Here is a 55,935-nt window from a genome sequence, read left to right as displayed (position 1 = left end):
GGCATTCCCCTGGCGATCCTGTGCCCGGATAAAGCCTTCGCCCTGCTCGATAGCAACGCCAAAAAAACCCGTTTCGTACAACAGGCCGTCATCGAACTCGGGCTGAAAAACGTGGACGTCATCACGGCGCGGGTGGAACAATACCGCCCCGAACGGGGGTTCGACACCGTGCTGGCCCGCGCCTTCGCCAGTTTGGCGGAGATCGTGGCGGCCACGGCGCGGCTGTTGGCCCCCGGAGGCCGGATTCTGGCGCAAAAGGGCGTCTGGCCCCAGCAAGAAATCGAAACCCTCAAGGGCCGCGGCGTCCGCGTCCATAAGCTGGCGATTCCGGGTCTGGACGTGGAGCGGCATTTGGTCGAAATCATGGCGGGTAGCTAATGGGAAAAATCATCGCGGTAGCCAACCAAAAGGGCGGTGTGGGCAAGACCACCACCAGCGTCAATCTCGCGGCCTCGCTGGCGGCGACCCGGCACAAAGTGCTGCTGGTCGATCTGGACCCGCAGGGGAACGCGACCATGGGTTGCGGCGTGAACAAGAAGACCGTGTCGCCTTCGGCCTACGAGGTGCTGTCGGGCCAGGTCCATGCCCGCGATGCCATACTCTCGATCAAGGAGGTCGGCCTGGACGTGCTGCCCGGCAATTCCGACCTGACCGCCGCCCAGGTGGAATTGATGCAACGCGACCGCCGCGAATGCGCCCTCACCGATGCCTTGGCGATCACCCGCGCCGAGTATCACTTCGTCGTTATCGATTGCCCGCCTTCGCTGAATATCCTGACCTTGAACGCCCTGGTGGCGGCGGATAGCGTGTTGATTCCGGTGCAGTGCGAATACTACGCGCTGGAAGGCTTGTCTGACCTGATGGATACTTTGCGGAATGTCCGCGAAACCGTGAATCCGCATTTGCAAATCGAGGGTTTGCTGAGGACCATGCACGATACCCGCAGCCGCTTGGCCGGGGAAGTATCCGAGCAATTATTGAAGCATTTCGGCGAGCAGGTGTTCCGCACCGTGATTCCGCGCAATATCCGGTTGGCCGAAGCGCCCAGCCATGGTTTGCCGGTGATGAAGTACGACAAGGCTTCCAAGGGGGCGCTTGCCTATCTGGCCTTGGCCGGGGAAATTGCGCGGCGTAACCAAGGAAAGGCCAAAGCGGGGAAGGGGGCTAAGAGCGCGGCTTGATTTGGATGGGTACTGGATCACCCTCTGTTTAGCCCGCGATTGGGCAGGCAAAACTGGCTCTGAAGTTATCCTGGCTGGATTTTCCGGGGTGGATGATATGATTATCAGTGCTGTAATCGCTCTTTTGGCGCTACTGCTGGTCGTCGCAAATATAACGGTCGCAATAGCTACGGCCCGTAGTGAATTATTTGAGCCTTTACAAAAAAAGCTTCGATATGTTTTATTTGGTTTTTCCCTGTGGTTGGAGTTGGCTTGCTATGGTATATCTTGCGTGAAGATATGGGTTCCAGAGCCAGAAGCAGCGACAGTGGCAATCAGTATATCGAGAATGACTATCTAGACGGACATGAAAGCCAACAGTAAGGAATATGGTTTGCTGTGCTGGGTATTTTGATATTAAGTCAGACAGGTTTTGGTCATGGATTTCATAATTGATTTTACAGGTGGAAAATATTCTTATGACGGCAGATAGCTCTATCCTAGTGGTTCCCCCTCGGACATTCAATTTGTCCGCGCCGGTGTCGGGAGGCGAACACTATATTTTTTCTACCAAAACCGGGGATGTGCCTAGCGTTGAATTGTACTTTATTCCATCGGCTATTTTATCTGCGGACTGCACGAATAGAAGTAATATAAAGTTTTATATCTTCGATCAGGATAAAAACCTCAAATTCAGCCATGGCACCGAGCCTTTCATCCTCGGTGAAATCCAGGATTTCAATGCCGGACGCTTGGCGCTCATAGATGATAAGTTCAATATCTTCAATGTTTGTCATTTCTTGTTGGACAAAATTACCCGCATACCTTTGTTTGATTCGGTAAACCCGGACATTTATCTTTGCTTTTCCCGTAACCAGTACGTGGAGGACGTGTTTGCGAAGTTGGGCAAGAAGGCTTTTAGCCCATTCTTGGATATGGCCAAGAGAGGTGTTAGGAAAATATCGATAAGGATTCCAGAATTATATGTTTCCAGTAATTCGTTCAAATTCAAGAACAGTGGCCTGAGGCACCCCGCTCATGTAGGGGCGCCCTGGGCTATCGATTTCCTGCGGAAATCCTTTGTCGAGACGGAGGGGGGTGTGGAACCTTCCCAACCCGTTCCGGTTGAGGTTGGGCAAAGGATTTTTATTTCCAGGAACAAGGCGTTTACCAGGAAAATCCTCAATCAAGACGAAGTGGACAAGGTTCTCGAAAAATACGATTTCAAAACGGTGTTTTTGGAGGATTTCAGGTTCGCTGAGCAGGTGGCCATATTCAAGAACGCCAACGCCGTGATCGGGGTTCATGGCGCGGGGTTGACCAACATCCTATTCTGCGGTCCCAAGAATACCCGGGTCGGGGAGATCCTGCCACCGCTTTGCGCTACCCGCGCTTATTGGGTTTTGAGCAATGCCTTGGGTTTCGAGTACGGTGCGTTCATTGCCGAGGATAAAGAGTTTCCCAAACCGGATTACGCAGGTTGGAAGCATCAGGGCAAGTTGTACAATAAGCGGAATGTTTTGGTGAATATCAAAGCCTTTGAGCGATTCGTCAAAAAAATGGTTCGGTAGCGGGCTATGGGCTTGGGTGGTTGAAAATCCGTCGGTTCTTCAGCCCATCAGCCATGTGAATGGGTCGGGCCATTGCTAGCCCAACCGGTTGTTGTGGCATTCCATGTTATACGGCGGTTCGCTGCGACCGCGGATTCATCAAGCGCCAAACACTATGAGTGTGAAAAAACGAGGATTAGGCCGGGGACTGGACGCCTTGCTAGGCGGGGGCGGTGCCCAATTGGAAGCGGTGGCCCTGGAAAAAATGAAGACGGTGGCGGTGGAGCGGTTACAGCCCAGCCGGTTCCAGCCCCGCAAGGACATCGACCCGGCCAAACTCCAGGAATTGGCCGACTCCATCAGCGCCCAGGGCATGGTGCAGCCGGTGGTGGCCCGTACCGTGGGCGAGGGCCGTTACGAGATCATCGCCGGCGAACGCCGCTGGCGGGCCGCGCAATTGGCCGGGTTGCGGGAAGTGCCGGTGGTGGTGCGCGACGTGACCGACCAGGCGGCGATGGCCATCGCCTTGATCGAGAACATCCAGCGCCAAGACCTGAACCCCTTGGAGGAGGCCGAGGCGCTCAAGCGCCTGCTTGACGAATACGGCATGACCCATCAGCAACTTGCCGACGCCGTGGGCAAGTCGCGGGCCGCCGTGACCAATTTGCTGCGCCTGAACGAACTGCATCCCGAAGCCAAACAGCTATTGCTGGCCGGTTCCCTGGAAATGGGCCATGCCCGCGCCTTGCTCGGCCTGGATACGGCGCTACAAGCGGATATAGCCCAGCAGGTCGCGGCCAAGCAACTCAGCGTCCGCGCCACCGAAGCCTTGGTGCAGCAAGCCAAAGCGGGCATCAAGCCCGCTCCCAAGCCGCCCGTCCCCAAAGACCCCGATATCCGCCAATTGGAAGAGAACATCGCCATGAACATCGGTGCCCCGGTTTCGATCCGCCATGGCAAACAAGGGGCCGGTCGGCTCATCATCCAATACGATAGCCTCGACCAACTGGAAGGCGTTCTGGAAAGACTCCGTTGAATACCTCGCGCATTGATCTTTACAAGTGCGGTTGATAGCATACGTCGGAATTTGCATCGGGTAAGCTGAATGGGTCCGAATTCCCTCTTCCCTGTTGTGGGATGGATACTCCGAATGCAGTTATTAGCGGTCGCCCTGATTACCCTTGCGGTCTGGGCCTTGTGGGGTTGGATCCCCGCCAGATCGGCGTTTTTGGGCGGTATGACCGCTTTCTTGCCGAACGCTTACTTCGCCGTCAAATTCGGATCACCCGATTCCACCCGGACGGCCAAGGACATCGTAAAACGGTTCTATTACGGCGAAACCATAAAATTAATTACAACCGCCGTACTGTTTGTTTTCATCTTCCAATTGCCTGATATTATGTTTGCCCCGTTATTCACCGGCTTCGGAGCGGTATTAGCGGTATTTTGGTTTGCGCTTTTGGCGCGTGGTTAAGGATTATAGAGAGAATACTATGGCAACCGAGGCACACGGTTCTGGCGGAGCCACCGGCTACATCGTCCACCACTTGACCCCCCTGTCTTCCGGCGAAGGGTTCTGGACCTTCCATTGGGATACGCTCTTCTTCTCCGCCGCGCTGGGCGCCTTCTTCTTGATTTTGTTCCGCAAGGCCGCCGTGGAAGCGACCACCGGCGTTCCCGGTCCCTTGCAGAATTTCGCGGAAATGCTGGTCGAGTTCGTGGACGGCCAGGTCAAGGACGCCTTCCACGGCCATAGCAAAGTGATCGCCCCGCTGTCCCTCACGATTTTCGTGTGGATTTGGCTCATGAATTTTATGGACTTGATCCCCGTCGATTTGCTGCCGCTGATCGGCTCGGCGATGGGTCTCGAATATATGCGTGTCGTGCCCAGCACCGATTTGAACGCGACTTTCGGTATGTCCATCTCGGTGTTCTTCTTGATCCTGTTCTATAGCGTCAAGGTCAAGGGTCCGATAGGTTTCGCCAAGGAATTAGCCCTGACCCCGTTCGGGCCTTGGATGATCCCTTTCAACCTTTTGCTCAAAGTCGTGGAAGAAATCGCCCGTCCGGTTTCTCTCGCCTTGCGACTTTTCGGCAATATGTATGCGGGCGAGTTGATCTTCATCCTCATCGCCTTGCTGCCTTGGTTTATCCAGCCCTTGCTGAGTTTCCCCTGGGCGGTATTCCATATCCTGATTATCACCCTGCAAGCTTTCATATTCATGGTCTTGACCATCGTATATCTGAGCTTGGCCCACGAAGACCACTAATCCCTGATTACCCAACCTAACCCACACTCTCGTTCTGGAGGAGAAAAATGGAAATCGCATCTATCGCTAGCGTTCAAGGTCTGACCGCCATCGCCGTCGGTATCATCCTCGGCATGGGTGCCCTCGGCACCGCCATCGGCTTCGGCCTCCTGGGTGGCAAGTTCCTGGAAGGCGCGGCCCGCCAGCCGGAAATGGTGCCGATGCTGCAAGTGAAAATGTTCATCGTCGCAGGTCTGTTGGACGCCGTGACCATGATCGGCGTGGGTTTGGCCTTGTTCTTCACCTTCGCCAACCCGTTCCTGTCGGCCCTCAAGGGTTAATGCGCTTCCAAACCGGAAGCCGCCACTACGGATTAATTCAAGAGGACAAGCGCTGTGAGTATTAACGCCACTCTGATCGGCCAGATGATCACGTTCGCGCTTCTGGTGTGGTTCACCATGAAGTACGTGTGGCCACCCTTGATGCAAGCCCTGGAAGAGCGCAAGAAGAAGATCGCCGATGGCCTCGCCGCCGCGGACAAAGGCAAGCACGAGATGGAACTGGCCGAAAAGCGTGCGACCACTTTGCTGCGTGAAGCCAAGGATCAAGCCGCCGATCTCGTGAGTCTGGCCCAGAAGCGGGCTAACGAACTGGTCGACGAATCCAAGCAACAGGCCAAGGTCGAAGGCGACCGGATCAAAACCGCCGCCCAGGCCGAGGTCGAACGCGAAATCCAGAAGGCGAAGGAAGGCTTGCGCTTGCAGGTCGCCGAACTGGCCATCGCCGCCGCCGGGCAAATCCTGCAAAAGGAAGTCGACCAGGACAAGCACAGGGACATCATCGACAACTTGGCTAAGGAATTGGGTCAAGCATAATGGCCGAACTAACGACATTGGCCCGGCCTTACGCCGTCGCCGCTTACCAGCGGGCCAAGGAAACCGGAACCGCCGCGCAATGGGCGGATGCCTTGGCCTTCGTCGCCGCCGTGATGGATGACCCGCGCATCCTGGCAGCCGCCTCGAATCCGAAAACCCAGCGCGAGGCTTTCACCCGCGCGTTCCTCGACCTGTGCCAAGGCCGGCTGGAAGGCGAAACCGGGAACTTCGTCCGGTTGCTGATCCAGAACCGGCGTCTCGGGCTCGCCAAGCATATCGCCGAGCAGTTCCGGGAGTACAAGGCGGAAGACGAGGGTTATGTCGAGGTCGATGTCGCGTCGGCGTATCCCTTGGAGGAGTCCGAACAATCCAAAGTGGTCGCCGCGGTCGAGGGCTTCCTGAAAAAGAAAGCCCATTTGCGGGTCACGGTCGATGCCTCCTTGATCGGTGGCGTCTACATCCGCGCCGGGGACCGCGTGATCGACGCTTCCGTGCGCGGCCAGATCGAGCGCTTGACTAAGAGCCTCTGGAACTAGAGCGAGATAAAGAATCATGCAGCTGAATCCATCAGAAATCAGTGAACTCATCAAGGCGCGCATCCAGAATTTCGATCTGGGCGTAGAGTCGCGCACCGAAGGCACCATCGTCAGCGTCACCGACGGCATCGTGCGCGTCCATGGCCTGACCGATGTGATGCAGGGGGAAATGGTCGAATTCCCCGGCAATAGCTATGGTATGGCGTTGAACCTGGAACGCGACTCGGTCGGTGCCGTGGTCTTGGGACCGTATGAGCATCTGGCCGAAGGCGACACCGTGCGTTGTACGGGCCGCATTTTGGACGTGCCCGTGGGTCGCGGCCTGCTGGGCCGTGTGGTCGATGCCCTGGGTAATCCCATCGACGGCAAAGGCCCGATCTACTTCGAAGAACGCTCCCCCATCGAAAAAATCGCCCCCGGCGTGATCGCCCGTCAATCGGTCAGCCAACCGCTGCAAACCGGCTTGAAGTCCATTGACTCCATGATCCCGGTGGGCCGGGGTCAGCGTGAGTTGATCATCGGCGACCGCCAGACCGGCAAGACCGCCATCGCCATCGATGCCATCATCAATCAGAAGGGCACCGGCGTTAAGTGCATCTACGTCGCCATCGGCCAGAAGCAGTCGTCCATCGCCAACGTGGTGCGCAAGCTGGAAGAACATGGCGCGATGGAACACACCATCATCGTCGCCGCCTCCGCTTCCGAATCCGCCGCGCTGCAATTCATCGCGCCGTACTCCGGCTGCTCCATGGGCGAGTTCTTCCGCGACCGCGGCGAAGACGCGCTCATCATCTATGACGACTTGACCAAGCAAGCTTGGGCCTACCGTCAGATTTCCCTGCTGCTGCGCCGTCCGCCGGGCCGCGAAGCTTATCCGGGCGACGTGTTCTATCTGCACTCCCGTTTGCTGGAACGCGCTTCCCGCATCAACGCCGAAGAAGTCACCAAGCTCACCAATGGTGCCGTGACCGGCCAGACCGGCTCGCTCACCGCCCTGCCGATCATCGAAACCCAGGCCGGCGACGTGTCCGCCTTCGTGCCGACCAACGTGATCTCCATCACCGACGGGCAGATCTACCTGGAAACCAACCTGTTCAACGCGGGCGTCCGCCCCGCCGTGAACGCGGGTCTCTCGGTGTCCCGCGTCGGTGGCGCGGCCCAAACCAAGATCATCAAGAAGCTCGGCGGTGGTATCCGTCTCGACTTGGCGCAGTTCCGCGAGTTGGCGGCCTTCGCCCAGTTCGCTTCCGATCTCGACGAAGCCACCCGCAAGCAGATCGAACGCGGCCAGCGCGTGACCGAACTGATGAAGCAAAGCCAGTACGCCCCCTACAGCGTCGCCCAGATCGCGGTGTCGTTGTTCGCGGCCAACGAAGGTTTCGTCGACGATGTGCCGGTCAACAAAATCCGTGATTTCGAAGAAGCCCTGCAAGGCTACATGAAGTCCGCCCAGGCGGCCCTCATGGACCAGATCAACGCGACCGGCGACTACAACGACGCGATCCAGGCGGGGCTGCGTTCGGCGCTGACCCAGTTCAAAGCAACCCACACCTGGTAAGGTTAAAGCGATGGCCGTCGGCAAAGAAATCCGCCTGAAGATCGCGAGTATCAAGAATACTCAGAAGATCACCCGCGCCATGGAAATGGTCGCCGCCAGCAAGATGCGCAAGACCCAGGACCGGATGCAGGCCACCCGCCCGTATTCCCGGAAGATCGCCCAGATCATCCAGCATCTGGCGACCGCCAACCCGGAATACAAACATCCGTTCATGATCGAGCGCGATGTGAAGAAGGTGGGCGTGATCCTGATCTCCTCCGACCGTGGTTTGTGCGGCGGTTTGAACGCCAACCTGTTCCGTCTGGCCCTGCGCAAGCTGCGCGGTTGGAGCGAGGACGGCACCGGCGTCAAGCTCTGCACCATTGGCCAGAAGGGTTCGGTGTTCTTCAATTCGGTCGGTGCCGACATCGTCGCCCAGGCCACCAAACTGGGCGACCGGCCCCACCTGGAGCACATCATCGGCGTCATCAAGGTCATGCTGGACGAGTACAACGAGGGCAAGATCGACCAGTTGTACGTGCTCCACAACGAGTTCGTGAACACCATGACCCAGAAGCCCAACCTGGTCCAATTGCTCCCGATCAACGCGGGCGAACTCGGCGGGGAGCCGAACAAGGGCCAATGGGATTACCTGTACGAGCCCGACGCCAAGGAAGTGCTGGACCAGCTTCTGGTCCGGTACGTCGAATCCATCGTGTTCCAGGGGCTGGTCGAGAACAACGCTTGCGAACAAGCCGCCCGCATGGTGGCGATGAAGAGCGCCTCCGACAACGCCGGCAAGCTCATCAAAGAGTTGCAACTGATCTACAACAAGGCGCGGCAAGCGGCCATCACCCAGGAAATCGCGGAAATCGTCGGCGGCGCGGCCGCCGTCTAAACGGGCCGATGAAGAATCACCCCAAAAGATTTTAAGAGGACAACAATGAGTTCGGGCAAAATCGTTCAGATTATCGGCGCCGTCGTGGACGTGGAATTTCCGCGCGAGCTGCTGCCGAAGGTATACAACGCGCTGACCGTCCTGGGCAGCAACACCGTGTTGGAAGTCCAGCAACAACTGGGCGACGGCGTGGTCAGGACCATCGCCATGGGCACCACCGACGGTTTGAAGCGCGGCCTCGCGGTCGCCGACACCGGGGCCGCGATTTCCGTGCCGGTCGGCCAGAAAACCCTGGGCCGCATCATGGATGTGCTGGGCAACCCCATCGACGAGAAAGGCCCCATCGGTGAAGAGGTCCGTTGGGGTATCCACCGCAAAGCGCCGAGCTTCGAGGAACAAGCCGCCGCCAACGAACTGTTGGAAACCGGCATCAAGGTGATCGACTTGGTCTGCCCCTTCGCCAAGGGCGGCAAGGTCGGCCTGTTCGGGGGCGCGGGCGTGGGCAAGACCGTCAACATGATGGAATTGATCCGCAACATCGCCATCGAGCATAGCGGTTTCTCCGTGTTTGCCGGTGTCGGCGAACGTACCCGCGAAGGCAACGACTTCTACCACGAAATGAGTGAAGGCGGCGTGCTCGACAAGGTGTCGCTGGTCTACGGCCAGATGAACGAGCCGCCGGGCAACCGTCTGCGCGTGGCGCTGACCGGCCTGACCATGGCGGAATACTTCCGCGACGAAGGCCGCGACGTGCTGCTGTTCATCGACAACATCTACCGCTACACCCTGGCCGGCACCGAAGTGTCGGCGTTGTTGGGCCGTATGCCTTCCGCCGTGGGTTATCAGCCGACCCTGGCCGAGGAAATGGGCGTGCTGCAAGAGCGCATCACCTCCACCAAGATCGGTTCCATCACCTCCATCCAGGCCGTCTACGTCCCCGCCGACGACTTGACCGACCCGTCCCCGGCGACCACCTTCGCCCACTTGGACGCCACCGTGGTGTTGTCGCGCCAGATCGCCGAACTGGGTATCTATCCCGCCGTGGACCCGCTGGATTCCACCAGCCGCCAGCTCGATCCGCTGGTCGTGGGCCAGGAACATTACCAAACCGCCCGCCGGGTGCAGTCCACCTTGCAGCGTTATAAGGAACTGCGCGACATCATCGCCATCCTGGGCATGGACGAACTGTCCGAGGAAGACAAGCTCACCGTGTCCCGCGCCCGTAAAATCCAGCGCTTCCTGTCGCAGCCGTTCTTCGTGGCCGAAGTCTTCACCGGCTCGCCCGGCAAGTACGTGTCGCTAAAGGACACCATCGCCGGCTTCAAGGGCATCGTCGAAGGCGAATTCGACGATGTGCCGGAACAGGCGTTCTACATGGTCGGCAGCATCGACGAAGCCTTGGAAAAAGCCAAGCGCCTAGCCGCCTGATAGGGGTAAGACATCATGGCGATGACGATCCATGTGGACATCGTGAGCGCGGAAGCCGCGATTTATTCGGGCCAGGCGGAACTGGTGGTGGCTCCGGCCGAAATGGGCGAGGTGGGTATCGCCGCCCGCCACGCGCCCTTCCTCAGCCGGTTGAAGCCGGGCGAGGTTCGCGTGAAAGTCAGCGCCGACGAGGTCCATCCGTTCTATATCTCCGGCGGGATGATCGAGGTCCAGCCGCACGTCGTGACGATCCTGGCCGATTCCGCCATCCGCGCCCGCGACATCGACGAGATGGCGGCGTTGGAAGCCAAGCGCCAGGCCGAGGATATGCTGGCCGATAAATCCGGCAAGCTCGATTACGCCAAGGCCCAGGCCCAGTTGGTCGATGCCATGGCGCAGTTGCGGACCTTGGAGAAATACCGGAAAGGCCGCGGCTGACGCGATCCCAACCAGCACGAAGAAACCCGCCGGGACCGCGATGGTCCGGCGGGTTTTTTTATTGCCACGATTCCCACGTACAATCGGGGTCGGCCCCCACGCGCCATCGCGTGGATTTTCAGGAAGAACCCTCCACGGCCCACCCCATGCGGAAGCTCAAAACCCTCTACGAATACGCCGCGCTGTGCTTCGGGTTGGCGTTCCTGGCTTGTTTGTGCATCGCCTGGTCGCTGCTGGCGGCGACGCTGTGCCGCCTCTTGCCGGAACGCCGGGGCCGGCAACTCGGGCGTTGGGTCATCATGGCCGGTTTCCGGCTCTATCTCGCCGTGCTGGGCTGGATCGGCGCGTGCCGTTTCGATCTCGCGGCCTTGGATGCCCTGCGTGGCGGACCGGCCTTGATTATCGCGCCCAACCATCCCGGCCTCCTCGACGCCGTGATGATTTTGTCCCGCCTGCCGGATGTGGCCTGCATCCTCAAGGCCAGCTTGATGGACCACCTGCTGTTCGGGGCCGGGGCGCGGCTGGCCTGCTATATCCGCAACGACATGGGCCACGCGATGATCAAGCGGGCGGTGCGGGCCTTGGACGGTGGCAGCCACCTCCTGCTGTTTCCCGAGGGCACCCGCACCACCCGTCTGCCGGTCAACGCCTTCAAGGGCAGCACCGGCCTGATCGCCCACCATGCGCGGGTACCGGTGCAGACGGTGTTCATCGAGGCCGGTTCGCCCTTCCTGGGCAAACATTGGCCCTTGTTCCGCCGTCCGGATTTGCCGCTCGGCTACCGCGTGCGGCTGGGGCGGCGCTTCGATCCGCCCGAGGATATCCGCGCCTTCACCCGCGAACTCGAAACCTATTTCGCCGCCGAACTCGGCGCGGACCCCAGGCCGTCCCACCGGCCCGCCGCGCCGCAATATCCACGGACCCGCCAGGAAACCGCCGATGAACCCACCCTTTGAGACCCATCTGGTTTTGATCCCCAGCTACAACCCCGGTCCCAAGGTCCACGCGACCGTGATGGAGGCGCGGCGGTATTGGAGTCCGGTCTGGGTGGTGGTCGATGGCAGCACCGATGGCACGGCGGCAAGCCTCGCGGCGCTGGCGGCCCACGATCCGGGCTTGGTGGTGATCGTCCTGCCGGAAAACCGCGGCAAGGGCGCGGCGGTATTGCATGGGATCGAATTGGCGGCACGGGCGGGGTTTAGCCACGCCCTGACCATGGATTCGGACGGCCAGCATCCCGCCGCCTCGATTCCGGAGTTCATGGCGGCTTCGCTGCGGGAGCCGGACGCCATGATCCTCGGTATGCCAGTGTTCGATGCCAGCGCCCCGGCCTTGCGGGTCAAGGGCCGGAAAATCTCGAACTGGTGGGCCAACCTCGAAACCCTGTGGAGCGGCATCGGCGATTCGCTGTTCGGCTTCCGGGTCTATCCCATCGCGCCGCTACGCCGGGTGATGGCGGGGCGGCGCTGGATGCGGGGGTTCGATTTCGACCCGGAAGCGGCGGTGCGCCTGCGCTGGCTGGGGGTCGAGGCGGTCAACCTGCCCGCGCCGGTGAAATATTGGAGCCGGGAAGAGGGCGGCGTTTCCCATTTCGACTATTGGCGGGATAACCGCCTGCTGACCTGGATGCATATCCGCCTGGTGTTCGGCTTCATGCTCCGCCTGCCGGTCCTGTTGTGGCGGCGGCTGGTTTCCGGGCGATGAGCAGTTGATTGGCGAAGGGCGTGCCCTGGGCCATCGGTAGGGCTTCCACCGCGAAACCCAGCCTTTCCAGCAACGCCACCCAATCGCGCAAGGTCCGGCAATGCAGCCGGGCCAGTCCATGCCCCCGGACGAAGGCAACCCAGCGGTCCACCCAAAGACTGAACCCAAACCCCGCGCCGCCCGCGGCGTCCCCGATCCTGAGTAGCAGCGTTCCGCCAGGGGGTAGGGCCGCGTGGATGCGGGCCAGCAAGGCGGCTTGATCCGCGTGGCCGATGAAATGCAGCACATCGAGGATGACCACGGTATCGGGCGTGCCGAGATCGGCATCGCGGATATCGCCGGTGACGATGTCCGCGTCCGCGCCCAGGGCGGTGCGGGCGCGTTGGGCGTCGGCGGGCATGAGTTCGATGCCCCGGTAGGCGCGGATCCGCGGCGGGGGGGGCCAAGCGCTGGGCCAAGCGCCGGTCCCATGGCATTCCTGGGCGGCCTGGAGCCAAGCCGCGAGCAAGCCTTGGCCGCAGCCCAGGTCGAGGATAGCCGCGCCGTCGGCGATCAAGCCCCGCGCCAAAAGGCCCGCGAACACGGGATCGCCCGCCAATTTGCCCCGTGCGAAATGTAAGGCGAAGCGTCCTGCCGGGCGGTAACGGGCGGCGGCGGTTGCCACTAATTCGGATAGCGGGCGGGCTGTCATCGGCGGGCCTCCTCCAAGGTCACGGGCCGCAGCCCGGCGGCGGCGATGGCGTCCAGCAGGGGCGGCAGCGCCGCCAGGACCACGGGTTCGCCGGTCGCCGTCCGGCCCGCGTTGCCATCGTGCAACAGCAGGATATCCCCGGCTTTGAGCCCACACAGCAGCCGCCGGGCCACCCGGTCGGGATCGCGTTCGCGGGTGTCGAAGCCCCGGCGGGTCCAACTCGCCAAGGTCAGGCCGAACCGGGCCAGGGCCGGATCGAGCAGGGGGTTGCGCAGGCCGAAGGGGGCCCGGAAAAACCGCGGGCGGAGGCCGGTGGCCTGGGTCAGGGCGGCTTGCGCCAAGGCCAGTTCCTGGGTGAAGCCGGCCAAGCCCGAGGCGGCGAAACCAGGGGCGTGGCGGTGGCTGTGGTTGCCGAGCGCGTGGCCGCGGCGGGCGATTTCCCGGCACAGTTCCGGGTGGCGTAGCGCCCGCTCGCCGATGCAGAAGAAAGTCGCTTTCGCGCCATAGCGGTCGAGCAGGTCCAGCACGGCGGGGGTGACTTCGGGGTCGGGCCCGTCGTCCAGGGTGATGGCGATTTCGCCGCGGAGGGCGGCGGTTTGGGGCAGGGCGGTCCAGTTCGGGCCGAGCAGCCGGCTGTTGGGCCACAGGCCCGCCACGCTCAGCACGGCTTGGTCGGCGGCGACGATCCCCAGGCTCCAAGCCCACAGGTCGGGCCGCCACAGCCAAGCCGCGACCGCGCCGAGATGCGCCAGGACGGACAGGACGATGAAGGGAGGGGGATGCCAGGGGTTAGGGGTATCGGTGTCGGTCATGGACGGGGTGGGGGTTGGCTGGCTGGGCGGTGGGTTCTTTGATGGTCCGCGCATGGGGGATATGGTCCGGGACGCCATTCCGCGGGGATAATAAACCGAAACTCGCTATTCAATCCGGTGGGATGCCGCGATCCGGCGGAATCGCCGAAACTACTTCCAGCCCATCGACCCCAGCCCGCTGCATCCCGGAACCATGAACCCCGACCACAGATTCGCGCCGCATCCCGTACTCGCGCCCCACTATGCCTCCAGCGTGGAGAAGCAAGCCTTCCTGCGCCAGGTGTTCGACCAGTCCGCCCCCTATTATGAACGGGTGGCGGGCTGGGGGTTTTTCGGCACCGGGGATTGGTACCGGCGGCGGGCGCTGGTCCGTGCCGGGCTGGCACCGGGGATGGCGGTGGTGGATATCGCCGCGGGGACGGGCCTCACCGCCCGCGCCGCCGCCCATATCGTGGGCGATCCCGCCCGGATCGCCTGCGTCGAACCCAGCCCTGGGATGCTCCGGGAATCGGCCCGACGGCTGCCCGCCGCCCAGCATATACTCGGCACGGCGGATGCGGTGCCCCTGGCCGGGGGCGGCTTCGATTTCCTGAGCATGGGTTTCGCCCTGCGCCATGTGGAGAATCTGGCGACCGCGTTCGGCGAGTTTTATCGCGTATTGAAGCCGGGGGGCCGGTTATTGATTATGGATATCACCAAGCCGGACGGTCGCATCGCCCAAACCTGGGTCCGGCTGTATTTCCGCGATTTCATGCCGCGCTTCACCCAACTCGTCACCGGCAGCCGCGAGGCCCGCTATCTGATGGAATATTACTGGGAAACCCTGGATTCGATGGTGGAGCCGGCCCGCGTCCTGGAAGCCCTGGCGCTCGCGGGCTTCGAGCGGCCACACCGCCATGTGGAAGCCCGCATCTTCAGCGAATACACGGCGCTCAAAGCGGCCCGCTGAGGCGGTGGGTTTACGCGCTTTGGTATGGATTTTGTCAACTATATCCAGGTCCGCCCCGGCGAAAAACGCTATCCTGCGGGCACCACGGAACTCCAAGAGGTTTGCCCCGATGCAGAACGCAACCCCCCGCACCTGCGACGTCCTCGTCATCGGCGGCGGTCCCGCCGGTGCCGCCATCGGCACCTTGCTGGCCCGGCGCGGCTGGCATACGGTCGTGCTGGAAAAGGACCGCCATCCGCGCTTCCATATCGGCGAGAGCCTGTTGCCGCTGAGCCTGCCTTATTTCGAGCAACTCGGCGTGCGCGAGGAACTCGACCGGATCGGGCTGAGGAAATACGCCGCCGAATTCCATTCGATGGATCACGGCAAGCATGTGGCTTTCCAGTTCGGCGACGCCATCGATAAATCCTATCCCTATGCCTACGAGGTGCGGCGCTCGGAGTTCGACCAGCTCCTGCTCGGGAATTGCGCGGCCCAGGGGGCCGAGGTCCACGAGGGCTGCCGGGTGGACGGCGTCGAATACGCCGACGACGCCATCGCCGCCGTGGGCGCGGTGGATGGCGAAGGTGGACGGCAACGCTGGACGGCGCGGTTCTATGTCGATGCGACGGGCCGCGACACCTTGCTGGCCGACCGCCTGGGCGTGAAGGAAGCCAATCCCCGCCACCGCAGCGCCGCCTTGTATGGCCATTTCCAAGGGGCCGAGCGCTGGACGGGCCGCGACGAGGGCAATATCAGCATCTATTGGTTCGATCACGGCTGGTTTTGGATGATCCCGCTGCGCGACGGCACCATGAGCGTGGGCGCGGTCTGCCGCCCCGAATACCTGAAAAGCCGCGCCGTGCCGGTGGAACAATTCTTCCGCGACACCATCGCCCGGTGCCCCGGCGTGGCGGCGCGCTTGCAAAATGCCAGCCCCGTGGGCGGCGTCACCGCCACCGGCAATTATTCCTACCAATCCCGGCGCATGACGGGCCGCAATTTCATCCTGGTGGGCGATGCCTACGCCTTCATCGATCCGGTGTTTTCCAGCGGGGTGCATCTGGCCTTGAACAGCGCCTTCCTGGGGGCCGAGGCGGTGGACGGGCTCCTCAAGGACCCGGCTTCGGCCCCGGCGCGGCTGGCCCGGTTCGAGCGCTCGGTGCGGCGCGGCCTCAAGACCTTCTCCTGGTTCATCTACCGCGTCACCACGCCCGCGATCCGCGATTTGTTCATGCATCCCCGCAATGCCTTCCGTATGCGGGAAGGCGTGATTTCGCTGCTGGCCGGGGATATCTTCCGCGATACGCCGCTCATGCTGCCCTTGTTCGCCTTCCGTTGGGTCTACCGCATCAATAGCCTGTGGATGCGCTGGCGTGGGGTGGCCACGCCACCGGGTCCGGCCCTGGCCGAGGGTGGACGCTGAGTTCCCCGCCCGCTTATGCGTTGTGTTTCTTCCACGATAGCCGCCTCTTCCCAGCCCGCTTCCTGGATGTCCGGCCTCCGCCTCGCCTATGCGCCCGCCGACCGGCTCCCGCCCGCCGGAGCGGGCGAGGCGCTGCTGGGCGTGATCGGTTACGGGGGCTTGCCGGACGGCATGGCACCGTCCGTCCTGCCCAGGGCCGACATCCCGCTGGAACCCTTGGGCGGTCCCGCCCTGGAAGCTTGGTACGCGCCGGGGCCGGTGGAATATGGCGAGGCTGAGGGTATCCGCTATGCCTTGAATGGCGGGGCGCTGTTCGGGATGGTCCGGGTCGATGCCGAAGCGCCCGAGGCCGCCGCGCAGGGCGCATACCGCCGCATCGTCGAATTGGCGCGGGCGCTGGGGTATCCGACCCTGGTGCGGATGTGGAACTACCTGCCCGATATCAACCGCGAGCAGTTCGGGCTGGAGCGCTATCGGCGGTTTTGCGTCGGGCGCTATCAGGCGTTCGCGGAGATGGGTTTCGCCCTGGGCGAGGATTTGCCGGCCGCCAGCGCCATCGGCTCCGGGCGCGAGGATTTGTGGGTGGTGTTCCTGGCCGGGAAGGGCGGCGCGATCCAAATCGAGAACCCGCGCCAACTCAGCGCCTACCGCTATCCGCCCGCCTACGGGCCGCGCAGCCCTTCGTTTTCGCGGGCGATGGTGTTCGGGCGGACCCTGTTTATTTCCGGCACCGCCAGCATCGTCGGGCACGAGACCGTGCATCCGGGCGATCTCCTCGGGCAATGCCGGACCACGCTGGCGAACCTTGCGGCCATCCTGGAACGGGCGGGGGCCGATGGTCCGGCCCGCTTGGGGGAGGCCGCCGCCTGGAAGGTTTATCTCCGCCATCCCGGCGATTACGCGGCGGTGCGGGATTTTCTCGCCGATGCGCTGCATCCCGCCAGCCCCGTCCTCTATCTGGCCGGGGATATTTGCCGGGGCGATCTTTTGGCCGAGATCGAGGGCGTCGTCCGCCTCGCCTAGGCACCGCACAAGCCACGCGGCTACACTCTGCTATACCCACGCTTCCCGTAGAGAATTTCCCGATGCCCATATTGAATCCGTTGGAACTCGAACTGGCGCGGCTGATGGTCGATGCCTTGAACCTGGACGCCGAGGCCGGGTCCATCGACCCCGCCGCGCCTTTGTACCGCGATGGCCTGGGCTTGGATTCCATCGACCTTTTGGAACTGTCGGTGGTGGTTTCCAAGCGCTACGGGTTCCAGATCAAATCGGACGATCCCGATATCACCCGCATCTTCTCCTCGCTGGGGGCGCTGGCCGCAACCGTGGCGGCCCGCCGCACCCTGGCTTGAACGCCATGGCCCAAGCCCGCCTGCCCGTGTTCACCGCCTTGGCGCTGGGGTTTCCGCTGCTGTCTTTCGCGCTGCTGCAATCCGGCTTGTTGCCGCCAGTCTGGCTGGGCCTGCCCAATGGCGTGCTGGCCTTGGGCTTGCTGTTGGGGCTATGCGTCGAGGGCGCGGCTTGGGTGCGGGCGGTGGCCGTCGGCGTGGGCGCGGGGCTGGCTTCGGCTGGGCTGGCCTTATGGCCTGGTTATGCGGTGGCGGCGTTTCCGGTGGCGGTGAACCTGATGGTGGGCTGGCTGTTCCTGTCCACCTTGCGGCCTGGATATGAACCTTTGATTACCCGCATCGCCCGTCTCGCCCGCGATGGCGAGCCGATGGCGGACGCCTTGGTGCTTTATACCCGCCGCCTGACCGCCGCCTGGGCCGGGCTGTTCTGTCTGTTGGCGCTGAATGCCACGGCGCTGGCCGTGTTCGCCTCGACCGGAACCGTGGTGTTGTTCGGCAACACCCTGGATTACGCGCTGATGGCGCTGTTCTTCCTGGGCGAATATGGCTACCGCCGCCGTCGTTACCGCGCCTACCGCCATGTCGGCCTGCCCCAGGTGATCCGCACCTTGCTCAGGCATGGCTGGCTGGGGCGGGAACACCTGTCCGCGCCCTGCGCCGACACCGCCGTCCCGCGTCCTTGAGCCCGCCCGTGGAATTCACCATCCCGCATCATCATCCCGCCTTGGCCGGGCATTTCCCAGGGCGGCCCATCGTGCCCGGCGTGGTCGTCCTGGACGAGGTGCTGGCGCTCCTGGCCCGGATCGAGCCGGCCCGCCGCGTGTCCGGCATCGTCGGCGCCAAGTTCACCGGGATACTGGCACCGGGCGAAGCCTGCCGGGTGGAGTTCGAGCCCCGCGCCGACGGCGGCCTGCGCTTCGCCTGCGTGGCGGCGGGACGGCCCATCGCCTCCGGCCTCCTGGCCCTGTTCCCGCCATGACCGAGGCTTGGCTGAACATCCCCGAGCGCAGTAGCTTGTTCTGGCTCCGGGCCATCACCTGGATCGCGCTGCGGTTGGGGCGCGGGGTGGCTTGGCTGTTGCTCTATCCCATCACCGCCTATTTCCTGCTGTTCGCCAACCGCACCGGCGCGGCTTCCCAAGCCTATCTGCGGCGGATCCTGGGGCGGGAACCCGGATTCGCCGAGCGCTTCCGGCATTACCACACTTTCGCCTGCACCCTGTTGGACCGGGTCTATGTGCTGGCCGGGCAGGACCGGCGCTTGGATATCCGGGTGCATGGCCTGGAACTCCTGGAACGCCGGGCGCGGTCGGGGCGGGGCTGCATCCTGGTGGGGGCGCATTTGGGCAGCTTCGAAATCATCCGGGCCGTGGGCCGGGTCCGGGGCGGATTCAAGATCAAAGCCCTGATGCATGGCGAGCGCACCCCCTTGATCGCGGGGCTGTACCGCAGGCTCAATCCGGCCTTGCACGAGGATATCGTCGATATGGGCAATCCCAGCTCGCTGCTGGGGTTGGATGGCCATATCGCCGGGGGTGGATGGGTGGCTTTGCTGGGCGACCGCGCACTCCATGGCGATAAGCGCGTGCTATGCGATTTCCTGGGGGCACCGGCCTATTTCCCGCAAGCGCCGGTCTTGCTCGGGCAGATATTACAAGCGCCCTTGCTGCTGTTCGTCTGCCTGCACCGGGGCTGGGGCCGCTACGAGGTCTATTTCGAGACCTTGACCGAAGCGCCGCCCGGTTTGCCACGCGGGGAGCGCGAGACGGCGGTGCGCGACATCATGCAGCGCTACGCCGGGCGCTTGGAGCATTACTGCCGTTTGGCCCCTTATAACTGGTTCAACTTCCATGATTTTTGGCGGATCGAGGATTAAGGGCGGCGGTTTGGTCTTGCTGGTGTTGTTGTTGGCGGGCGTGGCCCACGCCGCCGGGTCGCCGCCCGCGCTGACGCTGCCGGATTTGTTCGCCCGCCTCGCCGCCCGCTCCCACATGCGCGCCCGCTTCGTGGAAACCAAGACCCTGGCCGTGCTGAAGACGCCCCTGCGCCTCGAAGGTACGCTCGAATTTCGCAGGCCCGCCTATCTCGCCAAGCATGTGGAACAGCCCGCGCCGGAGGATTACATCATCGACGGCGGCAGCGTGACCGTGAACAAGCCCGCCGAGGGCCAGAAGATCGAGCTGGCCCTGGCGGATTATCCGGCGCTGGAAGCCTTCGCCGAGAGCCTCCGCGCACCTTTGGCGGGCGATCTGGCGGGGTTGTCGCGCTATTGGCGTCCCAGCCTGGGCGGATCGCGCAAGCATTGGCTGTTGGCCCTGGCCCCGATCCGCCCGGAATTGGTGGCGGTGGTCCGCGGCGTCCGCCTGGAAGGCGAAGACGACCGGCTGCTCCGCATGGAAATCGAGGAGGCGGGCGGCGACCACGCTTCCCTCCGCTTCGAGCCGCTTCCGTGAGGGCCAAAGCGCCGCTGCTGTTGTGGCTCTTGTGGCTGGCGCTGTGCGCTTGGTGGTTGCTGTTCCGCACCGCCATCACCACCGACCTGACTTTCTTCCTGCCCCGCGACGCCGGGTTTCTGGGCGCGGTGCTGGTCCAGCAGATGCGCGAGGGACCGGCGTCCCGCGTGTTGATGATCGCCCTGGAAAATGCCGACGAAGCCGCGCTGGCCGCCACCAGCCGCCAACTCGCGGAAAGCTTGGCGTCCGATCCGCGCTTCGATCGGGTGGATAATGGCGCGGTCGGGGCGGGTCTTGCCACCCTGGAACGGCGCTTGTTCGGCTACCGCTATGTGCTGGACCCGGAGCCAGGACCGGAACCATTCACCGCCGCCGCCCTGCGCGCCGCGCTGCAAGCCCGCTTGGCCGAATTGGCCTCGCCCACGGGGATGCTGCAAAAAGCCTGGCTGACCCGCGATCCCACCGGCGTATGGCAGCGCTTGCTGAAGGGCTGGCTGGTTCCGCAGGGGCCGGTGTCGCGGCATGGGGTTTGGTTCGCGCGGGATGGGCGGCGGGCTTTGCTGTTGGCGCGGACCCAGGCTTCCGGCTTCGATATCGCCGCCCAGGCCGAGGCGCTGGAACGGGTGCGGGAGCGTTTCCAAACCCTCCGCACCGATCCCGCCATGCGGCTGGCGCTGGGCGGGCCGGGGCCGCTCTCGGTGGAATCCAACCGCCGCATCACCCACGACGCCGCTGTGCTTTCGGTCTTGAACAGCGGCTTGGTCATGTTGCTGTTGTTCGGGGTGTACCGCTCGTTGCGGGTGTTGGGCTTGGGGCTGGTGCCGCTCCTGACCGGGGTGGTGTCGGGCGCGGCGGCGACCCGCTGGGCCTTCGGCGAGGTCCACGGCATCACCTTGGGCTTCGGGGCGACCCTGGTCGGGGTGGCGGCGGATTATCCCAATCATTTCTTCACCCATTTGTCGCCACGGGAAGCGCCCGCCCGCGCCATGGCCCGGATTTGGCCGACCTTGCGGTTGGGGTTGTTGACCAATGTCGCGGGTTTCGCGGCGATGCTGTTCTCGGGCTTCGCGGGGCTGGCCCAACTCGCGGTGTTCGCGGGCGGCGGGCTGCTCGCGGCGGGGCTGGCGACGCGCTGGGTCTTGCCGGTGTTGGCGGGGAAAGGGACGGTGCGTTTGCCCGCCTGGGTGGAGCGGGGCGCGGGGTTCCCGTGGCCTGGGTTTCCGCGTTGGCGCTGGTTGCCACTTGGATTGACGTTGCTGCTGGCGGCGGTGTTCATGCTGGGCCGTGCGCCTTTGTGGAACGATGATATCGCCGCCCTCAATCCGGTCCCGGCGGAACGGCAGGTGCTGGACGAAGCCTTGCGCCGCGATTTCGGCGTGCCGGACCTACGCAAGCTGGTGCTGGCGACCGGGCCGGATGCCGAGGCCGCCCTGAGCCTGTCGGAAGCCGTCGCCGCCGATCTCGAAGCCTTGAAGCGCGACCACGCCTTGGGCGGCTACGAACTGGCCGCACGCTTCTTGCCCAGCCGCGCCGCCCAGGCCGGGCGGTTGGCGGCGTTGCCGCCGGGGCCGGAACTGGCCGCTAACCTGCGCGTAGCCTTGCGCGGCTTGCCGTTCAAGCCGGACGTATTCCAGCCGTTCCTGGACGAAGTCGAAGCCGCCCGCCAGCAAGCGCCGCTGAGCCGCGCCGATTTGGCCGATACCCCGTTCGCCGCCCAGGTCGATAGCCTGTTGCTGCCGCTCGAAGACCGCTGGGTGGCTTTGATCCCCTTGAGCGGCATCGCCGACGATGCCGCCATCGCCAACAAACTCGCCCCTTGGCGGGAACGCGGAGTGTATTACCTCGACCTGCGCGAGGAATCCACCCGCAGGGTCCGCGACTACCGGCGCGAGGCCATCGCCTTGCTGGCCGGAAGCCTCGCCGCCATCGTCCTGTTGCTGGGGCTGGGCTTGCGCTCCTTGCCCCTGGCTATGCGGGTGCTGGCCCCGGTGCTGGGGGCCGGGCTGTGTACCGGACTGGCCATGGCCGTGCTGTTCCATGGCCTGACCCTTTATCATCTGGTGTCCTTGCTTCTGGTGATGGGGCTGAGCCTGGATCAGGCACTATTCTTCAACCGCGACGCCGCCGACCCGGAAGAGCGCCGCCGCACACTGTTATCCCTGTGGGTCTGTGGCCTGAGTTCGGTGCTGGCGTTCGGGACGCTGGCGCTGTCGGACATCAATATCCTCCGTTCCATTGGGTCCACGGTGGCCTTGGGCGCCTTGCTCGCCATCGCCTTCGCCGCATGGCTGGCCCAACCGCGTCCCGTTCCGCGATAATTTCCCTATGTTTTTAGAATTAGAAACCCAAGCCCAAGCTTCGGCATTGGCTGTCTCCCCGCCCATGCCCTCTATCGCCATCCGCGCCTATGCCCTGGTCAACGCCTTGGGCGTGGGCCGGGCCGCGACGCTGGCGGCTTTGCGCTCCGGGTGTTCGGGGCTGCGGCCTTGCGATTTCCCAGGGACCGACCTCGCCACCTGGATCGGGCGGGTCGAGGGCGTGGAAACACTTCCCCTGCCCGGACGCTGGGCGCGCTACGAATGCCGCAACCACCGCCTGGCCCGGATGGCCCTGGAATGCGATGGCTTCGCCGAGCGGGTGGCGGAAGCCCGCGGGCGTTACGGGGCCAGGCGCGTCGGCGTGATCGTCGGCACCAGCACCTCCGGCATCCTCGAAACCGAAGCGGCCTACCGCGACCGCGACGCCCAAGGCCGTCTGCCCCGCGGTTTCCGCTACCGGCGGGTCCAGAACACCTCCGCCCTCGCCGATTTCGTCCGCGATTACCTAGGGCTCGCCGGTCCCGCCGTAGCGATATCGACGGCTTGTTCGTCCAGCGCCAAGGTCTTCGCCAGCGCGGCCCGCTGGTTGGCGGCGGATTGGTGCGATGCGGTGGTGGTGGGCGGGTCCGATAGCCTATGCCTCACGACCCTGTATGGCTTCGCGGCGCTGGAACTGGTCTCGGACGAGCCTTGCCGCCCGGCGGACGTGCTACGCAAAGGCATTTCCATCGGCGAAGGGGCCGGGTTCGCGTTGTTAGAGCGGGCCGGGGGCGGGTCCGGCCTGGCCTTGCTGGGCTATGGCGAAAGCGCCGACGCCTACCATATGTCCTCGCCGCACCCGGAAGGCGCGGGCGCGGCGGCTGCCATGGCCGAGTGCCTGGGCCGCGCCGGGCTGGGTCCGGGCGCGGTCGATTACACCGTGCTGCACGGTACCGCCACCCGTGGCAACGATAGCGCCGAGGACCGGGCGCTGCATACGGTGCTGGGACCGGACGCCCTGTGCAGTTCCATCAAGGGCTGGACCGGCCATACCCTGGGCGCGGCGGGCATCCTCAACGCGCTGGTCGCCTGCCTGTGCCTGGAGGAAGGCTTCGCGCCCCACAGCCTCCAAACCCGGCGGGTCGATCCCGATTTTTCCGCCCATATCCTGCTCGAACCCCGCCACCGCCCCATGAACGCCGTCCTGTGCAATGCCTTCGGTTTCGGCGGCAACAACGCCAGCCTGTTGCTCGGGAGGTTGGGACCATGAGGCGCGTGTATATCGCCGGGGTCGGTTTGTTGGGACCGGGACTCGAAGGCTGGGCGGCGAGCCGGGCCATCCTGGCCGGGATCGAACCCTATGCGCCCGCCGCGATGCCCCGCCCAACCGGGACCGGCCTGCCCGCCACCGAGCGCCGCCGCGCGACCCTGGTCACGCGCCTGGCCGTGGATGTGGCGGGCGCGGCCTTGGGCGGGGCCGATCCTGGCAATATCGTGGCGGTGTTCGCCTCGTCGGGCGGCGAGGTCGAGGTGATCCATGGCATCTTCGAGCAACTGGCCGGGCCCGACCGCCGCCTTTCGCCCACGGCGTTCCATAATTCCGTGCATAACGCCGCCTCGGGCTATTGGAGCATCGCCACCGGCTGCCGGGGCGCGGTCGATAGCCTGTGCGGCTACGACGACAGCTTCGGCTCCGGCTTGGCCGAGGCTTTGCTGCGCTGTGGCCTTGACGGCAAGGAGGTGCTGCTGGTGGCCTACGACCTGCCACCGCCGTTCCCGGTCGCGGAATTCAGGCCGCTGTCGGCCCCGTTCGGGGTGGCTTTGCGGTTGCGGGCCAGCGCCGCGCCGGGTGTCATCGCCGAGTTGCGGGGCGGCTTCCTGCCGGAGGGCTTGCCCGCCACGCGCTTGGACGATCCGGGCCTGGAAAGCCTCAGGCTGGGCAATCCCGCCGCCCGCGGCCTGCCCTTGTTGGCCGCCTTGGCCGGGGATAGGGATGCCGAAATCCGGCTCGGCTGCGGCATGGGCGGTTGCCTGCGCCTGGAAGTGCGGCCATGGTTCTGAGCCGCTCCGAATTCGCCCATTTGCTTCCCCACGCCGGGTCCATGAGCCTCTTGGACCGGGTGTTGGCTTATGACGCCGAGCGCCTGCACGCGACGGCCCAAAGCCATCGCGCGGCGGATAATCCGCTCCGGCGCGAAGGCCAACTGTCCCCGTGCGCGGGGATCGAATACGCCGCCCAGGCCATGGCCGTACATGGCGCTTTGCGGGCGGGCGGGGGCGCGGCGCGGCAGGGGTTTTTGGCCCTGGCGCGGGAAATCACCTGGACCGTGGCCCGCCTGGACGATATTCCCGCGGACCTGGATATCCACATCCATCAACTGGCGCTGCGGGCCGATAGCGCGATGTATGAGTTCAGCCTCGCCGCCCTGGGCCGGGTGTTGGTCGCGGGGCGGGCGGCGGTGTTTTTTCCTGAGGAAGCGGGACGATGAAGCAGGCTTTGGTGACGGGGGGCAGCGGTGCCATCGGCGCGGCGATTGTGCGGGCGCTGGCGGCGGAGGGTTTTCATGTGCTGGTCCACGCCCACCGCAACCTGGAACGGGCGGAGGCGCTGGCCGGGGAAATCCTGCAAACCGGCGGTTCCGCCGAAGCCTTGGCTTTCGATGTGACCGATGCCGAAGCCTGCGCCCGTATCCTGGGGGAACGGAGCGAGGCCCGGCCCATACAAGTCGTGGTCAACAATGCCGGGTTGCACGAGGATGTTCCCATGGTGGGCATGGGCCGCGACCAATGGGACCGGGTGATCGATGTGTCCCTGAACGGGTTCTTCAACGTCACCCGGCCCTTGTTGATGCCGATGCTGCGGACCCGTTGGGGCCGGGTGGTGAATATCGCCTCGGTCGCGGCCCTGACCGGCAACCGGGGGCAGGCCAATTATGCCGCCGCCAAGGCCGGTTTGATCGGGGCCAGCAAGTCGCTGGCCATCGAACTGGCGTCCCGCAATGTGCTGGTCAACGTGGTGGCGCCTGGCATCATCGAGAGCGCCATGAGCGGGGCGGCGTTCGACGCCGGGCGCATCGCCGCCCTGGTACCCATGAAACGGGCTGGCCGGCCCGAGGAAGTGGCCGATCTGGTCGCCTTCCTGGCCTCGGAACGGGCGTCCTATATCACCGGGCAGGTATTCGGGATCAACGGGGGCATGGTATGAAGGCGCAGGGCGCGGAAACCCTGCTGTGTTTCACCCTGTTGCAAATCGGCTTGATCATCCTGGCCGCCCGCGTGGCCGGCCATGTCGCAAGGAGGCTGGGGCAACCCCGCGCCGTGGGCGAGATCGTGGCGGGCTTGATGTTGGGGCCGTCGATGTTAGGTGCCTTGGCCCCGGACGCCTTCCATTGGCTGTTCCGCTCGGTGGATGCCGCGCCGCTCACCATCGTCAGCCAAATCGGCTTGATCCTGTTGATGTTCCAGGTCGGGCTGGAATTCGATTTCTCCCACTTGGGGGAGCGGCGCAACCGCCGGGCGGTGGTCCTCGTCACGCTGGCGGGCATCGTCGCGCCCTTCGCGCTGGGCTTGGGCTTCGGCTGGGCTTCGGCCCCGGTCCTCGCGCCCGGCGTACCGCCCCTGGCCTATAGCCTGCTGCTCGGCGTCGCCCTGTCCATCACCGCCGTGCCCATCCTCGGGCGCATCATGATCGAATTCGGCCTGACCCGGCACCGCCTGGGCGTCATCACCATCGCGGCGGCGGCGACCAGCGACGCGGTGGGTTGGGTGCTGCTGGCCTTGGTGGCGGCGGTGGCCGCGAGCCGGTTTTCCTGGGTCGCGACCGCCACCCAGATCGGCGGGTTGCTGGCCTATCTGCTGGCGTCCTGGTTCGTCCTGCGGCCCGTGTTGCGGCGCGTGCTGCGCTGGTTTCCCCATGGGCCGGACAGCCTGCCGCAGGACTTGTTGGCGCTGTTGCTGGTCGTGGTGTTCGGTTCGGCGCTGTTGACCAGCCAGTTGGGGATTTTCGCCATCTTCGGTGGTTTCACGGTCGGGGTTTTGCTGCACGACCGGCACGACTTGGTGAGTGCCTGGAAGCATCAGGTGGAGAGCCTGATCATGGTGTTTTTCCTACCGATCTTTTTCACCTACACCGGACTGAGGACCGATATCGGGAGCCTAGCCAGCGGCGAGCTATGGGCTTGGTGCGGGCTGTTGATCGGGTTGGCGGTGCTGGGGAAATTCGGCGGCTGCTACCTGGCGGCGCGGTGGGCCGGTCTCTCGGCGGCGGAATCGCGCAACATCGCCATCATGATGAACACCCGCGCCCTGATGGAATTGATCGTGGTCAACCTGGGCTATGACTTGGGACTCATCACCCGGCCCGTGTTCACCATGCTGGTGCTGATGGCCGTCGCCAGCACCCTGATGACCGCGCCCGGCCTGCGCCTATGGTTGCCCGCCGTCGGGCACCGGATTCCAGGCGGGCGGGGCGCTTGAATCAACCGCCCGAACGTTCCCGCAGCAGTTCCGCCAGCTTGTGCCGTGGCAGCTTGCCGGTCTCGTTGCGGGGCAGGGCATCCAATAGATGGACCGTGCGTGGCACGAAGGCCGGGTCGAGTTGCTCCCGCAAACGGCGCAGGAGGGTTTCGGCGCTCAATCCGGGGGCCACGGCGAAGGCGACCAAGCGGGCGGTTTTCCCATCCACCTCGTCCGGCAGGAAGAACGCCCCGTCCGCCACGCCTTCGATGTCCAGCAAGGCCCGGTTCAAGGCACCGATGGAATTGCGCTTGCCCGCGATGTTCAGCAGGTCGGCGGCGCGGCCCCGTAGCAGGAAATGGCGTTCCCCCCGTGGCTCGATGAGGTCGTTGAGCGGGACCGGGGCCGCGAGGTGCGCCGCACGCAGATGTCCGGCCCCGCCGTCACCGGCCCAAGCGACGCCTTCGAACCACGCCCATTCGCCCCCCTCGACCGTCCTCCGGCTGGCGATGGAACCGGCCTCGGTGCAGCCGTAGATTTCGATCAGCGGGGCGCGGAAACGGCGCTCGCATTCGCCGGCCAGTCCGGCGTCGAGCGGGGCGGTGGCGGATACGATCCGATCCAGCGCGGGCCAATCCCCGGCTTCGCCCATCAAGGCCCGCAGGTGGATGGGCGTCGTCACCAGGATTTTGGGGCCGGGGGCCGCGGCCAGGGCTTGCGCGATATCGCCGGGGAAGAAGGTTTTGGCCGCGTCCAACACCCCGCCCCGGCACAGCGGCAGCAGGATGCTGAGTTCCAGGCCGTACATATGCTGGGGCGGCACGGTGGCGACGATGCGCTTGCCCCGCACCGGTCCCAGCGCTTGCTCGATCAAGCGGGCGCTTTCGCAGAGGGAACCCCAGGTTTTGGCGTGGGCCTGGGGTTCGCCGGTGCTGCCCGAGGTGAAGGCGATCAAGGCCAAGCGCTCCGGCGGAATCGGGAGCGGGACCGGATGGGCCGGTGGCGGCAGGGTTTCCAGATCGATCCGGTAGCCATCCGTGCCCAGGGCGCAGGGTGTGGTGCCGTCGATCAGGCGCAACGCGCCCGGATAGCCTTGTGCCAGCAGGGCCAGATTGCGGGGGCTGCGGTCGGGCGGGGCGAGCGTGACGATGCCCCGCGCCAGACAGGCCGCGAAGGCCACGCAGAAGTGGTAGCGGTCCTCGCAAAAATTCACGGCATAGGGCGCGTCGGGCAGGCGTCCGGCCAAGGCCGAGACCTGGGCCTGGAAGCGTTGCAATGGGAGGATTTGGCCGCGATGGGCCGCGAAAGGGGAATCGGGGGGCACGTCTTTGGGTCGGGGCGGTAGCGGGTTGCGGGAGTGCCGGGCGGTGCCGCCGTGGCTATCGAAGCGCTAAGTTTAAACGCTCCGCCGGTTAAAATGACGCCGCCGGGCCTGGGGCGGCCATTCCCTGTGTGGATACAAAGCAACCTCCCCGCGGCGATGCCGGGGTTTGCCATCCCTGGCCGCTGGATTTCGGCTCACCTTGCGCGGAGCACTCACCGCGAATCCTGGCCGTGGCAGCGCCACGCCCGCCCTTATCCATCCACCGGAGGAAATATGCTGCCCGCCTGGGAAAACCTTTCCGATGCGATCTTCCACCACGCGGAGCGCCGCCCCCAGGTGCCCGCCCTGGTGGAAGGACCGACCGTTCTGAGCTACAGGGAATTCGCCGCCTGGGTCGGCGCGGCCAGCCGTTATTTGCGCGGGTTGGGGGTGGAGGCCGGGGACCGCGTGGGCCTGATCCTCGACAACCACGCCGACCATTTCATCCTGGCCTTCGCCCTGATGCGGATCGGGGCGACCCCCATCGAGATCCCCACCGACCTGCCGCCGCCGATGCAGGACGCGGTCATCCAGCGTTGTGCCATCAAGGCGTTGTTCCTGGAATACGGCATGGCGGCGGGCGGCGGGCTGCCGCTGCGGGTGGCCGTCGGGGCGGGATGGCGGCGCGCGCTCGAAGGCCATGCCGGAGACGCCCGCTGTGATAAGCGGGCCGGGGACAACCGGCTGGTGATCCTCACCTCCGGTAGTTCGGGACCGCCCAAGGCCACCGTCACCACCCACCGCCAGCGCCTGGCCCGCGCCCCGGTCTATGCCGAATTCCTGGGCGGGCGCTGGACGCCGGACGATCCGGGCCACGCCTTGCTCAAAGCCCCGGTCAGCAACGCCGCTTTCCACGAATTCGCCATCAACCAGATATTGTTCGGCGGAACCTTGCACATCCTGCCCGGCTTCGACCGCCTCAACCCATTCGCCCGCGCCCTCGCCGCCTACGAGGACGCGGTGTGCTTCGCCACGGCGAACATGTGCCGCGCCCTCCTGGCGAGTTGCGACCGGGAGGACGGGCCTTTCCTGCCCCGTCTGCGGGCCTTGGTGTCCCTGGGCCTGCCCTTGTCGCCCGCGGAGAAACGGGCCTTGCGGGAGCGCGTGACCCCGGAGTTCCATGAAATCTACGGCGCGTCCGGCTTCGGCATGATTTCGGGGCTGCGGCCCGGCGATATCGCCGCCCAGGCCGGGACGGTGGGCCGGGCCGCGCCCGGCGCCGTCCTCGAAGTGGTCGATGCCGCCGGGGTCCGGTTGGCGTCCGGGGCCACCGGGCATTTGCGCTGCCGCGGCGCGACCGTGGCCGAGGGCTTTCTGCTGGAGGAAGACGCCGCCCGTGGTCCCGAGGCGTTCCGGGAAGGTTGGTATTATCCGGGCGATCTGGCCGCCATCGACGCCGGGGGTTGGGTCCATTTGAAAGGGCGGAAGACCGATTTGATCGTCCGCGCCGGGGTGGAAATCTACCCCTATGCAATCGAGGCGGTGTTGATGGCCCTGCCGGGGATCAAGGAGGCGGCGGTGATCGGCCTGCCCGCCAAGGACGGGCCGGGCGAGGAACCGGTCGCCGTGGTGGTCGCGGATGAACCCTTGCGCCATGAATTCCTGGCGTCCTATTGCGCCGTGAGCCTGCCGCCCGAACAGCGGCCCTTGGGATTCCTGGCCGCGCCGTCGATCAAGAAGACGTCGGTGGGGAAGATCGACCGCCCGGCCCTCAGGGCGCAGGTGGAGGCGTTGTTGGAGGCCATGCGGCCCGCCGGTGGGGAGGATTGAAACGCGGCGGCCCGCCCGTTTCCGGGTGGGCGCGGGACCGGGCTTAGTGGACCTTGCGGCGGCGGGTGCCGACCAGACCGGCCAAGCCGGCGGTCAGCAGGGCCAGGCTCGCCGGTTCGGGCACGCTGGCGGGGGTGGTCAGCGTCACCACGGCGTCGTTGCCTATTCCGCCGAATGTTCCCGCCGTCATGCTGGTGATATCTTGGGTGCCCCCGGTGGCTTCAATCTGGTAAAAGTTTAAATAATCGTTGACCGTGCCACCGCCAAGGCTGCTGGCGATCGCCGAGTCGAATGCGCCGCCAAAGGCATTGAGGTCCGCTTGGGAAGCCCCTTGCGCAACCAGATAAACCTCCATGCTGTTTGGGTTGACATCCGTGGCGATGACGAAGGCACCAATGCAAGCGCCTAGGGAAAAGGTGCTGCCATCCCAAGAAGTGGTGCATCCGCCACTGCCATTGGCATAGATGCCAAACCCCCAGGCGATACCGGATACCGCGGTTGGGCTGGCGGTGAACGTGTTATGGAGATAGCCGTCGGTCACGCTGGTGATATTATCCCCGTTGGGCGAGTAGTTCACATTCAGCGAGATGGAACCGGCCTGGGCGTTTATGCCCCAGAGCGATGCGGCCATCGACAGCGCGGTGCTGGCCGTGTTGAAGAGGGTTGATTTTTTCATATTTCAGTGCCTTATAGGAAGTATTGAGTTGGTTTTGCCGCTTTCGCCAGAAGCTTGGCGGGGCATCCGATGATACGATAATGCTTCCCGCAATTCACCTATTGGTGACCATGGAATTCAGCTGCCGTCATGCCGGGTGGTGGCGGGGGTGGGGGATGTCTTGGACGAAAACCATAACCATCAATATCCGGGTAGGCGCTTGGATTTCCAGGGTTTGCGGCGCATCTACGGGCAGCAATTGCTGGCGAAGCAGATCGACGACGAGAATAAATGGCTCGATATTCAGCGCCATGATTTTAGAAAGCTTATCCAAGCCGTCGCCAAAGTCCGCTCCATACGGGTCGATAGCCTGTTGCGCGAGGTTTTTTTCGAGGGCCATGCCGATCTGGCGCAAGCGGTTTTGTCCCTGGCTCCCTGGCCATGGCTGAATCATATAGGCTTGGAAATCCACCAGCCCTTCGATTTATTGTTGTGCTGTCTCGACGATTGGATCGATAGTTTGAGTCGGATTGCACAGAATCCCATACAAATCGAACCTATATCGCGCTTCCCGGCTTCCCCGGCTTTGCGGCGGCGGGTGGGCGCTCATGCCGAAATCCTGTGTTTGAGGCTATGCTTGGCGGGACGGGTATCGATACTGGAATTATTCGATATCGTCCGGCCCGTCGATCGCCTGGATATCCCGGTATTCCCGGCCATCGACACCCTGGATATTGCTTGCCCACGGAGGGCGAGCGAGATGTTCCAGGAAGATACCATCCAGCATTATTCCATCGGTTTGGAAAACCGGCGGGCAGTGGATTATATGCACCGGCAATTATTGGGTTTATCCAAGCGATGTCCTAAGTATAAATTGGTCTATGACCATCCGGTGGAAAATAGGCATGATCGTTCGTTCCATACCAAGGTCGCCAATCTGGCTTTGGGTATGGAGCTGGAGTTTTGCGCCGGGCCGGGCGCGGTGGAACCTTGGGGGTAATCCGCCCCCGCATCCCCGCGTAACTCCACCGATAGCCTACGATCCCGGCCCACGGCTAGAATGTCCCGGCGCGCCGGACTGGTCGCGCTTCCCACCCTCCGTAGCTTCCGTTCCACAGGATTCATCCCAATGCCCTTGGAAATCATCATCTTGGCCGCAGGCCAGGGAACCCGTATGCGTTCCGCTCTCCCCAAAGTCCTGCACAAGGTCGGACATCGATCCCTGCTCGAACATGTCCACGCCCTGGCGGCGTCCTTGTCCCCCGACCAAATCACCCTCATCTATGGCCATGGCGGCGAACAGGTGCCGCAAACCCTGGCCCATCTCGACGCCACCTGGGCCGAACAAAAACAACAACTCGGCACCGGCCATGCCGTGATGCAGGTGGCCGATGGCATCGGCGACGAGGCCACCGTGCTGATCCTCTACGGCGATGTGCCCTTGCTGAAAAAAGCCACCGTCGAGAAACTCCTGCCCCTGGCCGGTCCCGATAGCCTGGGGCTGCTCACGGTGGAACTCGACGATCCCCACGGCTATGGCCGCATCGTCCGCGACGCGGCGGGCCGGGTGTTGCGCATCGTCGAGGAAAAGGACGCCAGCCCCCAAGAACGCGCCATCACCGAAGGCAATACCGGCATCCTCGCGCTCAACGGTCGGCGGCTCAAATCCTGGCTGGCCCGGCTCGGCACCGATAACGCCCAGGGCGAATATTACCTGACCGATGTCATCGCCCTGGCCGTGGCCGAGGGTTGCGCGGTGGAAACCGCCCAGCCCGCCTCGATGGACGAAGTCCTGGGCGTCAACAACCGCCAGCAACTGGCCCATCTGGAACGGGTGTTCCAGGCTGAACAAGCCGAGGCGCTGATGCTGGCCGGGGCCACGCTGCGCGATCCGGCCCGTTTCGACCTGCGCGGCGAGATCGTCGCACTGGGCCGCGACGTGGAAATCGATGTCAACGTGATCCTGGAAGGCCGGATCAAGCTGGGCGACCGGGTCAGGATCGGCCCCAACACCTTGATCCGCGATTGCGAAATCGGCGACGACGTAGAAATCTTCGCCAATTGCGTGCTGGAAGATTCGGTGGTGGGCCGGGCCGGCCGCATCGGACCCTTCGCCCGCCTGCGCCCGGAAACCCGGCTGGCCGAGGACGTCCACATCGGCAATTTCGTCGAGATCAAGAAATCCACCATCGCCCAGGGTTCCAAGGCCAACCACCTGAGCTATATCGGCGATACCGAAATGGGCGCGGGCGTCAATATCGGCGCGGGCACCATCACCTGCAATTACGACGGGGCCAACAAGCACAAGACCATCATCGAGGACGGCGTCTTCGTCGGCTCGGATTCCTCGCTGGTGGCCCCGGTGCGTATCGGCAGGAACGCCACCATCGGGGCCGGCTCGGTCATCACCAAGGAAGCCCCCCAAGGGCAACTGACCCTGACCCGCGCCAAGCAGGTCACCATCGCGGGCTGGCAACGCCCCGTCAAATCAAGGAGCTGAACCATGTGTGGAATCGTAGGCGCGGTCGCGCACCGCATCGTCACCCCCGTGTTGTTGGAAGGCTTGCGCCGTTTGGAATACCGCGGCTACGACTCGGCGGGCGTCGCCGTGTTGGACGACGCCGAGCAACTGCGGCGGGTCCGCAAGAAGGGCAAGATCAAGGCCTTGGAAACCGCCTTGGAAACCTGCCGCGCCGAGGGCAAGATCGGCATCGCCCACACCCGCTGGGCCACCCATGGCGTGCCGTCCGAGCGCAACGCCCATCCCCATCTGTGCCGGGACACCGTGGCCGTGGTGCATAACGGCATCATCGAGAACCACGACGCATTGCGCCGGAATCTGGCGCAGCAGGGCTATGAATTCGAGTCCGAGACCGATACCGAGGTGATCGCGCATCAGGTCCATGCCTTCCTGGCGGCGGGGCTCGACTTGCGCGAGGCGGTCCAACGCACCTGCGCCATCCTGGAAGGGGCCTACGCCATCGCCGTCATCAGCGCCCAAGCCCCGCGCCGCCTGGTCGCCGCCCGCCATGGCAGTCCCCTGGTGGTGGGCCTGGGCGAAAGCGAGAATTTCGTCGCCTCCGATATCTTCGCCTTGGTCGGGGAAACCCAGCGCTTCGTGTTCCTGGAAGATGGCGATAGCGTCGAACTGACCACCGAGGCCGTCGAGGTCTACGACCGCGACCGGCAGCCGGTGCAACGCCCGGTCCACGAGACCAAGTTGGTGGTCGATGCCGTGGAACGCGGCGAATACCGCCATTACATGCAGAAGGAAATCCACGAGCAGCCGGTCGCCATCGAGAAAACCCTGGATGGCCGCATCCGCGCCGGGAAGGTGTTGGATGCCGCGTTCGGCCCCTTGGCGGAACGGGCGTTCGACCAGATCCGTTCGGTGCAGATCGTGGCCTGCGGTACCAGCTACCACGCCGGGATGGTGGCGCGGTATTGGATGGAAGCCATCGCCGGGCTGCCGTGCAGCGTGGAGGTCGCCAGCGAATTCCGCTACCGCAAGAACGTGGTGCCGCCGGGAACCCTGTTCGTCAGCATCTCGCAATCGGGCGAGACCGCCGACACCCTGGCCGCGCTCAAGGAAGCCAAGCACCTGGGCTATATCCATACCCTGGCGATCTGCAACGTGCCGGAAAGCTCCATCGTCCGCGAATCCGAATCCACCCTGATGACCCGCGCCGGCATCGAGGTCGGCGTGGCCTCGACCAAGGCGTTCACCACCCAGTTGACCGCGTTGCTGCTGCTGGTGGTGGCCCTGGGCAAGCGCAACGCGCTACGCCCGGAACAGGAGGCCAGGATCGTCAAGGAACTGGAATCCCTGCCCGAACAAATCCGCCATGTCCTGCGCCTGGAGGACGAAATCCAAGCCTGGGCCGAGCAATTCGGCGACAAGCAGCACGCGCTGTACCTGGGCCGCGGGGCGCAGTATCCGGTGGCGATGGAAGGGGCGCTGAAGCTCAAGGAGATTTCCTACATCCACGCCGAAGCCTATCCGTCCGGCGAGTTGAAGCACGGCCCGCTGGCCTTGATCGACGATCAAATGCCGGTGGTGGCGGTCGCGCCCAACAACGAACTGCTGGAAAAGCTCAAGTCCAATCTCCAGGAAGTCCACGCCCGCGGCGGACAGCTCTATGTGTTCGCCGATGTCGATGCGCCGATGGAGAACGTGCCGGGGGTGAAGCTGCTCAGGGTGGCCGAAACCGACGAAGTGGTCGCGCCCATCGTCTACACCGTGCCCTTGCAGATGCTGGCCTATCATGTGGCCTTGATCAAGGGCACCGATGTCGATCAGCCGCGTAATTTGGCGAAATCGGTGACGGTGGAGTAGGGCGGGGCGGGAGCGATAGCAACCAAGGCTTGCATGGGTTTTCCTGCAAGCCTTTTTCTTTGCGAAAACCACCGGATTTTGCAATGCCAAGATTCGATATGGATACCCAGACAATGACCGAATGCCCGTTTTGCAGCTTATCGCCCATACGGATTATCGATAGCGATCCGTTGGCGCTCGTCATACGGGATGGCTTTCCTATTTCTCCCGGCCATACGTTGATTTTGCCCCGCAGACATATCGGGTCGTTCTTCGACACGACCGAGCGTGAAATGGCAAGCTTGTTCGGATTATTGAAAACGGCGCAGATAAAACTGCAAGATGAATTCAAGCCGGACGGGTTTAACATAGGCATCAACGATGGGGCGGTGGCGGGCCAAACCGTGCCCCATCTGCATATACATTTGATTCCCCGCTATTTTGGGGATTGTAAAGACCCACGCGGCGGCGTGCGGTGGATTATTCCAGAAAACGCCGATTACTGGACAAGCCGATGACAAGCCTTCAAGAATATTGCACACAATTTTCTAGTTTGACCCGTGCGCCCGGTAATATATGGGGAGAAGCCACCCATAACCGGGCACCGCATAAACCTTTCTTGTTGCTTGCCATCATGGATTTGGTCAGGCGCGATGCCATTACTACAAGTTTTATCGATATTCAGGGCGACCTGGACGAACTGGATGAGCTTTTCACGGATTATTGGAACCGCATTTTGCCCGGCGGACACAAAAGCAGCATCGCGTTTCCGTTTTTTCGCCTGAAGAACGAGCCGTTTTGGGAGCTTGTCATTAAGCCTGGAAAAGACGCATTGCCAGATATATCGACAGTAAAAAAGCTGCGCGAATATATTTTAGGGGCAAGGCTGGACGATGCGCTTTTTGCCTTTATGCAGTATCCACAATCGCGGGAGGCGTTGGCGCAATGCCTATTTCAATCTTGCTTTTCAGCGAGCGCCCGCCAAGCCTTGGCCGAGGTTTATGTTTTCCATGAACAAGCATTCCAATACAGCACGCTACTGGAAGAAAAAGCCCATGGAAAAAAGATTTCCGATATTTCCTTGTTCGACAAATACAGGGATGCGGCAAGAAACCAGGGATTCCGGCGCATCGTCGTGAAAAGCTATGAACACCGTTGCGCATTATGCGGGGTCAGGATTATTACGCCAGAAGGCAGGAGCGCCGTGGATGCCGCCCATATCGTGCCTTGGAGAGAAAGCCGCAACGATGATATTGGCAACGGCATGGCTCTATGCAAGCTTTGCCATTGGGCTTTCGATGAGGGATTAATGGGTGTGTCAAAATCCTTTACGGTGTTATTGTCAGAGCAGCTAGGTCAGTATCCGAACGCGGCGGGTTTGCTTGGAACCTTATCCGGTCGCGGTATTGTTGGCCCATCTGATAAGATGCTTTGGCCAGCCCTTTCAAAGTGACTACTTCTTCTTCCTAAGTAATTGATATGTCGAGACATGTGGCTGTTTCGGGTCGTAGGGCGGTTTGTCGATGGGCTTTTTCGGGCCGCGCGGATGCTTTTTGAGGGTACGCAACGGGATGTTCCGGGCGGTTTCGCGCAGCCACGCGGCGAATTCCGCCGGGGTTTGTTCGGAGACGAACAGCCAGTCGCCGACCCCGCTGAGTTGGATGAGCGCGAGGAAAGTGGCGGCGATCTCGTGGGAGAGATAATACCCGGAGATATCCTTGGACACGGGTTTTCCATGGGCGCAGTCCAGCGCCGAGATCATGACCGAGAAGAGGTTATAGGCGACCAGGGCCAGGGCGAATCCGAACAGGGCGGCCTTGGGATAGGCCAGGGTTTCGATCTCGGACTTGAAATGTTTTTCGACGTGTTGGAACGCGGTTTCCAGGGTCCAGCGCCTGCGGTAGAGGTCGGCGACGGTGGCGGCGGGTATGTCCGCCGGGAGGTCGGTCAGGATATCGACGAAGGCATCGCCGTCGCGGGTGGGTTGTTCGAGTTCGACGCGGACGAGGCGATAGGGCCGCCCGGCCACGCCGACCCGCTTTTCCAAAAGCCGCCCGCCGCCCTGTTCCCCGGCCTGGGAAAACAGGGTTTCCTCGGTCAGCGGCAGGTTCAGGTGCAAGCGCATCAAGGCGTGGGCGTTCCGGCCCTGGAGCCGGTCGAGGAATCCCACGGTGCAGAAGTTGCGGTCGGCGATCCACAGTTCGCCGGCCTTGGGGATACCGGCCACGGCGTCGAGCAGGCGGCGCTCCTGGGCATGTCCGTCCTCGCAAGGGAACACGTCCCGCATCAGGCGGCGCTCCGGGTCGAACACCACCAGCGACTTGCCCGGCAACGCGGCACCGCCGACCTCGCGGTGGACGGCGAGGCGTTTCTCGCTCGCCGCCAGACAGTTGCCGTCGAGGAGGCGGACCGGATAACCCGGCAACCAGGGTTCGGGGGTGAAACCCAGGGCATCGAGAATATCCGACAGGTCTTCCGAGGTATCGCGCAGCAGGGCTTGGGACACGGATAATTCAACGCCCTTGAGTTTCTCGTAGAGCGCGGATACCGTTACCCCCAGGGGTTCCGGGTGTTTCTGGTAGGCCGCGTTGATCGAGGGATGGACCTTGAGGACCACGCTCAGCATGAGGTCGCACACCGTCGAAAATAGGATTTCCCGCGTGTATTGCTCCTTCGCGTTCTCCAGGAAAATCCTGTCCAGCCTCTCCGCCGCAAAGCAGCGTTCCAGTAGGCCGTGCAGCAGGCAGGACAGGGGCATTTTCTGGCGGAATAGCTCTAGCATTGATCTCGACTATTGGTGTTGGTATGTTGAGCGCCGATAATACTATCGGTTATTTCAGTTTGAAAGGGCTGGATGCTTTGGCCAAAGCAGGAAAATTTGCGGTGGCATCGCTCCAAGTGGAGCTTCTAAGAAACACTAATCCGATAATTTCAGCAGCCGGAAGCCTGCCATGGATTACACCCCACTCGACACCCTAAACACCGCCTAAACCAACTCCGCCCCCTGCCTAGCGCCTTATAAGAACCTCGGCATCGGACCAGCAACCTTATCCCAAAAACGGAGTAATTAATGCAAGTCCAACGGCAAATCCTAGAAGCGACCAGCCGCCGGGTAGTGATCGAACTTCCCGAGTCGTTCATAAACCATCGCGTGGAAATCATCGCCTTGACCTTGGACGAAGAAGGCCCAAAAACAGGCCAGTCGCTCCGCCGCCCCCATCCCGATATTGCGGGCAAAAGCAAAACTTTGGGAGATATCGTCGCCCCGGTTGTGGAGGAGGGCGATTGGCAATGCCTGGACTAATCGTCTTGGACAGCCATATTTGGTTCTGGTGGATCAATATGGAGCATCATCGGTTACCCTCCACCCTGCTCGACGATATAGATCATGCCGAGCGGGTCGGTGTTTCTCCGGTCTCTTGCTTTGAATTGGCCTTGGCGCACTGGAAAGGTAGGCTTGAATTATCTCCGTCACCTTCGGAATGGTTTTCCCGTGCCTTGGCCGATTCCGGCGTGGAATTGCTGCCGTTTACCCCGGAAATCTCTGTGCGTGCGACCGGGTTAAGTGATATCCATCGTGACCCTTTCGACCGGATTATTATTGCCACTGCGGTTGAACTGGATGGGATGCTGGCAAGCGTGGATGGCTATTTCAGCGATTATCCCGAACTCGACGGACGCTTGATTCCGCGCAAATCGCTGTAATCGGCGGGTTTCGGTCTCGATTGGCACGCGCTGGGTATCCGGCCCGGTCCGTCTACCCCTTGAACTTCCCCGGCACCCGCCGCCCGTTGATTTCCCTCATCTCATAAGCCTCTCCCACAGGCTCCGCCGAAGAGCTCACATGGATGGGCCGCTCCCGCCCATAGAAATACAGCCGGTCGAACGGCAAGTTCGCCATGATCCAGCGGGCCACCTCCGCCATATCCTCATCCTCCACCAAAAAATCCACCGCCGCTTTCCCAGATGATAATTTCGCCATCACCTTCAGGTTCCTCTCCTTCACCTCGCTACGAATTTAGCTTCCGGCAAATAAGGGCCGTTCGCCAAGTTTCAGAATGACCGACCACTAGCCGCCCGCTTTCTTGACCGTCTTTCCCCGCTTCTGGAATTCTTCCATCACCAAGGCGACATGGTCGCCCTGGATTTCGATCACGCCCTCCTTCACCGTGCCGCCCGAGCCGCAGCGCTGTTTGAGCTGCTTGGCGAGGCTGTCGAGTTCGGCGGGGTCGGCCGAGGCTCCCGTGACGACCGTCACGCCCTTGCCCTTGCGGCCCTTGGTTTCGAGCCGCACCCGGACGATGCCGTCCGTTTTGGGGAGGACCGGGCTTTTTTTGCAGGCGCACCGGGCCACGGGTTGGCGGCAGGCCGGGCACATGCGGCCCTGTCCGGTCGAATAGACCAGGCCGCCCGTGGCGGGGGATTTTTTGCTGTTCATGGGGATTTCTGGCTGTGGCGGATGGGGGCGGGATTATCGCCGCGATGGGCGCGGGGCGGAACCCAGGCTGACGCGGCGGGCGATTCGTGGTATGACCTTGCGCCTTCGATCCGATACAGGCCGCATAAGATGAACCCTACTCCCTGGGCCGCGCTGGCCCTTTCGCTCCTCCTGCTTCCGGGCTGCGGCACCCTGCGCGACGCCTTCCTGGATACGGCAAGCCCGCTCGCACCCCCGCGCGGCGCCACGCTCGGCCAGACTTCCCGCGAGGACATCGTCCGCCAGTTCGGCGAGCCGGACGAGATCGACGCCCGCCGCCTGGATGCGCGGGCCTTGGAGGTCGCCTATTACTTCGCCGACGATCTCGACGACGACCACGAACCGCGCTACAAGCTGTTGGTCTGCGAATTCGCCAAGGGCGTCTTGACCGGCTACGCCTTCCACGATACCGGCGTCCCGGCCAAATTGGGCTTCGAGGAGGCGGGCCGGGCCAAACTGTCCAAGGGCCAATCGACCCGGCGCGAGGTCGAGAACGCGCTGGGCGCGCCCGATGGCAAGGCGTTTTTGCCGACCACGATCACCCTGCCCGCCTTGGATATCCGGCTGGGGGCCGCGCCGTTCCCGCTGGCGGCGATTCCCGCGGGCAGCAAGGAGGCTTGGCAGTATTACACCGAGGGTTTCGACGAAACCCGCCACAGCGCTTCCCGGCAGACCTTGACCGTGTTTTTCGACGAACGCGGTATTTTCCTCGGCGACGCGCTCTTGCATGAACTGGTCGGCAAAGCGCCCTGAGGCCCGCGCCGGTCAGCCGTTCCCGGTTTCGCTTTCGGACACCGCGACTTCCAGGGCGTCGCCTTCCACCTCGGCGTATCCCAGGTGTTTCCGGGCCAATTCGCGCCGGACGAAGCCCCGCATGACGATGGCCGCGCCCAAGGCCAGCAGGAACACCAAGGCGAATATCCGCATCATGTCCCCGTAGCTGCCGGTTTCCTCCCGCAAGTAGGCGGCCAGCGACGAGCCGGTGATGCCGGCCAAGGCCCACGCGGTCAGGACATAGCCGTGGATCGCGCCCACTTGGCGCATGCCGAACAAGTCCCCGATATAGGCGGGCAGGGTGGAAAACCCGCCGCCATAGCAGGTCATGATCAGGTATAACAGCGCTTGGAACGCCAGGATATCCCGCAACGCGGGCAGGCAGCCGAAGGCCAATATCTCAAGGACGAAGAACGCGATATAGGTGTTGGGCCGCCCGATCCGATCCGACAGCGAGGCCCAGCCCAGGCGGCCCAGGCCGTTGAACAAGCCGTTCATGCCGACGATGGCGGCCGCGGCCACGGCGTCGATGCCGGTCAATTCCTGGGTCATGGGGGAGGCGACGGAAATCACGGCGATCCCGCAGCCGATATTGATGAACATCATCAGCCACAAGCCGTAGAATGGCGGGGTTTTCACCGCCTCGTTGGCGGTCATCGGCATCAGGTCGATGGGTTTGCGCCGGACCTGCGGGCCGTCCTCCCGCCCGGAATAGCCCGCCGGTTGCCAGCCCTCCGGGGGCGGGGCCAGGTACAGGGCCGAAGCCAGCATGACGACCAGATAGACCACGCCCAGGATCGCGAAGGTCGCGCTGATTCCCTGCGCCTCGATCAAGCGGCCGATCAGCGGCGCCCCGAGGAAGGAGGCGAAGCCGAAGCCCATGATCGCCAGCCCGGTGGCCAAGCCGCGGTGGTCCGGGAACCATTTCATCAAGGTGGACACCGGGGTGATATAGCCGGTGCCGAGGCCGAAGCCGCCGATCAGGCCATAGCACAGGTACAGCAGCCAAAGGCGCAATTCTTCGCAGGCGATATGGCCCGAGGTGGCGAAGGCCGATCCCAGGAGTCCCGTGGCCCATAGCAAGGCCGACAGGCTGCCCGAGAAGCGCGGCCCCCGGCGTTCCACCACATGCCCCATCAGGGCGGCGGAAATGCCCAAGGTGAAGATGGCCAAGCCGAAGGTGAAATTCGCCTGCTTGAGGTTCCAACCGAACGCTTGTTGCAGCGGTTTGGAAAAGACGCTCCAGGCGTAAACCGAGCCGATGGAAATATGGATGCCGATACCGGCAAGCGCGATCAAACCGCGATTCTTCATGCGATGGCTCCGAAAAAAGCCGACCGTTACAGGCAGATTCGGAGGCAGCTCGAAATCCTTGTGTCAGGGGCCGGACAGGGGAATGTATAAATCTCGCGGGGCGGGAAAGGCCCGGCTTCGCGATTTTAACCCGGTCGCCGCCGCGGCGCGGCGGGTGTTCCCAAGCCTCCCTTGGCAGCGCCGGGCCGCCGGGCGCATCGTCCAGGCTGGTTTGGCGGGCGACCCAGGTTAAGATAGGCGCTTTTCGCGGTTTCCCTTTCACCCTCCCCAATCCCGGAACTCCCTTGTTAACCACAGCGAACCTCACCATCCAATTCGGGGCCAAGCCCCTGTTCGAGAACGTCTCCGTCAAATTCGGCGACGGCAACCGCTACGGCCTGATCGGGGCCAACGGCTGCGGCAAATCGACCCTGATGAAAATCCTGGGCGGCGATTTGGAACCCACCTCCGGCAATGTCTCGCTCGATGCGCACGAGCGCCTGGGCAAACTGCGCCAGGATCAATTCGGTTTCGAGGAATACACCGTCATCGATACCGTACTGATGGGCCATGGCGAACTCTGGCGGGTCAAGGCCGAGCGCGAACGGCTGTACTCGCTGCCCGAGATGAGCGAAGACGAGGGCATGCGGGTCGCCGACCTGGAAATCCTGTTCGCCGAACTCGACGGCTACACCGCCGAATCCCGCGCCGGGGAATTGCTCCTGGGCGTCGGCATCCCGCTGGAACAGCACTACGGTTTGATGGGCGCGGTCGCCCCCGGCTGGAAGCTGCGGGTGCTGCTGGCCCAGGCCTTGTTTTCCGATCCCGATATCCTGTTGCTGGACGAACCCACCAACAACCTCGACATCAACACCATCCGCTGGTTGGAAAACGTGCTGAACGACCGCAATAGCACCATGGTCATCATTTCCCACGACCGCCATTTCCTCAACAGCGTCTGCACCCATATCGCCGACCTCGATTACGGCGAACTGCGGGTCTATCCCGGCAACTACGACGATTACATGATCGCCTCGACCCAGGCGCGGGAACGCCTCCTGGCCGACAACGCCAAGAAGAAGGCCCAGATCGCCGAATTGCAGACCTTCGTCAGCCGGTTCTCGGCCAATGCCTCCAAGGCCAAGCAAGCCACTTCCCGCGCCCGCCAGATCGACAAGATCAAGCTGGACGAAGTGAAACCGTCCAGCCGGGTCAATCCCTTCATCCGTTTCAACCAGAAGAAGAAGCTGTATCGCTTGGCGCTGGAGGTGAAGGATTTGGCCCAGGGCTATGGCGCGGAACCCTTGTTCCAGGGCTTGGATTTGATGGTGGAAGTCGGCGAGCGGGTGGCGGTGATCGGTCCCAACGGCATCGGCAAAACCACCTTGCTGCGGAGTTTGGTCGGCGAACTGCCGCCGGACCGGGGCACGGTGAAATGGTCGGAAAACGTAAGCTTGGCCTATTTCGCCCAGGACCACGCGGCGGATTTTTCCACCGACATGAGCCTGTTCGACTGGATGGACCAATGGAAACAGGAAGGCGACGACGAACAATCGGTGCGGGCCACCTTGGGCCGCTTGCTGTTCTCGCAGGACGAGATCAAGAAGCCGGTGCGGGTGCTGTCGGGCGGCGAGCAGGGCCGGATGTTGTTCGGCAAGCTGATGCTGCAACAGGCCAATGTGATGGTGATGGACGAACCCACCAACCATCTCGACATGGAATCCATCGAATCGCTGAACACCGCCTTGGAGCAATATCCCGGCACCTTGATCTTCGTCAGCCACGACCGCGAATTCGTGTCCTCGTTGGCGACCCGGATCATCGAACTGACCCCGCAGGGCGTCGTCAACTACAGCGGGAATTATGAGGATTATTTGACCAGCCAGGGTGTGCAATAGCCGGGAATCGTTAGAATGGCCCGCCATGGCCCGGACTTAGCCCGGATTCCACCGGGTTCCATCCGGGGTTGCGCGGAAATAGCGGCTTGAAGCCGTTGCGATACCCTGTAGACCCTCATCCGCCTGTTTTAGACCCGCTATGAAAGCCAAACCCGCCTGTTTCCTCCTGAATCCCGGAGCGAATCCATGACCGCCGGTATCAACCTCGTCACCGGGGCCACCGGCCATCTCGGGGCCAACCTGGTCCGCCGCCTGCTCGAACAAGGCGAAAGCGTCCGGGTGATGCTGCGCGCCGGGCGCGACAACGGTGCCTTGGACGGTCTGGACGTGGAACGCGTCCAGGCCGATTTGCGCGATGCTTCCGCCGTGGCGCAAGCCGTGCGGGGCTGCGCCCGCGTCTACCATTGCGCCGCCCTGGTCTCGACCATCGAGGGCGACGCCGCCCATAAGCGCGAGATCTACGACACCAATGTCGGCGGCACCCGCCATATCCTCGCGGCGGCGCGGGAACATGGCGTCGAAAAAGTGGTGGTGTCGGGTTCTTTAAGCGCCACCGGCTACGAACCCGACCGCGCCAGCCACGAGGACATGCCGTTCTATCCCTTCGAGCGCCATCTGCCCTACGGTTTCACCAAGCACCTGACCGAACACGAATGCCTCAAGGCCCATGCCGACGGGCTGAACGTGGTGGTCGCCACTTCCTGCGCCATCATCGGCCCGCACGATTATGTGCCCTCGCGCATGGGCCGGGTGTTGGTCGATTTCGCCCATGGCCAATTAAGGGCTTACATCCCCGGTGGTTTCGAGTTCGTCTCGGCCTGGGATGTCGCCGAAGGCCATCTCCTCGCCATGCGCCAGGGCCGTTCCGGGCAGAAATACATCTTCAGCACCGCCTATGCCTCGGTGGATGATTTGCTCGGCCTGTTCCGCGAGGTCACGGGCCGTCCCCTGCCCAGGTTAAAACTGCCGCCACAGGTGATGGCCGCCGTGGCCGAGGTGGCGGATAAAACCTGGTTCCGCCTCTTCCCCAACCAGCCCCGCCGCTTCACCCCGGCGGCGGTGCGCCTCCTGACCCTGCGCCGCCAAGCCGGTCACGACAAGGCCCGGCGCGAACTGGGCTACCAGCCCACCGGATTGCGCCCGGCGGTCGAGGCCGCCTATCAAGACTTCGTGCGCCGTGGCGTGATCGTCCCGGCCCAGTAACCCCGAAAATCCCAGCCCCGGAGCCCGATATGAGTCCTGCCCAGACCCAAAGCCCACCTCCCGTCTTCACCGACGCCAAAACCACCCGCCAAAAAGCCCGCTCCGCCGGTTTGGACCCCGACCGCTGGTACGTGGTGGAATACGACAAGGCGGTCAAGAAGGGCCAAGTCAAGGAAGTGGTGTTCTGGAACAATTCCATCGCCCTCTACCGCGACGAGGAAGGCCAACTCAACGCCGTGCAGAACCGCTGCCCGCACCGCCATCTCAAACTCACCCATGGCGTGGTGGACAAATGCCATCTGCGCTGCGTCTACCACGGCTGGGCCTTCGACCGCGAGGGCAAACTGGTGGATTATTCCCACGATAGTTTCGGCAAGCCCTTAATCAAAACCCAATTGCGGACCTATCCGGTGCGGGTGCGCTATGGCCTGATTTGGCTATTCCCCGGCGATCCGGCCTTGGCCGAGGTCCATAAAATCCCCGAGATTCCCGAATTGAGCGGCGATAACCCCTGGGCGTCGTTCGCGGCGGATTTCACCTGGAAAACCCATCATTCCATGGTGATCGATAATATTTGCGATTTCGCCCATGCCTTCTTGCACCGCAAATACCGTCCGTTTATCGATGCCAAGCTGACCCATCACGAGGCTGACGAGGACCGGGTCTATTTGACCTATGATGCCTATATGGCGGGGGGCAGGGTTTCCGGTATCTTCGTGGACCGCAACCGGGTCAATACCCAGTCCATCGAGCTGTGCTATCAATATCCCTATCAATGGACCAATACCGGCGATAGCATCAAGAACTGGTCGTTCATGTTGCCCATCAACGACCGGACCACGCGGGCGTTTTTCCTGTTCTATTTCGACGCGGTGACGATTCCCTTCCTCTCGGTGAAAACCCCGAAATGGTTGACCCAGACGGTCTTGAATATCGCCAAGCCCCTGGTATTCAAGCCCATCCTGCTGGAGGATGGCGTGGCTTTGGAGGCCGAGCAACTGGGTTATGAGGAACATTGGGATGCCCCGCCCATCGAATTGAATCCGGTGGTGCCGCTGTTCCAGAAACTCACCGCCCGTAAATGGGAAGAATATCTGGCCCGCAAAGCCGGCGGTCAAAGTCCGGCCCAACCGACCGAAGACGGAGCGCAAGCTGCCGCCTAAAACCCGTGGCTTCCTAAGCTCCGCTTGCCGTAAATCGACGGCTAAAACCATACCGCTGACTCCCAATCTTCCGGGGTCGGCGGTATCTTTTTATGTGAGAAAAATAACAATGATAAAACCCGGCGATCTGTTCGAGCATATCCTGACCCATTATCGCGGTATTTTCGCCACACTATTCCTCTTGCCGATTTCGGCGGTTTACGGGGCTTATTCCACGCTCCGTGCCCAAATCGCCTTCCGCCGCAACAGCGCCCCGGCCCGGCACGATGCCCGTGTCCAGGCCGTTATCGCCCAAGTCGAAGCTTGGAAACAAGACGGCTGCAAGGAAAAACTCACCACCGGGCGCTCCGGCTGGAAAACCATGAGCGAATTGGTGCCGAAATATAAGCTGACCCATCGCAAGATCGATGTCGGGCTGTACGATATTCTGGAAATAGACGAGGCGCGGGCCGTGGTCCGGGTCGAGCCTCTGGCGAGTATGGGCCAGATTTCCCGCAGTTTGATCGCCAAGGGCTGGACCCTGGCCGTGGTGCCGGAATTGGATGATTTAACGGTGGGCGGTTTGATTATGGGCTTCGGGGTGGAAACCAGCAGCCATAAATATGGCTTATTCCAGCATATTTGCGAATCCTTCGAGATCGTCACGGCGGAAGGCAAGCTGTTGAAATGCGGCCCGGTCGAGAATAGCGAGCTGTATTATCAAATCCCGTGGAGCCATGGCACCCTGGGATTCTTGGTCGCCGTCGAACTCAGGATCGTCCGGGCCAAGCCCTATATCCGCCTGCATTATCAGCCGGTCTATAGCTTGGACGAAATGGTCGAGGTGTTCGAGCAAGCTTCCCGCGATACCGTGAATAACGATTTCGTCGAGGGGCTGGTTTATAGCGGCGGGACGGCGGTGATTATGCGTGGGCAGTTCGCCGACGAACTGGGCTCCGACGGAGCGTTCAATTCCATGGGCTGTTATATGCGGCCCTGGTTTTATAAGCATGTCCAGACCTATCTCGAAGCCCGTAGATCCGGCGTCGAATATCTACCGTTGCGTGATTATTTCCACCGCCATACCCGCAGTTATTTCTGGGCCATGGAGGAAATCATTCCATTCGCCCACCATCCCGTGTTCCGGTATCTCTTGGGTTGGGCCTTGCCGCCCCGGATCGAATTGTTGAAATATACCGAAACCCGTACCACCCAGCGTCTACGCGAGCGCTACCATGTGATCCAGGATATGTTGGTGCCGATCCGCTATCTCAAGGAATCCATCCGCTATTTCGACGGGCATTTCCAGATTTATCCCTTGTGGCTGTCGCCGATGGCGATCAAGGAGAATCCTGGGAAGCAAGGGTTTATCCAGCCCTTGAAGATGGCGGATGGTACGGTGGACGAAATGTATGTGGATATCGGCGCTTATGGCACGCCGGGGATCGGTAAGGCGTTCGATAGTGCCGTGGCCTTGCCCGCGTTGGAGCAATTCGTCATCGCGCATCGAGGGTATCAAGCCCTGTATGCGCGGACCTGCATGAGCCGGGAGGATTTCCGCGCCATGTTCGACCACACCGGCTACGATGCCCTGCGGGAACGCCTGCCTTACTGCCGGGAGGCGTTCGACGATGTCTATGACAAGGTTTCGGCCAGAGGCCGGGTGTCGCCGGTCGAGATGCGCGAGTTGGAAAGGCAGGCGTAGCGGCCCGCGATCCCGCCGAAGCCCGCGCGGCTTTGGCTTCAATGCCAATGTCCGCCGTGCCAGCCGCCGCCGCCACCGTGCCAGCCATAGCCGCCCCGCCAGCCATAACCCCAGCGCGGGCCGTAATAAGGCCGGTAATAGCCCCGGTAGCCGTAATAGGGTGCCGCATAGCCGTAGGAAAAGCCGTAGCCATAGCGTGGATAGACCGGATAGGCGCGGTAATAACCGGGATAGGAGTAGGCGCATCCCTGCATCGCCAAGGCTATCCCTAGCAAGAGCGCGAGCAATAGACGTTTCATGCCGGACCTCGCTGGCTCCCATCGGGGAGCCGGGTGTGCCGCGAACCGCCGCGGCGTTTAGCTGAGCATAGGCCGGATGGGCTGAATGCGGGCTTAACCGGGCATTCGGGCTACCAGCCCAAAGCCTTGGACAAGCTCTGGGCCTGGGCGTCGCGTTCCCCGAGCGGGGCCAGCCCGAAGCGGGTTTCGATCAGCTTGAGGATGGAGGTGGTGTCGTAGACCGTGGAGTCCACATGGCCGCGTTTGGCGAAGGGCGACACGATCAGGGCCGGGATGCGGCTGCCCGGCCCCCAGCGGTCGAGTTTGGGCGGCGGCACATGGTCCCAGAAGCCGCCGTATTCGTCGTAGGTGACGACGACCAGGGTCCGGGGCCAGGACTTGCTGTGTTCGATCCTGCCCAGGATATCGGCGATATGCCGCTCGCCGGACAGGAGGTCGGCGTAACCCGGATGTTCGTTCAGGCCACCGATGGGCTTGTAGAACGCCACGGCGGGGAGTTGGCCGTGTTCGATGGCGGCGAGGAAATCGGCCCCGTCCTTGAGGTGTTCGGCCCGGTCCCGCGTGCCCTCGGCATAGCGCTGGAAATAGGCGTAGGGCTGGTGGTGGAACTGGAAACCGGGATCGGCCCGGCCCGCCACGGCATCGTTCCAACCGCCCGCGTACCAGGCCCAGGAAATGTGCCGATCGGACAGGCGGTCGCCCAGGGTGGGCTGGGTGAGGGGCGGGAGCAGCTTGCGCGGGTCGATGGCGGCGGGATGCGGGCCTTGCGCCGGGAACACCGTGTTGACCGCGTAGCCATCGGGGCTGAACGTCCCATCCTTGACCAAACCGCCTTGATCGTCGAGGCGGGCCAGCATCGCCGGCGGCGGGTCGGGATGGCGCGGAGTGCAGGCGCAGGCCAGCCACAGATGGTTGAGGAACGAACCCCCGAACGCGGCCTGGAAGAAATGGTCCGCCAGGGTATAGCGCCGGGCGTATTGCCAAAGCGGCAGCTTGGAGCCGTCGTAATAGCCCATGGCCAGCCCGCCCGCGTCGGAGATGGCGGCGAAGCGGTCCATGCGCCCGCCATTGATTTGTTGCTGGTGCTGGTAGAAGCGGTGGACCAGATCGCCGGTCCTCTGGTCCGCTGGCACATGGCGCCCGATATCGAAGGGCTGGTTGGGCAAATCGGCGGGAAAGCGCCCGTCGTGGACGGGCGGTTTGTGTTCGGTGTTGACGACCGGCGGCAGGGTGTCGTAAACGCGGCCCTGGAGGTCGGTTTGCCGGGTGGCCTGGGGCGGGGCTTGCGCGATGCCCGCCGCGCCGGGGAACAGGCCGTAGAGGTTGTCGAAGCTGTGGTTTTCCAGATAGATCACCACGATATGGTCGATCCGGGCCAAGCCCCGGGCCGGACCGGGTTTGCCCGCCGCCGTCCAGGATGGGAGCGACAGGAGCGCGGCCAGCAGGGCGCAAGCGGGGCGGGGTGGCCTGGGCATGGGTCAGCGGTAGGCGGCGGCGAGGTTGTCGAACAGCTTGCGGCTCATCCCGGTGATTTTCAGGAACTTCTCCAATTCTTCCGCCAGCGAGGAGGATTGATAGGACTCCTGCATGATGAACAGGCAGAAACCCAGGATCGAATTCAAGGCGCCCATGGCCTGCCTGTAGCGGTCGATGTTGTCGCGGTGGATTTCCCCGACCAGTTCGATCAATTGCTCGGTGATCAGCACGATGCCCCCGGCCATGAATTCCACCGGCAGCTTCACCCGTACATGGACATCGCCCACCCGGTACATGGCCGCGGTGAAACTGTCGTCGTAAGGGCCGTCGAACAGGCTCCGCAACCAACGGACGTGGGTGCGCTTGAGGTCGTCGACGCGGCCTTCCAGCACGGGGCGGGCTTGCGGGATTGCTTGCAGCTTGGTGTAGAAGTGGTCCGTCACTTCGCCCAGGCGGGGGGAGACCGCCAGGCCCAGTTCCCGGAGGATGGCTTCCTTGTCCGGGGTGAGGGCCGAGAAGGCTTTGGCGTATTCGGTGAGCGCCGAGAACTTTCGTGTTGGCATGGCTATTTTCTCTGGGGTGATCGTTGTTATGGATGGCGGGAAGGGAAAATAGCAAAAATGCCGTGGGGGCGGAATTCCGCCGGGCCATGGGCGGCCCGGCGGGACGGGGTTCAAATATCCAGGTTCGTCACTTCCAGGGCGTTCTTCTCGATGAAATCGCGCCGGGGTTCGACCTGGTCGCCCATCAGGGTGGTGAAGATTTGGTCGGCGGCGATGCCGTCCTCGATCTTCACCTGCAACAAGCGGCGGCTGTTGGCGTCGAGGGTGGTCTCGAACAATTGCTCGGGGTTCATCTCGCCCAGGCCTTTGTAGCGCTGGATATGCTGGCCGCGCTTGGCCTCGGTCATCATCCAGTCGAAAACGGCTTTGAAATTGGCGACATGGGCTTTCTTCTCGTCCGCCGCGACGAAGCTGTCCGGGCCGAACAAATCCGCCGTGATCTGGCCGAAGGCCGCGAGTTTTTTGTAATCGGCGGAATTGAAAAAGCCGGCGCCGAGTTCGATGGCCTTGTAGACGCCGTGCAGGCGCTTCTTGATCGAGGCATGGAATTCGCCGCCGCCGGAGCGCAGGTCGATCTCGAAACTGGCCCCCGGTTCCGCCCGGTTGAGCCGCGCTCGCAGGTGGTCGAACCACGCCGCGCGGCGGGCCTCGTCGGCCATCGTGTCGGCGTCCAGGGCGGGCAGTTCGGCCAGCAGGTCGAGCAGGGTGGCGTCGTAGCGGTGGGCCAGCCGTTGCGCCACGCCCCGCGCCGCCAGATAGTCGCGGGCCAGTTGTTCGAGGCCCGGACCCTGGATCGGCGGGGTCTGGGGGTTGGGGTGCAGGCGGGTTTTTTCCAGCGCGAGTTGCAGCAGGTAGTGGTTCAACTCGGTGTCGTCCTTGACGTATTGCTCCTGCTTGCCCTTCTTGACCTTGTACAGCGGCGGCTGGGCGATATAGATATGGCCGCGCTCGATCAACTCCGGCATCTGCCGGTAGAAGAAGGTCAGCAGCAGGGTGCGGATATGCGAGCCGTCCACGTCGGCGTCGGTCATGATGATGATGCGGTGGTAGCGCAGCTTGTTGGGGTCGTATTCCTCGCGCCCGATGCCGCAGCCCAGGGCGGTGATGAGCGTCCCGACTTCTTCCGAGGAAATCATCCGGTCGAAGCGCGCCCGTTCCACGTTGAGGATTTTGCCCTTGAGCGGCAGGATGGCCTGGGTGCGGCGGTCGCGGCCTTGTTTGGCGCTGCCGCCGGCGGAATCGCCTTCGACCAGGAACAGTTCCGACAGCGCCGGGTCTTTTTCCTGGCAATCGGCCAGCTTGCCGGGCAGGCCCGCGATATCGAGGGCGGTCTTGCGCCGGGTCATTTCGCGGGCTTTGCGGGCGGCTTCGCGGGCGCGGGCGGCCTCGATCATCTTGTTGGCGATGAGCTTGCCGGTGGTGGGCTGTTCCAGCAGGAACTCCTGGAATTTCTCGCCCATGGCGGCTTCCACCACCGGCTTCACCTCGGACGACACCAGCTTGTCCTTGGTCTGCGAGGAGAACTTGGGGTCGGGCACCTTCACCGACAGCACGGCGGTCAAACCTTCGCGGGCGTCGTCGCCGGTGGTGTCCACCTTCTGCTTTTTCAGCAAGCCCTGTTCTTCGATGTACTGGTTCAGGGTGCGGGTGAGGGCGGCGCGGAAACCGGCCAGATGGGTGCCGCCATCGCGCTGCGGGATGTTGTTGGTGAAGCAGAAGATGTTTTCCTGGTAGGAATCGTTCCATTGCAGGGCGGCTTCCACGGTGATGCCGTCCTTCTCGGCCAGGAAGTGGAACACCTTCTCGAACAGCGGGGTTTTGTTCTTGTTGAGATGCTCGACGAAGGCGCGGATGCCGCCCTCGAATTCGAAGGTGTCGCTTTTGCCGCTGCGCTCGTCCTCCAGGACGATGCGGACGCCGGAATTCAGGAACGACAGTTCCCGGAGGCGCTTGGCCAGGATGTCGTAATGGAACTCGATATGGGTGAAGGTCTGGTCGCTGGGCTTGAAGCGGAGCCGGGTGCCGGTGTCGCTGGATTCGCCGAACTCGGCCAGGGGCGCTTGCGGTTCGCCGTGGCGGTATTCCTGGCGGTATTTCTTGCCGCCGCGGTGGATTTCCAGGGTCAGGAGTTCCGATAGCGCGTTCACCACCGACACGCCCACGCCGTGCAGGCCGCCCGAGACCTTGTAGGAATTCTGGTTGAACTTCCCGCCCGCGTGCAGCACGGTCATGATGACTTCCGCCGCCGAGCGGCCTTCCTCCTCGTGGATATCGACCGGGATGCCGCGGCCATCGTCGGTGACGGTGACGGATTCGTCGGCGTGGATGATGACGCGGATGTTCTTGCAATAGCCCGCCAGGGCTTCGTCGATGGCGTTATCGACCACCTCGAACACCATGTGGTGGAGCCCGGTGCCGTCGTCGGTGTCGCCGATGTACATGCCGGGGCGCTTGCGGACGGCGTCCAGCCCTTTCAAAACCTGGATGGAAGTACTGTCGTAATCGTGGGCGGGTTGGGTGGCTGTGTTCATGGGGTCTGTCATGCTTGAATTACCTGTCCGCCCGCGATATGGAACAGGGCGGCGTCTGGGTCCAGGGCGGTTTCGATGGTTGGGGTCGCGGTGGTGGTGATGAAATATTGGGTCCGTCCCTCGCGCAGGAAGCCGAGCAGGTTTTTTTTGTTGTCCTCGTCCAGTTCGGAGGCCACGTCGTCGATCAGGACGCAGCCTGCGGCACCCGCCCGCTCTTCCAGCAGCCGGGCTTGGGCCAGCAGCAGGGCGTAGACCAATAGCTTCATCTGGCCACGGGAGAGGTAGGCCTTGACCGGGCGGCCCTGGAGCGCGATGGAAAAATCCCCCTTATGGGGGCCGGACTGGGTATGCCCATGGCGGAGGTCGTGGGGGATATCCTGTTCCAGTAGTTTTTCCAGGGGATTTGCGGTGTCCCAACCCGCTTGAGTGTGCAATTGGAAAACCAGCCCCTTGAAAAAGCGTTGTGCCGTGTCTTGGAAGAAGGGTTCGAGCCGTTCCGCGTAAAGGCGGCGCGTTTCACCCACTATTGTACCGTACCGCGCCGCTTCATGGGTCCATGGGGCCAGTTCCCGCACCCGTTTTTCCCGCAAAAGCGCGTTGCGCTGGCCCAAAGCCTTGGTATAGCGCCGCCAGTGGCCGAGATAGGCCGGGTCTTCATGGAACGCGCCGAAATCGAGGAATTGGCGGCGGGTTTTGGGCGGGCCTTCGAGCAGGGTGGCGCTGCCGGGCTGGATCGCCAGTACCGGGAAGGCCCGGAGCAATTCGGCGCTGGATTGTAGGGTACGGCCATCCAGGTGGATGTCGCGCAGGCCGTTGCGGGCGATGCGGAGGCCGATGGGCAGGGGCGGGGCCGCGTCCGCCGCGACTTGGCCCACCACGGTCAGCGCGGGCTGGTCGAAGCGGATGATCTGGTTGGGCTGCGAAGTGCGGAAGGAACGCGCCCGGCCCAAAAGATAGATGGCCTCCAGCAGCGAAGTCTTGCCGCTGGCGTTGGGACCGACCAGGAAATTGAGGCGGGGGGTGGGCAGGAGCGTGGCCGCTGGGATGTTGCGGATGTCCTGGGCTTCGAGTTTGAGGAGGCTCACGCGGCGTTGGCGCGATGATCGCTCCCACGCTCGGCGTGGGAATGCGGGTTAGCCCGCTCGCGCGGGCCGTGGCGGGACGCGGAGCGCCCAGGATGAGATTCCCACGCCGGGCGCGGGAACGCGGCGGCAACCCGGTTCACAGCCGCATCGGCATCACGATGAACTTGAAATGGCTGTCCTCGCAATCCTCGATCAAGCAGCTATTGGCCGCCTCGGTGAACGACAGCCGGACCTGGGCCGAACCCACGTTGTTGATGGCATCCAACAGATAGGCCGCGTTGAAGCCCACCGACAGCCCGCTGCCTTCCAATTGGATCGGCACCCGCTCCTCGGCTTCCTCGTGTTCGGGATTCTGCGCCTTCAGGGACATCACCGCTTCCTCGTCCACTTCCATGCTGATGCTCTTGTACTTCTCGTTGGACAGCACCGACACACGGGTCAAGGCCCCTTTGAACACATCCTTGTCGATCAACATGATACGGGCCAGGTCGCGTGGCATCACCCGCTGGAAATCGGGGAAGCGGCCCTCGATCAGCTTGGCGGCGAAGCTGACCGCGCCCAGGTTCACCCGCACGGTGTTGGGGGCGATCTGCACCGTCACCGTCTCCGCGCCTTCGCCCAGCAAACGGGCCAGTTCCAAGACGCCCTTGCGCGGGATGATGATTTGCCGCCCCTGGCCCTCGATCTCCAGGACTTCCTCGAACACCGCCAGCCGGTGCCCGTCCGAGGCCACGGTGCGCAGCGTGCGGCCATCCACATCCAGCAACAAGCCGTTGAGGTAATAGCGCACGTCCTGCTGGGCCATGGCGAAGGTGGTTTTTTCCAACGCCCGGCGCAGGGTGGCGGCGGGCACGGCGACTTCCAACTCGGTGGTGCCGGTGTCGAACTCCGGGTAGTTGTCGGCGGGCAGGGTCGCCAGGTTGAACTTGCTGCTGCCGCAGCGGATGGCGAAGCGCTCGTCCTTGCAATCCACGTTGATGGCGCTTTTGTCCGGCAACAAGCGGCAGATATCCAGCAGCTTGCGGGCCGGGACCGTGATCGCGCCGTCCTCGCCGCTTTCCACGGTGGTGCGGGTGATCAATTGCACTTCCAGGTCGGTGCCGGTCAGTTCCAACTGGCCGTCGCTGAGTTTCAGCAGCACGTTGGACAGGATCGGCAGGGTTTGGCGTTTCTCGATGACGCCGATGACCTGTTGCAGCGGGGTGAGCAGGGTTTCACGCGCTATGGTGAATTTCATGGTGGATGCCGGGGTGGGTTGGTTTAAGCGGAGAGGGTGCGGAGGAGGATGCTGTAATCCTCGGCGAACTTATTATCGCAGGCCCTGAGTTCCTCGCTCTTGCGGCAGGCGTGCAGGACCGTGGTGTGGTCGCGGCCACCGAACATCTGGCCGATTTCCGGGAGGCTGTGGTTGGTCAGTTCCTTGGCCAGGGCCATCGCCATCTGCCGGGGGCGGCTCAGATTGCGGGTGCGCTTGTTCGACAGGAGGTCCGAGACCCGGATTTTGTAATACTCGGCCACGGTGCGCTGGATGTTGTCCACGTTGATGAGCCGGTCCTGCAAGGCGATCAAATCCCGGAGCGCGTCCTTGGCGAATTCCATGGTGATGGGCTTGCCGGTGAAATGCGAATTGGCCATCACCCGCCGCAACGCGCCTTCCAGTTCGCGGATATTGGAACGGATGCGCTTGCCGATGAAAAACGCCACTTCGTCCGAGAGTTCCACGCCCAGGTTCACCGCCTTGCTCTTGAGGATGGCGACGCGGGTTTCGAGGTCGGGCGGTTCGATGGCGACCGGCAGGCCCCAGCCGAAACGGGACTTCAAACGCTCTTCCAGACCCTTGATTTCCTTGGGATAGCGGTCGCAGGTCAGCACGACCTGGTGCTTGTTTTCCAGCAAGGTGTTGAAGGTGTGGAAGAACTCTTCCTGCGAGCGCTCTTTCCCGGCGAAGAATTGGATATCGTCGATCAGCAAGGCATCGACGGTGCGGTAATAATCCTTGAACGCCCCGATGGCATTGTGTTGCAGCGCCTTCACCATGTCCGACACGAAGCGCTCGGAGTGGAGATAAACCACCTGGGCCGAAGGATTGGCCCTGAGGATTTCGTTGCCGATGGCATGGATCAAATGGGTCTTGCCCAGGCCCACGCCGCCATAGATGAACAAGGGGTTATAGGCCCGCCCGACGTTCTGCGCCACCTGGACCGAGGCGGCGCGGGCCAGTTGGTTGGATTTGCCCTCGACGAAGCTGTCGAAGGTGAAGCCGGTATTGAGGTTGTGCGGCAGGCTTTTCTTGGCGCCTTGGGTTTTTTTCGAGGCGGAGGCCGGGGAAGGGGCGGGCGCGGCGCTATCGGCGCTTTTGCGGGAGCCGATTTCCAGGATCAGGCTGGGCGCGGGTTGGAGTTTCTGCGCGGCCAGCACTTCCTCGATCTTGCCGATGAAATGCTGCTTCACCCAGTCCAGCACGAAGCGGTTCGGGGCCAGGAGCCTGAGTTCGGCTCCTTCTTCCACCGCCTGCAAGGGCCGTATCCAGGTATTGAATTGCTGGGGCGGCAGTTCGCCTTCCAGCTTGGCGATGCACTGGGTCCAAAGGGCGCTCAT

The 55,935-nt window shown here is 63.1% G+C and carries 57 protein-coding genes (1 of these 57 only partly in view); 42 read left to right on the top strand and 15 right to left on the bottom strand.

What is annotated here, in order from left to right:
- The 15 genes from rsmG to K5658_RS00215 form a co-directional block, all read left to right on the top strand.
- Nucleotides 1-378: the 3' portion of a 16S rRNA (guanine(527)-N(7))-methyltransferase RsmG gene (gene rsmG / locus K5658_RS00285; RefSeq protein WP_221065003.1), read on the top strand. Its footprint begins 246 nt before the window's first position; the window shows 378 of its 624 coding nt (coding positions 247-624); the start codon falls outside the window, past its left edge; its stop codon occupies nt 376-378.
- Nucleotides 378-1,181 carry a ParA family protein gene (locus tag K5658_RS00280; protein ID WP_221065002.1) on the top strand — a complete coding sequence of 268 codons (804 nt, stop codon included), beginning with the start codon at nt 378-380 and terminating at the stop codon, nt 1,179-1,181. Before rsmG ends, K5658_RS00280 begins: the two co-directional genes overlap by 1 nt.
- Before the next feature lie 458 nt (nt 1,182-1,639).
- The gene (locus K5658_RS00275) at nt 1,640-2,731 is read left to right on the top strand and encodes a glycosyltransferase family 61 protein (protein WP_221065001.1); all 1,092 of its coding nucleotides are present in this window, start codon (nt 1,640-1,642) and stop codon (nt 2,729-2,731) included.
- A 154-nt stretch (nt 2,732-2,885) separates the two neighbouring features.
- The gene (locus K5658_RS00270) at nt 2,886-3,746 is read left to right on the top strand and encodes a ParB/RepB/Spo0J family partition protein (RefSeq protein ID WP_221065000.1); all 861 of its coding nucleotides are present in this window, start codon (nt 2,886-2,888) and stop codon (nt 3,744-3,746) included.
- A 114-nt stretch (nt 3,747-3,860) separates the two neighbouring features.
- Nucleotides 3,861-4,184 carry an ATP synthase subunit I gene (locus K5658_RS00265; protein ID WP_221064999.1) on the top strand — a complete coding sequence of 108 codons (324 nt, stop codon included), beginning with the start codon at nt 3,861-3,863 and terminating at the stop codon, nt 4,182-4,184.
- A gap of 19 nt (nt 4,185-4,203) precedes the next feature.
- Nucleotides 4,204-4,980 carry a F0F1 ATP synthase subunit A gene (gene atpB, locus K5658_RS00260; protein ID WP_221064998.1) on the top strand — a complete coding sequence of 259 codons (777 nt, stop codon included), beginning with the start codon at nt 4,204-4,206 and terminating at the stop codon, nt 4,978-4,980.
- A 47-nt stretch (nt 4,981-5,027) separates the two neighbouring features.
- A complete protein-coding gene (gene atpE / locus K5658_RS00255) occupies nt 5,028-5,300 on the top strand; it encodes a F0F1 ATP synthase subunit C (RefSeq protein WP_085209794.1) in 273 nt (90 codons plus the stop codon).
- Nucleotides 5,301-5,354: 54 nt separating this feature from the next.
- Nucleotides 5,355-5,834, top strand: coding sequence for a F0F1 ATP synthase subunit B (locus tag K5658_RS00250; RefSeq protein ID WP_085209792.1), 480 nt, complete (start codon nt 5,355-5,357; stop codon nt 5,832-5,834).
- Nucleotides 5,834-6,370, top strand: coding sequence for a F0F1 ATP synthase subunit delta (locus K5658_RS00245; protein ID WP_221064997.1), 537 nt, complete (start codon nt 5,834-5,836; stop codon nt 6,368-6,370). Before K5658_RS00250 ends, K5658_RS00245 begins: the two co-directional genes overlap by 1 nt.
- Before the next feature lie 16 nt (nt 6,371-6,386).
- Complete coding sequence (atpA, locus tag K5658_RS00240) at nt 6,387-7,928, top strand: F0F1 ATP synthase subunit alpha (RefSeq protein ID WP_221064996.1); 1,542 nt, start codon at nt 6,387-6,389, stop codon at nt 7,926-7,928.
- A 10-nt stretch (nt 7,929-7,938) separates the two neighbouring features.
- Nucleotides 7,939-8,805 carry a F0F1 ATP synthase subunit gamma gene (gene atpG, locus K5658_RS00235; RefSeq protein WP_221064995.1) on the top strand — a complete coding sequence of 289 codons (867 nt, stop codon included), beginning with the start codon at nt 7,939-7,941 and terminating at the stop codon, nt 8,803-8,805.
- Between the two features lie 45 nt (nt 8,806-8,850).
- Nucleotides 8,851-10,233, top strand: a complete 1,383-nt coding sequence (gene atpD / locus K5658_RS00230; RefSeq protein WP_221064994.1) for a F0F1 ATP synthase subunit beta — start codon at nt 8,851-8,853, stop codon at nt 10,231-10,233.
- A 15-nt stretch (nt 10,234-10,248) separates the two neighbouring features.
- Complete coding sequence (locus K5658_RS00225; protein ID WP_221064993.1) at nt 10,249-10,671, top strand: F0F1 ATP synthase subunit epsilon; 423 nt, start codon at nt 10,249-10,251, stop codon at nt 10,669-10,671.
- A gap of 146 nt (nt 10,672-10,817) precedes the next feature.
- Nucleotides 10,818-11,627: a lysophospholipid acyltransferase family protein gene (locus tag K5658_RS00220; protein WP_221064992.1), complete on the top strand. Its 810-nt coding sequence runs from the start codon at nt 10,818-10,820 to the stop codon at nt 11,625-11,627.
- Nucleotides 11,611-12,375, top strand: coding sequence for a glycosyltransferase family 2 protein (locus tag K5658_RS00215; RefSeq protein WP_221064991.1), 765 nt, complete (start codon nt 11,611-11,613; stop codon nt 12,373-12,375). Before K5658_RS00220 ends, K5658_RS00215 begins: the two co-directional genes overlap by 17 nt.
- Here K5658_RS00215 and K5658_RS00210 read toward each other — a convergent pair.
- Nucleotides 12,323-13,066 carry an SAM-dependent methyltransferase gene (locus K5658_RS00210; RefSeq protein WP_221064990.1) on the bottom strand — a complete coding sequence of 248 codons (744 nt, stop codon included), beginning with the start codon at nt 13,064-13,066 and terminating at the stop codon, nt 12,323-12,325. The genes K5658_RS00215 and K5658_RS00210 overlap by 53 nt on opposite strands.
- The gene (locus K5658_RS00205) at nt 13,063-13,932 is read right to left on the bottom strand and encodes a polysaccharide deacetylase family protein (RefSeq protein ID WP_246628531.1); all 870 of its coding nucleotides are present in this window, start codon (nt 13,930-13,932) and stop codon (nt 13,063-13,065) included. Before K5658_RS00205 ends, K5658_RS00210 begins: the two co-directional genes overlap by 4 nt.
- A 139-nt stretch (nt 13,933-14,071) precedes the next feature.
- Between K5658_RS00205 and K5658_RS00200 the strand changes: the two genes are divergently transcribed.
- From K5658_RS00200 to K5658_RS00135, 14 genes are all read left to right on the top strand, one after another.
- Nucleotides 14,072-14,827: a class I SAM-dependent methyltransferase gene (locus tag K5658_RS00200; protein WP_221064989.1), complete on the top strand. Its 756-nt coding sequence runs from the start codon at nt 14,072-14,074 to the stop codon at nt 14,825-14,827.
- 109 nt (nt 14,828-14,936) lie between these two features.
- Nucleotides 14,937-16,232: an NAD(P)/FAD-dependent oxidoreductase gene (locus K5658_RS00195; protein WP_221064988.1), complete on the top strand. Its 1,296-nt coding sequence runs from the start codon at nt 14,937-14,939 to the stop codon at nt 16,230-16,232.
- 66 nt (nt 16,233-16,298) lie between these two features.
- On the top strand, nt 16,299-17,255 hold the full coding sequence (locus tag K5658_RS00190; RefSeq protein ID WP_221064987.1) for a chorismate transformation FkbO/Hyg5 family protein: 957 nt from the start codon (nt 16,299-16,301) through the stop codon (nt 17,253-17,255).
- Nucleotides 17,256-17,317: 62 nt separating this feature from the next.
- Entirely contained in the window at nt 17,318-17,587 is a 270-nt protein-coding gene (locus K5658_RS00185; protein WP_221064986.1) for a phosphopantetheine-binding protein, read from the top strand.
- A gap of 5 nt (nt 17,588-17,592) precedes the next feature.
- Complete coding sequence (locus K5658_RS00180) at nt 17,593-18,267, top strand: COG4648 family protein (protein WP_221064985.1); 675 nt, start codon at nt 17,593-17,595, stop codon at nt 18,265-18,267.
- Nucleotides 18,268-18,275: 8 nt separating this feature from the next.
- Nucleotides 18,276-18,563 (top strand): ApeI family dehydratase, encoded by a 288-nt coding sequence (locus tag K5658_RS00175; RefSeq protein WP_221064984.1) that lies wholly within the window; start codon nt 18,276-18,278, stop codon nt 18,561-18,563.
- Nucleotides 18,560-19,459, top strand: coding sequence for a lysophospholipid acyltransferase family protein (locus K5658_RS00170; RefSeq protein ID WP_221064983.1), 900 nt, complete (start codon nt 18,560-18,562; stop codon nt 19,457-19,459). The genes K5658_RS00175 and K5658_RS00170 overlap by 4 nt, the downstream gene beginning before the upstream one ends.
- A complete protein-coding gene (locus K5658_RS00165) occupies nt 19,434-20,036 on the top strand; it encodes a LolA-related protein (RefSeq protein ID WP_221064982.1) in 603 nt (200 codons plus the stop codon). Before K5658_RS00170 ends, K5658_RS00165 begins: the two co-directional genes overlap by 26 nt.
- Nucleotides 20,033-22,354 (top strand): MMPL family transporter, encoded by a 2,322-nt coding sequence (locus K5658_RS00160; protein ID WP_221064981.1) that lies wholly within the window; start codon nt 20,033-20,035, stop codon nt 22,352-22,354. Before K5658_RS00165 ends, K5658_RS00160 begins: the two co-directional genes overlap by 4 nt.
- A gap of 7 nt (nt 22,355-22,361) precedes the next feature.
- Nucleotides 22,362-23,603, top strand: coding sequence for a beta-ketoacyl-ACP synthase (locus K5658_RS00155; protein WP_246628530.1), 1,242 nt, complete (start codon nt 22,362-22,364; stop codon nt 23,601-23,603).
- Complete coding sequence (locus tag K5658_RS00150) at nt 23,600-24,394, top strand: beta-ketoacyl synthase chain length factor (protein WP_221064980.1); 795 nt, start codon at nt 23,600-23,602, stop codon at nt 24,392-24,394. Before K5658_RS00155 ends, K5658_RS00150 begins: the two co-directional genes overlap by 4 nt.
- A complete protein-coding gene (locus K5658_RS00145) occupies nt 24,385-24,822 on the top strand; it encodes a hotdog family protein (protein ID WP_221064979.1) in 438 nt (145 codons plus the stop codon). The genes K5658_RS00150 and K5658_RS00145 overlap by 10 nt, the downstream gene beginning before the upstream one ends.
- A complete protein-coding gene (fabG, locus tag K5658_RS00140) occupies nt 24,819-25,538 on the top strand; it encodes a 3-oxoacyl-ACP reductase FabG (RefSeq protein ID WP_221064978.1) in 720 nt (239 codons plus the stop codon). The genes K5658_RS00145 and fabG overlap by 4 nt, the downstream gene beginning before the upstream one ends.
- Nucleotides 25,535-26,809, top strand: coding sequence for a cation:proton antiporter (locus K5658_RS00135; RefSeq protein ID WP_221064977.1), 1,275 nt, complete (start codon nt 25,535-25,537; stop codon nt 26,807-26,809). The genes fabG and K5658_RS00135 overlap by 4 nt, the downstream gene beginning before the upstream one ends.
- Before the next feature lies 1 nt (nt 26,810).
- Here K5658_RS00135 and K5658_RS00130 read toward each other — a convergent pair whose 3' ends face one another.
- Nucleotides 26,811-28,112 carry an AMP-binding protein gene (locus tag K5658_RS00130; protein ID WP_221064976.1) on the bottom strand — a complete coding sequence of 434 codons (1,302 nt, stop codon included), beginning with the start codon at nt 28,110-28,112 and terminating at the stop codon, nt 26,811-26,813.
- A gap of 273 nt (nt 28,113-28,385) precedes the next feature.
- Between K5658_RS00130 and K5658_RS00125 the strand changes: the two genes are divergently transcribed.
- Nucleotides 28,386-29,921 carry a class I adenylate-forming enzyme family protein gene (locus K5658_RS00125; protein ID WP_221064975.1) on the top strand — a complete coding sequence of 512 codons (1,536 nt, stop codon included), beginning with the start codon at nt 28,386-28,388 and terminating at the stop codon, nt 29,919-29,921.
- A gap of 43 nt (nt 29,922-29,964) precedes the next feature.
- Here the strand turns inward: K5658_RS00125 and K5658_RS00120 are convergent, their stop codons facing one another.
- A complete protein-coding gene (locus K5658_RS00120; RefSeq protein WP_221064974.1) occupies nt 29,965-30,597 on the bottom strand; it encodes a PEP-CTERM sorting domain-containing protein in 633 nt (210 codons plus the stop codon).
- 160 nt (nt 30,598-30,757) lie between these two features.
- Here K5658_RS00120 and K5658_RS00115 point away from each other — a divergent pair, with 160 nt between their 5' ends.
- From K5658_RS00115 to K5658_RS00095, 5 genes are all read left to right on the top strand, one after another.
- Nucleotides 30,758-31,576 (top strand): hypothetical protein, encoded by an 819-nt coding sequence (locus tag K5658_RS00115; protein ID WP_221064973.1) that lies wholly within the window; start codon nt 30,758-30,760, stop codon nt 31,574-31,576.
- Nucleotides 31,577-31,705: 129 nt separating this feature from the next.
- A complete protein-coding gene (gene glmU / locus K5658_RS00110) occupies nt 31,706-33,076 on the top strand; it encodes a bifunctional UDP-N-acetylglucosamine diphosphorylase/glucosamine-1-phosphate N-acetyltransferase GlmU (RefSeq protein ID WP_221064972.1) in 1,371 nt (456 codons plus the stop codon).
- A gap of 3 nt (nt 33,077-33,079) precedes the next feature.
- A complete protein-coding gene (gene glmS, locus K5658_RS00105; RefSeq protein WP_221064971.1) occupies nt 33,080-34,912 on the top strand; it encodes a glutamine--fructose-6-phosphate transaminase (isomerizing) in 1,833 nt (610 codons plus the stop codon).
- 83 nt (nt 34,913-34,995) lie between these two features.
- The gene (locus K5658_RS00100) at nt 34,996-35,409 is read left to right on the top strand and encodes an HIT family protein (protein ID WP_246628529.1); all 414 of its coding nucleotides are present in this window, start codon (nt 34,996-34,998) and stop codon (nt 35,407-35,409) included.
- Nucleotides 35,406-36,344, top strand: a complete 939-nt coding sequence (locus K5658_RS00095; protein ID WP_221064970.1) for an HNH endonuclease — start codon at nt 35,406-35,408, stop codon at nt 36,342-36,344. The genes K5658_RS00100 and K5658_RS00095 overlap by 4 nt, the downstream gene beginning before the upstream one ends.
- Here the strand turns inward: K5658_RS00095 and K5658_RS00090 are convergent, their stop codons facing one another.
- A complete protein-coding gene (locus K5658_RS00090; protein WP_221063785.1) occupies nt 36,345-37,673 on the bottom strand; it encodes a transposase in 1,329 nt (442 codons plus the stop codon).
- Nucleotides 37,674-38,006: 333 nt separating this feature from the next.
- On the opposite strand from K5658_RS00090, the gene K5658_RS00085 reads away from it, so the two are divergent.
- Nucleotides 38,007-38,195: a hypothetical protein gene (locus K5658_RS00085; RefSeq protein WP_221064969.1), complete on the top strand. Its 189-nt coding sequence runs from the start codon at nt 38,007-38,009 to the stop codon at nt 38,193-38,195.
- 5 nt (nt 38,196-38,200) lie between these two features.
- On the top strand, nt 38,201-38,596 hold the full coding sequence (locus K5658_RS00080) for a type II toxin-antitoxin system VapC family toxin (protein WP_246628528.1): 396 nt from the start codon (nt 38,201-38,203) through the stop codon (nt 38,594-38,596).
- Nucleotides 38,597-38,648: 52 nt separating this feature from the next.
- Here the strand turns inward: K5658_RS00080 and K5658_RS00075 are convergent, their stop codons facing one another.
- Nucleotides 38,649-38,873: a hypothetical protein gene (locus tag K5658_RS00075; RefSeq protein ID WP_221067071.1), complete on the bottom strand. Its 225-nt coding sequence runs from the start codon at nt 38,871-38,873 to the stop codon at nt 38,649-38,651.
- Nucleotides 38,874-38,960: 87 nt separating this feature from the next.
- Entirely contained in the window at nt 38,961-39,329 is a 369-nt protein-coding gene (locus K5658_RS00070) for a translation initiation factor Sui1 (protein ID WP_221064967.1), read from the bottom strand.
- 129 nt (nt 39,330-39,458) lie between these two features.
- Between K5658_RS00070 and K5658_RS00065 the strand changes: the two genes are divergently transcribed.
- On the top strand, nt 39,459-40,121 hold the full coding sequence (locus tag K5658_RS00065; protein ID WP_221064966.1) for a hypothetical protein: 663 nt from the start codon (nt 39,459-39,461) through the stop codon (nt 40,119-40,121).
- 12 nt (nt 40,122-40,133) lie between these two features.
- Here the strand turns inward: K5658_RS00065 and K5658_RS00060 are convergent, their stop codons facing one another.
- A complete protein-coding gene (locus tag K5658_RS00060; RefSeq protein WP_221064965.1) occupies nt 40,134-41,456 on the bottom strand; it encodes an L-lactate MFS transporter in 1,323 nt (440 codons plus the stop codon).
- Between the two features lie 284 nt (nt 41,457-41,740).
- Here K5658_RS00060 and K5658_RS00055 point away from each other — a divergent pair, with 284 nt between their 5' ends.
- The 4 genes from K5658_RS00055 (at nt 41,741) to K5658_RS00040 (ending at nt 47,383) form a co-directional block, all read left to right on the top strand.
- The gene (locus tag K5658_RS00055) at nt 41,741-43,333 is read left to right on the top strand and encodes an ABC-F family ATPase (protein ID WP_221064964.1); all 1,593 of its coding nucleotides are present in this window, start codon (nt 41,741-41,743) and stop codon (nt 43,331-43,333) included.
- Between the two features lie 186 nt (nt 43,334-43,519).
- Nucleotides 43,520-44,536, top strand: coding sequence for an NAD-dependent epimerase/dehydratase family protein (locus K5658_RS00050; RefSeq protein ID WP_221064963.1), 1,017 nt, complete (start codon nt 43,520-43,522; stop codon nt 44,534-44,536).
- Nucleotides 44,537-44,565: 29 nt separating this feature from the next.
- Nucleotides 44,566-45,699 (top strand): Rieske 2Fe-2S domain-containing protein, encoded by a 1,134-nt coding sequence (locus tag K5658_RS00045; protein ID WP_221064962.1) that lies wholly within the window; start codon nt 44,566-44,568, stop codon nt 45,697-45,699.
- A gap of 109 nt (nt 45,700-45,808) precedes the next feature.
- Entirely contained in the window at nt 45,809-47,383 is a 1,575-nt protein-coding gene (locus tag K5658_RS00040; protein ID WP_221064961.1) for an FAD-binding oxidoreductase, read from the top strand.
- A gap of 38 nt (nt 47,384-47,421) precedes the next feature.
- On the opposite strand, the gene K5658_RS00035 is transcribed toward K5658_RS00040, so the two are convergent.
- The 7 genes from K5658_RS00035 to dnaA all read right to left on the bottom strand — a co-directional run bounded on the left by K5658_RS00035 (nt 47,422) and on the right by dnaA (nt 55,935).
- Entirely contained in the window at nt 47,422-47,682 is a 261-nt protein-coding gene (locus K5658_RS00035; protein ID WP_246628674.1) for a hypothetical protein, read from the bottom strand.
- A gap of 110 nt (nt 47,683-47,792) precedes the next feature.
- The gene (acpA, locus tag K5658_RS00030) at nt 47,793-49,157 is read right to left on the bottom strand and encodes an acid phosphatase (protein ID WP_221064960.1); all 1,365 of its coding nucleotides are present in this window, start codon (nt 49,155-49,157) and stop codon (nt 47,793-47,795) included.
- Between the two features lie 3 nt (nt 49,158-49,160).
- Nucleotides 49,161-49,721 (bottom strand): protoglobin domain-containing protein, encoded by a 561-nt coding sequence (locus tag K5658_RS00025; RefSeq protein WP_221064959.1) that lies wholly within the window; start codon nt 49,719-49,721, stop codon nt 49,161-49,163.
- Between the two features lie 110 nt (nt 49,722-49,831).
- Nucleotides 49,832-52,252, bottom strand: coding sequence for a DNA topoisomerase (ATP-hydrolyzing) subunit B (gyrB, locus tag K5658_RS00020; RefSeq protein WP_221064958.1), 2,421 nt, complete (start codon nt 52,250-52,252; stop codon nt 49,832-49,834).
- An 8-nt stretch (nt 52,253-52,260) separates the two neighbouring features.
- Entirely contained in the window at nt 52,261-53,337 is a 1,077-nt protein-coding gene (gene recF / locus K5658_RS00015) for a DNA replication/repair protein RecF (RefSeq protein WP_221064957.1), read from the bottom strand.
- 136 nt (nt 53,338-53,473) lie between these two features.
- Complete coding sequence (gene dnaN / locus K5658_RS00010) at nt 53,474-54,574, bottom strand: DNA polymerase III subunit beta (RefSeq protein WP_221064956.1); 1,101 nt, start codon at nt 54,572-54,574, stop codon at nt 53,474-53,476.
- Nucleotides 54,575-54,597: 23 nt separating this feature from the next.
- A complete protein-coding gene (gene dnaA, locus K5658_RS00005; protein ID WP_221064955.1) occupies nt 54,598-55,935 on the bottom strand; it encodes a chromosomal replication initiator protein DnaA in 1,338 nt (445 codons plus the stop codon).

This window comes from Methylomagnum ishizawai (assembly GCF_019670005.1).
Lineage (GTDB): Bacteria > Pseudomonadota > Gammaproteobacteria > Methylococcales > Methylococcaceae > Methylomagnum > Methylomagnum ishizawai.
The sequence above is the reverse complement of the archived record's forward strand: the minus strand, read 5'-3'. Positions and strand labels throughout refer to the sequence as shown.

What these genes read in the sequence shown, in the direction of transcription:
- K5658_RS00280 (WP_221065002.1), top strand. Translation starts at nt 378, where the DNA reads ATGGGAAAAATCATCGCGGTAGCCAACCAAAAGGGCGGTGTGGGCAAG.
- K5658_RS00275 (WP_221065001.1), top strand. Translation starts at nt 1,640, where the DNA reads ATGACGGCAGATAGCTCTATCCTAGTGGTTCCCCCTCGGACATTCAAT.
- K5658_RS00270 (WP_221065000.1), top strand. Translation starts at nt 2,886, where the DNA reads ATGAGTGTGAAAAAACGAGGATTAGGCCGGGGACTGGACGCCTTGCTA.
- K5658_RS00265 (WP_221064999.1), top strand. Translation starts at nt 3,861, where the DNA reads ATGCAGTTATTAGCGGTCGCCCTGATTACCCTTGCGGTCTGGGCCTTG.
- atpB (WP_221064998.1), top strand. Translation starts at nt 4,204, where the DNA reads ATGGCAACCGAGGCACACGGTTCTGGCGGAGCCACCGGCTACATCGTC.
- atpE (WP_085209794.1), top strand. Translation starts at nt 5,028, where the DNA reads ATGGAAATCGCATCTATCGCTAGCGTTCAAGGTCTGACCGCCATCGCC.
- K5658_RS00245 (WP_221064997.1), top strand. Translation starts at nt 5,834, where the DNA reads ATGGCCGAACTAACGACATTGGCCCGGCCTTACGCCGTCGCCGCTTAC.
- atpA (WP_221064996.1), top strand. Translation starts at nt 6,387, where the DNA reads ATGCAGCTGAATCCATCAGAAATCAGTGAACTCATCAAGGCGCGCATC.
- atpG (WP_221064995.1), top strand. Translation starts at nt 7,939, where the DNA reads ATGGCCGTCGGCAAAGAAATCCGCCTGAAGATCGCGAGTATCAAGAAT.
- atpD (WP_221064994.1), top strand. Translation starts at nt 8,851, where the DNA reads ATGAGTTCGGGCAAAATCGTTCAGATTATCGGCGCCGTCGTGGACGTG.
- K5658_RS00225 (WP_221064993.1), top strand. Translation starts at nt 10,249, where the DNA reads ATGGCGATGACGATCCATGTGGACATCGTGAGCGCGGAAGCCGCGATT.
- K5658_RS00220 (WP_221064992.1), top strand. Translation starts at nt 10,818, where the DNA reads ATGCGGAAGCTCAAAACCCTCTACGAATACGCCGCGCTGTGCTTCGGG.
- K5658_RS00215 (WP_221064991.1), top strand. Translation starts at nt 11,611, where the DNA reads ATGAACCCACCCTTTGAGACCCATCTGGTTTTGATCCCCAGCTACAAC.
- K5658_RS00210 (WP_221064990.1), bottom strand. Translation starts at nt 13,066, where the DNA reads ATGACAGCCCGCCCGCTATCCGAATTAGTGGCAACCGCCGCCGCCCGT.
- K5658_RS00205 (WP_246628531.1), bottom strand. Translation starts at nt 13,932, where the DNA reads ATGCGCGGACCATCAAAGAACCCACCGCCCAGCCAGCCAACCCCCACC.
- K5658_RS00200 (WP_221064989.1), top strand. Translation starts at nt 14,072, where the DNA reads ATGAACCCCGACCACAGATTCGCGCCGCATCCCGTACTCGCGCCCCAC.
- K5658_RS00195 (WP_221064988.1), top strand. Translation starts at nt 14,937, where the DNA reads ATGCAGAACGCAACCCCCCGCACCTGCGACGTCCTCGTCATCGGCGGC.
- K5658_RS00190 (WP_221064987.1), top strand. Translation starts at nt 16,299, where the DNA reads ATGTCCGGCCTCCGCCTCGCCTATGCGCCCGCCGACCGGCTCCCGCCC.
- K5658_RS00185 (WP_221064986.1), top strand. Translation starts at nt 17,318, where the DNA reads ATGCCCATATTGAATCCGTTGGAACTCGAACTGGCGCGGCTGATGGTC.
- K5658_RS00180 (WP_221064985.1), top strand. Translation starts at nt 17,593, where the DNA reads ATGGCCCAAGCCCGCCTGCCCGTGTTCACCGCCTTGGCGCTGGGGTTT.
- K5658_RS00170 (WP_221064983.1), top strand. Translation starts at nt 18,560, where the DNA reads ATGACCGAGGCTTGGCTGAACATCCCCGAGCGCAGTAGCTTGTTCTGG.
- K5658_RS00165 (WP_221064982.1), top strand. Translation starts at nt 19,434, where the DNA reads ATGATTTTTGGCGGATCGAGGATTAAGGGCGGCGGTTTGGTCTTGCTG.
- K5658_RS00155 (WP_246628530.1), top strand. Translation starts at nt 22,362, where the DNA reads ATGTTTTTAGAATTAGAAACCCAAGCCCAAGCTTCGGCATTGGCTGTC.
- K5658_RS00150 (WP_221064980.1), top strand. Translation starts at nt 23,600, where the DNA reads ATGAGGCGCGTGTATATCGCCGGGGTCGGTTTGTTGGGACCGGGACTC.
- K5658_RS00145 (WP_221064979.1), top strand. Translation starts at nt 24,385, where the DNA reads ATGGTTCTGAGCCGCTCCGAATTCGCCCATTTGCTTCCCCACGCCGGG.
- fabG (WP_221064978.1), top strand. Translation starts at nt 24,819, where the DNA reads ATGAAGCAGGCTTTGGTGACGGGGGGCAGCGGTGCCATCGGCGCGGCG.
- K5658_RS00135 (WP_221064977.1), top strand. Translation starts at nt 25,535, where the DNA reads ATGAAGGCGCAGGGCGCGGAAACCCTGCTGTGTTTCACCCTGTTGCAA.
- K5658_RS00125 (WP_221064975.1), top strand. Translation starts at nt 28,386, where the DNA reads ATGCTGCCCGCCTGGGAAAACCTTTCCGATGCGATCTTCCACCACGCG.
- K5658_RS00120 (WP_221064974.1), bottom strand. Translation starts at nt 30,597, where the DNA reads ATGAAAAAATCAACCCTCTTCAACACGGCCAGCACCGCGCTGTCGATG.
- glmU (WP_221064972.1), top strand. Translation starts at nt 31,706, where the DNA reads ATGCCCTTGGAAATCATCATCTTGGCCGCAGGCCAGGGAACCCGTATG.
- glmS (WP_221064971.1), top strand. Translation starts at nt 33,080, where the DNA reads ATGTGTGGAATCGTAGGCGCGGTCGCGCACCGCATCGTCACCCCCGTG.
- K5658_RS00100 (WP_246628529.1), top strand. Translation starts at nt 34,996, where the DNA reads ATGCCAAGATTCGATATGGATACCCAGACAATGACCGAATGCCCGTTT.
- K5658_RS00095 (WP_221064970.1), top strand. Translation starts at nt 35,406, where the DNA reads ATGACAAGCCTTCAAGAATATTGCACACAATTTTCTAGTTTGACCCGT.
- K5658_RS00090 (WP_221063785.1), bottom strand. Translation starts at nt 37,673, where the DNA reads ATGCTAGAGCTATTCCGCCAGAAAATGCCCCTGTCCTGCCTGCTGCAC.
- K5658_RS00075 (WP_221067071.1), bottom strand. Translation starts at nt 38,873, where the DNA reads ATGGCGAAATTATCATCTGGGAAAGCGGCGGTGGATTTTTTGGTGGAG.
- K5658_RS00070 (WP_221064967.1), bottom strand. Translation starts at nt 39,329, where the DNA reads ATGAACAGCAAAAAATCCCCCGCCACGGGCGGCCTGGTCTATTCGACC.
- K5658_RS00065 (WP_221064966.1), top strand. Translation starts at nt 39,459, where the DNA reads ATGAACCCTACTCCCTGGGCCGCGCTGGCCCTTTCGCTCCTCCTGCTT.
- K5658_RS00060 (WP_221064965.1), bottom strand. Translation starts at nt 41,456, where the DNA reads ATGAAGAATCGCGGTTTGATCGCGCTTGCCGGTATCGGCATCCATATT.
- K5658_RS00050 (WP_221064963.1), top strand. Translation starts at nt 43,520, where the DNA reads ATGACCGCCGGTATCAACCTCGTCACCGGGGCCACCGGCCATCTCGGG.
- K5658_RS00045 (WP_221064962.1), top strand. Translation starts at nt 44,566, where the DNA reads ATGAGTCCTGCCCAGACCCAAAGCCCACCTCCCGTCTTCACCGACGCC.
- K5658_RS00040 (WP_221064961.1), top strand. Translation starts at nt 45,809, where the DNA reads ATGATAAAACCCGGCGATCTGTTCGAGCATATCCTGACCCATTATCGC.
- K5658_RS00035 (WP_246628674.1), bottom strand. Translation starts at nt 47,682, where the DNA reads ATGAAACGTCTATTGCTCGCGCTCTTGCTAGGGATAGCCTTGGCGATG.
- acpA (WP_221064960.1), bottom strand. Translation starts at nt 49,157, where the DNA reads ATGCCCAGGCCACCCCGCCCCGCTTGCGCCCTGCTGGCCGCGCTCCTG.
- K5658_RS00025 (WP_221064959.1), bottom strand. Translation starts at nt 49,721, where the DNA reads ATGCCAACACGAAAGTTCTCGGCGCTCACCGAATACGCCAAAGCCTTC.
- gyrB (WP_221064958.1), bottom strand. Translation starts at nt 52,252, where the DNA reads ATGAACACAGCCACCCAACCCGCCCACGATTACGACAGTACTTCCATC.
- dnaN (WP_221064956.1), bottom strand. Translation starts at nt 54,574, where the DNA reads ATGAAATTCACCATAGCGCGTGAAACCCTGCTCACCCCGCTGCAACAG.
- dnaA (WP_221064955.1), bottom strand. Translation starts at nt 55,935, where the DNA reads ATGAGCGCCCTTTGGACCCAGTGCATCGCCAAGCTGGAAGGCGAACTG.